Raw genomic sequence first — 55,625 nt, 5'->3', positions numbered from 1 at the left:
CGCGGTGGTCGAGGGCAACGACGACTGGCAGGCCCTGAAGGCCGACATCGAGGCCTTCGTCGCCGAAGAGGGCCGCCGCCCGCGCATCATGATCGCCAAGCTCGGCCAGGACGGCCACGACCGCGGCGCCAAGGTGGTGGCCTCGGCCTTCGCCGACCTGGGCTTCGACATCGACATCGGCCCGCTCTTCCAGACCCCCGAGGAAGCCGCCCGCCACGCGGTCGAGAACGACGTGCACGCGGTGGGCTGCTCCAGCCTCGCCGCCGGCCACAAGACGCTCGTGCCGGCCATCATCAAGGCCCTCAAGGACCAGGGCGCCGACGACATCATCACCTTCGTCGGTGGGGTGATCCCGGCCCAGGACTACGACGCCCTCTACAAGGCGGGCGCCGCCGGCATCTTCGGGCCCGGCACGCCGATCCCGACCGCGGCCCGCGAGGTGCTCAAGCAGATCCGCGCCGCGAAGAAGGGCTGAGCATCTCCCTGACGCCGGCCGGCCTGCGCCGGTCGGCGACGTGTCCCGCGATGGGCGAAGGGCTTCGGCTTTTTCGCCCATCCGCATTCGTGAAGCATCCACGACGACTCTCGCGCCCCCGCTCCTGAAGACGCCATGTCCGCGACCTCCATGTCCGCTGAAAACCTGCCCCGCGACGCCGCCGACCAGGCTCTTGTCGACGGTGTGCTCGCCGAGCAGCGGCGCCCCCTCGCCAAGACCATCACCCTGATCGAATCCCAGCGGGCCGATCACAAGCAGCGCGCCCGCAGCGTGCTGGAAGGCCTGCTGCCCCACACCGGCCGCTCCATGCGGGTGGGCATCTCCGGCGTGCCGGGGGTTGGCAAGTCCACCTTCATCGAGGCGCTCGGGCTCTACCTCATCGACCAGGGCCACAAGGTGGCGGTGCTCGCCGTCGATCCGTCGTCCAGCGTCACCGGCGGCTCCATCCTCGGCGACAAGACGCGCATGGAGTTGCTCTCCCAGCGCACCGAGGCCTTCATCCGGCCGAGCCCGTCGGCGGGCAGCCTGGGCGGCGTTGCCGAAAAGACCCGCGAGGCCATGCTGGTCTGCGAGGCGGCCGGCTTCGACGTGATCATCATCGAGACGGTGGGCGTCGGCCAGTCGGAGACCGCCGTGGCAGGCATGACCGACATCTTCTGCCTGCTCCAGCTCCCCAACGCCGGCGACGACCTGCAGGCGATCAAGAAGGGCATCATGGAGCTCGCCGACCTGATCGTCATCAACAAGGCCGACATCAACCCCCAGGCGGCCACCGTGGCCCGCTCCCAGATCAAGAGCGCGCTGGGCATGCTGCGCCATGCCTCGCCCAACTGGGCCCCGCCGGTGCTGATGCTTTCTGCGTTGCAGAAGCAGGGGATCGCCGAATTCTGGAATACCATTGAAAACTATCGTTCCACGATGCAGCGGAGCGGTGAGTTCGAAGCCCGTCGCCGCCATCAGGCGCGGGCCTGGATGTGGGAACTGATCGATCAGGGCCTGCGGGCCCGGTTCGCGAGTCACGCCCGGGTACAGCAGGATCTGCCCGGTTTGCAGGCGGCCGTCGAGGCCGGCCAGACAACCCCTTCGGCCGCCGCGATGCGGTTGCTGGGCTATCTGGGCTGAATCAAAAAAACGGATTTTAACTGGAGGCTGTAAATGCACGACATCATCCACCAGCTGGAAAAGAAGCGCGAAGCGGCCCGCCTGGGTGGCGGCCAGAAGCGAATCGACAGCCAGCACAAAAAAGGCAAGCTGACGGCCCGTGAGCGCATCGAACTCCTGCTCGACCCGGATTCCTTCGAGGAATGGGACATGTTCAAGGAGCACCGCTGCGTCGATTTCGGCATGGACCAGTCCGAGAAGACCCCGGGTGACGGCGTCGTCGTCGGTTACGGTACCATCAACGGCCGGCTGGTGTTCGTGTTCAGCCAGGACTTCACCGTGTTCGGCGGCTCCCTGTCCGAAACCCACGCCGAGAAGATCTGCAAGGTGATGGACCAGGCCATGAAGGTCGGTGCTCCGGTGATCGGCCTCAACGACTCGGGCGGCGCCCGCATCCAGGAAGGCGTGGCCTCCCTCGGCGGCTATGCCGACGTGTTCCAGCGCAACGTGATGGCCTCCGGCGTCGTGCCGCAGATCTCCATGATCATGGGCCCCTGCGCCGGCGGCGCGGTGTACTCGCCCTCGATGACCGACTTCATCTTCATGGTCAAGGACTCGTCCTACATGTTCGTGACCGGTCCCGAAGTCGTGAAGACCGTGACCCACGAAGACGTCACCGCCGAAGAGCTGGGCGGTGCGGTCACCCACACCACCAAGTCCGGTGTGGCCGACCTGGCCTTCGAGAACGACGTCGAAGCCCTGTCGATGCTGCGTCGCTTCATGAACTTCATCCCGGCCAGCAACCGCGAGATGCCGCCGGTCACGCCGACCAACGACCCGGTCGACCGCTTCGACTACTCCCTCGACACCCTGGTGCCGGACAACGCCAACAAGCCGTACGACATGAAGGAGCTGATCGTCAAGGTCGTCGACGACGCTGATTTCTTCGAGCTGCAGCCGGACTACGCCAAGAACATCATCATCGGCTTCGGCCGCATCGACGGCAGCCCGATCGGCATCGTCGCCAACCAGCCGCTGGTGCTGGCCGGCTGTCTCGACATCAAGTCGGCGATCAAGGCCGCCCGCTTCGTGCGCTTCTGCGACGCCTTCAACATCCCCGTGGTCACCTTCGTGGATGTGCCGGGCTTCATGCCGGGTACCGCCCAGGAATACGGCGGCATCATCAAGCACGGCGCCAAGCTGCTCTACGCCTACGCCGAATGCACCGTGCCGAAGGTCACCGTGATCACCCGCAAGGCCTACGGCGGCGCCTACGACGTGATGTCCTCCAAGCACCTGCGTGGCGACGTCAACCTCGCCTGGCCGTCGGCCGAGATCGCCGTGATGGGCCCGAAGGGCGCCGTCGAGATCATCTTCCGCGAAGAAAAGAACGACCCGGAAAAGCTCGCCCAGCGCGAGGCCGAGTACAAGGCCAAGTTCGCCAACCCCTTCGTGGCCGGTGCCCGCGGCTTCATTGACGACGTCATCATGCCCCGCGCCACCCGCAAGCGGATCGCCCGCTCGCTGGCCATGCTCAAGGACAAGCAGCTCGAAAACCCGTGGCGCAAGCACGGCAACATCCCGCTGTGATCGCCGAGGACGCCAAGAACATGTTTACCAAGATCCTGATTGCCAACCGCGGTGACCAGCCGCGAAGCGGCGCAGCGACGAAGTCACATTGCCTTGCACGCGAAGCGTGCGCAGGCGGTTTCACCGCGGAGACCCTGAATGTTCAATAAAATCCTGATCGCCAACCGCGGTGAAATTGCCTGCCGCGTCATCAAGACCGCCCGCAAGATGGGCATCGCCACCGTCGCCGTCTACTCCGAGGCCGACAAGGACGCGCTCCACGTCGAGCTCGCCGACGAGGCCGTGTGCATCGGCCCGGCGGCCTCGAAAGAGTCCTACCTGGTCATGGACAAGATCATCGCCGCCTGCAAGCAGACCGGCGCCCAGGCTGTCCATCCCGGCTACGGCTTCCTGTCCGAGAACGCCGAGTTCTCCCGCCGCCTCGAAGAGGAAGGCATCAAGTTCATCGGCCCGAAGCACTACTCGGTCGCCAAGATGGGCGACAAGATCGAGTCGAAGAAGCTCGCCATCGAAGCCGGCGTCAACACCATCCCCGGCTACAACGATGCCATCGCCGGCCCCGACGAGGCGGTCGAGATCGCCAGGAAGATCGGCTACCCGGTGATGATCAAGGCCTCCGCCGGCGGCGGCGGCAAGGGCCTGCGCGTGGCCTACAACGACGCCGAGGCCCACGAAGGCTTCTCGTCCTGCGTCAATGAGGCCCGCAACTCCTTCGGCGACGACCGCGTCTTCATCGAGAAGTACGTCCTCGAGCCGCGCCACATCGAGATCCAGGTGCTGGGCGACTCCCACGGCAACTACGTGTATCTCAACGAGCGCGACTGCTCCATCCAGCGCCGTCACCAGAAGGTCATCGAGGAGGCGCCGAGCCCCTTCGTCGACCCCGAGATGCGCAAGGCGATGGGCGAGCAGGCCGTGGCCCTGGCCCGCGCGGTCAACTACGAATCGGCGGGTACCGTCGAGTTCGTGGTCTCCGGCGCGACCAAGGAGTTCTACTTCCTCGAGATGAACACCCGTCTCCAGGTGGAGCACCCGGTCACCGAACTCATCACCGGCCTCGACCTCGTCGAGCAGATGATCCGCGTCGCCTACGGCGAGAAGCTGCCCCTCAGCCAGGCCGACGTGCAGATCAACGGCTGGGCGATGGAATGCCGGATCAACGCCGAAGACCCGTTCCGCGGCTTCCTGCCCTCCACCGGCCGTCTGGTCAAGTTCCTGCCGCCCACCGAAGTCCCGGGCCAGGTGCGTGTCGACACCGGCGTCTACGACGGCGGCGAGATCTCGATGTTCTACGACTCGATGATCGCCAAGCTGATCGTGCACGGCTCCACCCGCGAGCAGGCCATCGCCCGCATGCGTGACGCCCTCAACGCCTTCGTGATCCGTGGCATCTCCTCGAACATCCCGTTCCAGGCCGCGCTGATGCAGCACCCGCGCTTCCAGTCGGGCATCTTCGACACCGGCTTCATCGCCAAGGAGTACCCGAAGGGCTTCGACGCCTCGATGGTGCCCCACGACGACCCGGCCCTGCTGGTCTCCGTCGCGGCCTACGTCTATCGTGCCTTCACCGACCGTTCCGCCTCGATCTCCGGCCAGCTCCAGGGCCACGAGCGCACCGTCGGCGACCACTGGATGGTCATCCGCCTCAACAAGGAAGGCAACGAGCACCACCCGGTGGTGGCCCGTCGCATCGCCGGCGGCTACCACATCGAGTACAAGGGCGAGCACTACGAGATCCTGTCCGACTGGAAGCTCGGCGAAACCCTGTTCAATGGCACCTGCAACGGCGAGCCCTTCACCCTGCAGGTCGAGCGCCACAAGACCAAGTACAGCCTGTTCCACTGGGGCACCCGTGCCGACTTCATGGTCATGAGCGCCCGCGCCGCCGAGCTGCTGGCCCTGATGCCCGAGAAGCTGCCGCCCGACCTCTCGAAGTTCCTGCTCTCCCCGATGCCGGGCCTGCTGCGTGAAGTGGCGGTCCAGGTTGGCCAGGAGGTCAAGGCCGGCGAGAAGCTGGCGGTCATCGAAGCCATGAAGATGGAGAACATCCTCAAGGCCGAGCAGGACTGCAAGGTCAAGAAGATCGTCGCGCTTGCCGGGCAGAGCCTGGCGGTGGATGATGTGATCATCGAGTTCGAATAAGCATTGCGAGCCTCCGCCGGGTGCGCTTCCCGCCCGGCGACAGGCGCTGGTTCCGTTCGATGGGGAGGGAGACCCGTCCTGTGGGCGGGTTCCTGTCGAGGGAGTTGGGGTCGTCGAATGACGACCCCTTTTTTTGACCTCGGCGCGGTGCACCCGCTGCCCCGCCGCGGGCATCGCGGCAGTCCGCTAAAGTCGCGGCGGATGGCTGCCGTTTCAAGAATCAATCCGTTCAACATTTAACGGCCGGGGCGGCGGCCCCTGCTGCAGAATGGTCTCGAATCTTCCGGAGACGCTGAAAGTGTTACCCCTGCTCATCGTCAAGCTTGGCGATACCATTCCCGACCTCGCCGCCTGCAGGGGAGGCTTCGAAACCTGGATCGCCGCGGCGCTCGGCAGCGCGCCGGTGCGGATCGTCGATCCCCGCCACGATCCGCAGGGCCTGCCCGGCCCGGCCGAGATCTCGGCGGCGGTTATCACCGGCTCCCGCTCGATGGTGACCGACCGGGCCGCCTGGAGCGAGCACACCGCCCGCTGGCTTGCCGGCGTGGTGGCCGCCGGCAAGCCCGTGCTCGGCATCTGCTACGGCCACCAGCTGCTGGCCCACGCCCTCGGGGGCGAGGCCGACTGGCACCCGGAGGGCATCGAGATCGGCACCGTGGTCGTGCGCAAGACGCCGGCGGCCGTTGCCGACCCGCTGTTTGCCGAGCTGCCGGAGGTCTTCCATGCCCAGGCCGTCCATCGGCAGACCACCGTGCGCCTGCCGCCGGGCGCGGAATGCCTGGCCCACAACGATTTCGAGCCCCATCACGCCTTCCGCTTCGGCCAGGCCGCCTGGGGCGTGCAGTTCCACCCCGAGTTCGACGCCTTCGCGATGCGTGGTTACATCCGCCACCTGGCCGATGCCCTGCGCAACGACGGGGCCGATCCCGACGCCATCGCCCGCACCGTCACCGACACGCCGGCCGCCGCCGCCATCCTCGCCCGTTTCGGACGCTTCGTCATGGAACGGTCGGCCCGCCCGATGGCCTAAATGCAACGGTAGTGCGTCCTTCCCCGGGCTTATCCACGGGGGGGCGACTTGCATGATGGCGTAGGCATGTAGAATCCGCCGGTACGTGCAGCAGGGAGCAAGAGGGTGGGTAAAAAGATTTTCCGATGCATGTCCGTCGCCCTCATGCTGGCGCTTGCCGGCATGGCCCACGGAGCCGAGCGCGTGCTGAAGGTCGGGGTGATCCAGCATTCACCGCCGATGTCCTACCTCGACGCCGGCGGCGGATTGACGGGTTTCAATGTCGAGATCATGCGGGAGCTGTGCCGGGAGCTGGCGGCCCGCTGCGATACCGTCGTGCTGCCCCTCGAGCGGGTTGTCGATGCCCTGGCGGCGGGCGAGGTCGACTTCGCTGCGGTGAGCCTGCTGGTGACCCCCGAGCGCCGCGCCCGGGTGCTGATGACCCGGCCCTACTATCGTTCGATCAGCGTGTGGTTCGCCCGCCCCGGGCTCAAGCCCGGCGAGGGGCGGGTCGCCGTCGTCAAGGGGGGCATCCAGGCCCGCCATGCCCAGGCCCGGGGCTGGCAGTGGCTGCCCTTCGACAACCACGAGGCGATTTTTGCGGCTCTGGTGGCCGGCCAGGCCGATGCCACCCTGCTGCCGATGGCGAGCGCCATCGCGCTGCAGCAGGACCCCCGCGCCCAGGCCCTGGGCCTGAAGAGCATCGCGGTGCAGGCGCCGGAGCTCGCCGGCGACACCGCGCTCGGGGTCAATCCCCGCGACCGGGCCCTGCTCGAGCAGCTCAACGAGGCCCTCGACCGGATCAAGCGCGACGGCCGCTTCGACCGTATCAATACCCGCTTCATCCCCTTCCGCCTCCAGTGACCCGCCCAGAGCCCCCCGCCAAGATGCATCGAACCTGGCGGGCCGGGCGTTTCCTGCTGGCGGTGTCCAGCCTGTTTGCGGTTCTGGCGCTGGCGGCGGTGGTGTGGCTGGGCGTGGATCTCCACGCCTTCCGTCGGGCGGCGGGGCAACTGCAGGCCGAAACCGTGCCCTGGACCCTCGAGCGCCAGCGTCTCGGCCGCAACCTCGAGCAGCTGCGCCTGGAAGGCCAGCGGGTCCTGATGGCCTCCAGCCCGGCGTCCCGCCAGGACGCGCTCTTTCTGGTGCATGTGCTGTCGGCCCAGCCCGGCATGGCCGACGACCCGCGCACGGCCAGCCTGGCGGCGGAGGTCGAGGGTTTCCTGCAGCGGATCGGCTCCCCCGCGGCGCCCGCCGACATCCAGGCCTGGGAGGCCCTGTCCAGCCGCCTGCGGCTGATGGCCGACGACCTGTCGGTGGAGGGCGGCAAGCGCATGAGCCACGAGCTCGCCCACCTCTCCAACGAGATCGACGAGGCGAGCTACAAGCTGTTCTTCAACCTGCTGCTGGTAGCCGGCTTCGTGGTGGTGTTCCTGCGGATCGTGCAGCGCTACCTGATCCGCCCGCTGCAGCGGATCCAGCGGGTGTTGTCGTCCCTCGACGCCCGCCTGCCGGCGCCGGCCTTCCCGCCCGGGCCGATGGCCGAGATCCGCGCCGTCGAGGACGCCATCGTCCGATTCCACGCCACCCTGCGCGAGAACGACGAGGTCCGCCTGCGCCTGGAGCGGCTGGCCACCACCGACGGGCTCACCGGGCTGTTCAACCGCCATCATTTCATGGGCCTCGCCGCCGACGAGATGGCCCGGGCGGCCCGCTACGGGCGGCCGATCACCGTCGCGATCGCCGACCTCGACCACTTCAAGCAGATCAACGACACCCTCGGCCACGCGGCGGGCGACCACGTGCTGCGGACCTTTGCCGGGCTGCTCGGCGAAACCCTGCGCCAGACCGACCGGGTGTGCCGCTACGGCGGCGAGGAGTTCGCCTTCGTGTTTCCCGAGACCACGCCGGAGGAGGCCCTGCAGCTGGCCGAGCGGCTGCGCGCCCGCCTCCTCGACAACCCCCTGGTGCTGCCGGACGGGCGCCGCCTGGAGGTCACCTTCAGCATGGGGCTCACCGACGGTTCCGGCTGTGACCTTGAGGAGAGCCTGGCCCGGGCCGACCTGGGGCTCTACGAGGCCAAGCGCAGCGGCCGCAACCGCAGCGTCATCACCCAGCGGCCCGACCTCGGCTGATCAGCCGTAGCGCCGGGCGGCCTCCACCGCCAGGCCGGCGCCGATGCTGCCGAACAGGTCGCCCTCCACGCTGCGCGCCCGCGGCAGCTCGGCGGCGATGCGGGCCCGCAGCTGGGGCACGCCGCTCGCGCCGCCGGTGAAATACAGCGTATCCACCTGCTCCCGGGCCAGCCCAGCCTGGGCCAGCAGCGCATGCACCGTCTGCGCGACCCGGTCCACCAGGCCCTGGGTGGCGCGGGCGAAATCCTCGCGGCCGATGTCGTGGGCGAGGTCCGCCTCCAGCCGGTCGAGCTGCAGGCGGGTCGTGGCGGCGGCGGACAGGTCGATCTTCGCCTGCTCCACCTGCAGGGCCAGCCAGTGGCCTTCCCGCCGGCCGATCAGGCGGGCCAGGCGGTCGAGCTCGCGCCGCGCGCAGGCGTCCCGGTAGAGGTGCTGGAAATCGGCGAAGGCCTGCCGGGTGTAGGCGAAATTGATGGTGTGCCAGGTGGCGAGCTGGAAGAACAGCCCGGACGGGATCTCGGCGCCGCTCTTCATGAGGCTCTTGTGGCCCAGCAGCGGCATCACGCACTCCAGCGACAGGGCCCGGTCGAAGTCGGTGCCGCCCACGTGGAGGCCGGCGTTGCCGAGCAGGTCGTCCTGGCGGTCGAGGTGGCGGGCCCGTTCCGGCGACAGGCGCACCAGCGAGAAGTCGGCGGTGCCGCCGCCGATGTCGGCGATCAGCACCAGCTCCTCGCGCGCCAGCGAGGCCTCGTAGTGCAGCGCCGCGCCGATCGGCTCGAACTGGAAGCTCACTTCGCGGAAACCCACCTGACGGGCGATGTGCTCCAGGGTGTCCTGGGCGCGCCGGTCGGCGGCGGGGTTGTCGTCCACGAAGAACACCGGGCGGCCGAACACCGCCTGGTCGAAGGCGCGCCCGGCGGCCACCTCGGCGCGCTGCTTGAGCTCGCCGATGAAGCTCGCCAGCAGGTCGCTGTAGCGCAGCGCCCGCCCGGCCACCTCTGTGCTGCCCTCCATCAGGTTGCTGCCCAGCAGGCTCTTCAGCGCCCGCATCAGCCGGCCCTCGTAGCCCTCCAGGTACTCCTGCAGCGCATCGCGTCCGTAGTGGGTGCTCTCCTCGTAGGCGTTGAAGAACACCGCCGAGGGCAGCGTCGGCTTGCCGTCCTCCAGCGCCAGCAGCGCCGGGACCCCGGGCCGCAGCCAGCCGACGGTGGAGTTGGAGGTTCCGAAGTCGATCCCGCAGGCGCGGGGCAGGGTGGCACTCATGGGCGGGCGGGGGGAAACGCGGGGGGCGGATGTTACGCCGCTCGGGCCCGGCGAGGAAGAGGCCCGCCGCCCAGCTTTGGCGGGGGTGTGATGGATGGCCCGGCCCGCCGGGGCGTGGCCCGGGGACGCGGTTTTCGGGCGCCGATCCACGTTATCCGGCTTTGCAAGAGAGGGCCGCGCCCGCGTCGGAATTTCGGAGGAATCCCCGGCCACCGGCCTGGGTGTCCAGATCCGGCCTCAGTCCTTCTTGATCAAGCCCGCCAGCGCCGCGAACGGGTTGTGGGTGGCGGCCTTGCCGGGCTGTTTGGCGGCGACGTTGCCCTGGGTGGCTTCGAGCTGGCGCTGGTGCTCGTTGTCGTGGCAGTAGAGGCACAGCAGCTCCCAGTTGCTGCCGTCGGGCGGGTTGTTGTCGTGGTTGTGGTCGCGGTGGTGCACCGTGAGTTCGCGCAGGTTGGCGTGGGTGAACTCGCGGGCGCAGCGGCCGCAGATCCACGGGTAGATCTTGAGGGCCTTTTCGCGGTAGCCCTCGGCGCGCTTGTCGGCGGCGCGGCGGGCTTCGAGGACGAGACGGTCGAGTTTTTCGCTCATGATGGGGTTCCGGGGAAGCGGAGGGCCAGGTCGGCCAGGGCGTCTTCGATGATCTCGGCGGCCCATTCGAGTTCGGGTTCGCCGACGATCAGCGGCGGGGCGAAGCGCAGCACGCTGTCGTGGGTGTCCTTGGTCATCAGGCCGCGGGCAAGCAGCCATTCGGCGGCGGTGCGGGCGTGGACCCGGCGGAGGTCGAGCTCCATGCCGATCAGCAGCCCGCGCCCGCGCACCTCGCGGATCAGCGGGTTGGCTATGGCCTGCAGGCGGGCCAGGAAGGCGGCGCCGAGGCGCTCGGCGCGCTCGGCGAGCCGCTCGTCGGCGAGCAGCGCCAGGGCCTCGTCGGCGACGGCGGCGGCCAGCGGGTTGCCGCCGAAGGTCGAGCCGTGGTCGCCCGGCTGGAAGACCTGCATCAGCGCGTCGTCGGCCAGGAAGGCCGACACCGGCAGCAGACCGCCGCCGAGGGCCTTGCCGAGGATCACGCCGTCGGGCCGCAGGCCCTCGTGTTCGCAGGCGAGCAGGCGGCCGGTGCGGCCGAGGCCGGTCTGCACCTCGTCGGCGATCAAGAGCACGTTGTGGTGGCGGCACAGCTCGGCGCAGCGGGCCAGCCAGCCGGCGGGCGGGATGCGGATGCCGCCCTCGCCCTGGATCGGCTCGAACAGGAAGGCGGCGGTGTTGGGGGTGATGGCCGCCTCGAGGGCCGCGGCGTCGCCGTAGGGGATGCTGCGGAAGCCCGGCGCGAAGGGGCCGAAGCCGTCGCGGTACTGGGTTTCGGACGAGAAGCCGACGATGGTGGTGGAGCGGCCGTGGAAGTTGTTGTCGCAGACGATGATCTCGGCCTGGCCGTCGGCGACGCCCTTGACCTTGTAGGCCCACTTGCGGGCGGCCTTGATGGCGGTCTCGACGGCTTCGAGGCCGGTGTTCACCGGCAGCGCGCGGTCGTAGCCGAGCAGCGCCGACAGGCGTTCGAGCATCAGCGGCAGGCGGTCGTTGGAGTAGGCCCGCGAGGTGAGGGCCAGCCGGCTGGCCTGGTCGGTGAGGGCGCGCACCAGGCGCGGGTGGCTGTGCCCGAAGCTGACCGCCGAGTAGGCGCTCATCATGTCGAGGTAGCGCCGGCCTTCCACGTCCCACAGCCAGACCCCTTCGCCGCGGGTGAACACCACCGGCAGCGGGGCATAGTTGCGGGCACCGAAGGTTTCCTCGCGCTGGCGCAGCTGGGCAGTGGTGGGGCCGAGGGCGGCGGCGGCGATGTCGCGCACCCAGCCGGCACCGCTGCCGTCGCGGTCGCGCTCGGGGACGTATTCGACGATCTCGAGGGCCATCAGGTCGGCGCAGTTGCGCAGGCCGTGGAGGGCGTCGACCAGCTCCTGCGGGTCGAGGCCGTCGGGCACCAGGCAGGTGGTGGCGGGCAGTGCGGCGCAGTCCATGGAGTCGAGGTCCACCGACACGCCGAAGCCGGCGGTGCCGGTGCGGGCGATGGTCATGGCTTCGCACAGCACGGCGGGCAGGCCGCGGGCCTGGACCTCGGGCATGTAGAAGATCTTCACCCCCAGCCGTTCGAGCAGGGCCTTTTCCTCCGGCTCCCAGGAGCGGGCGCCGACGATGGCGACGTGGGCCGGGTCGAGGTGCGGGCCGGGCAGCCCGGCGAGGGCCTCGTGGCCGACCCCGAGCAGGGCCGCCAGGGGCATGCCGTGGATGTTGCCGGTGTGGGTGGTGCGCTCAGTGTGGGCGTCGAGGTGGGCGTCGATCCAGATCAGGCCGAGCTTGCCGCGGGGGGCGAGGCTGCGCGCGACGCCGCGCCAGGTGCCCGCGCCGATGGCGTGGTCGCCCCCCAGCACGAGGGGGATCGCGCCGTCGTGGCAGATGCCGGCGACGGTGTCGGCCAGGTCGTGGAGCAGGTGGCTGACCAGGCCGAGGCGATCGGGCATCGGCGGATGGGGCGGCTTGGGGGCCGAGGGCTCGAGCAGGGTTTCCCAGCGGGCGCGGATGCCGCGCTGGCGGAGCTGGGCGTCGAGGCCGAGGGCACGCAGGGCGCGGGGGCCGGCGGCGGGGCCGAAGATGGGCGCGCCGAGGCAGGAACCGACGCCTACGATGCGGACCGGGCGGGAGAGCACGAACGGGGCGGGCATGATGATCCTCGCGGGGGGGGCGGAAGTCCTGCCTGTTGGAGCGGCCGGCCGGGGGTTTCGTTCAGGCCGGGGCGGTGGGGTTCAATCTAGAAACGGCAGTTCGACGCACCAGCGGGCGTGTGGCGCATTCACCATCAGGCGGAGCATCGGCGAAGGCACCATCGCAAGCATTCATGCGGTCATTCAGGCTCCGAAAAGCGGCCTACTGCCGTTTCCAGGTTCAATGCAGCCAGTGCCAGGCCTCGAGGCCGATCAGCACCGCCAGCAGGCCGGCCAGCGCGGAGAGCCAGCGGCGCTGCCGGCGGGTTTCGTCGGCCAGCCGCGCGAGCTCGGCGGGCAGGGCGTCGTTGTGCGGGGCGGTTAGGTGCTGGTGGATCAGGCGCGGCAGCTGGGGCAGGGTGCCGGCCCAGTCGGGCGCCTCGTGCTTGAGCTGATTGACCAGCGCGCGCCAGCCGATCTGGTCGTTCATCCAGCGTTCGAGGAAAGGCTTGGCGGTCTTCCAGAGGTCGAGGTCGGGGTCGAGCTGGCGGCCGAGGCCCTCGATGTTGAGCAGGGTCTTCTGCAGCAGCACCAGCTGGGGCTGCACCTCCATCTCGAAGCGGCGGGCGGTCTGGAACAGCCGCAGCAGGGTCTTGCCGAAGGAGATGTCCTTCAGCGGACGGTCGAAGATCGGCTCGCAGACGGCGCGGATGGCGCCCTCGAACTCGTCCACCCGGGTGTGGGCGGGCACCCAGCCGGCCTCGATGTGGGCCAGCGCCACGCGGCGGTAGTCGCGCTGGAAAAAGGCCAGGAAGTTGGTGGCGAGGTATTTTTTGTCGGAGTCGTTGAGGGTGCCGATGATGCCGAAGTCGAGGGCGATGTAGCGCCCGCGGGCGGGGCCTTCGGTGGCCACGAAGATGTTGCCCGGGTGCATGTCGGCGTGGAAGAAGCCGTCCCGGAAGACCTGGGTGAAGAAGATCTCGACGCCGGCCCGCGACAGGGCCTTGAGGTCGATGCCGTGGGCGCGCAGCTTGTCGAGCTGGGAGATCGGGATCCCCTTCATGCGCTCCATCACCATCACGTTGGTGGCGCACCAGTCCCAGTGCACTTCGGGCACCACCAGCAGCTCGGAATCCTTGAAGTTGCGCCGCAGCTGCGAGCAGTTGGCGGCCTCGCGCATCAGGTCGAGCTCGTCGCGCAAATACTTGGAGAACTCGGCGACCACCTCCCGCGGTTTGAGCCGGCGGCCTTCGGGCCACACCTTCTCGAGCACCGTGGCGGCCATGTCGAGGAGGGCCAGGTCGTGGGTGATCACCGGTGCGATGCCCGGGCGCAGCACCTTGACCGCCACCTCGGTGCCGTCGGGCAGCTCGGCGAAATGCACCTGGGCGATCGAGGCCGAGGCCACCGGCTCGCGGTCGAAGCGGGCGAAGACCTCGTCCACCGGCTTGCCGTAGGCCTCGTGGAGCTGGGCCAGGGCTTCTTCGGTGGGGAAGGGCGGCACCCGGTCCTGCAGGCGGGCCAGCTCCTCGGCGATGGCCGGCGGCAGCAGGTCGCGGCGGGTGGACAGCATCTGGCCGAACTTGACGAAGATCGGCCCGAGGGATTCAAGGGCCTGGCGCAGGCGGGCGCCGGCGGGTTCGTCGAAATGGCGGCGGCGGCTGAGCCAGGCGAGCCGGCCGGTCGGCTCGTTGGAAAGGATCATCTGGTCGAGGCCGTATTTCAGGCTGACGGAGATGATCTTGACGAGGCGAAAAAGGCGCACGGCGGCAGGCGGAAACGAAAACGCGGATTGTGCCCGGAAAGCCCGGGCCGTGAAAGCGGCCCGCCGTCAGCGCCGGCGGCGCGGGGGCTCGATGGCCGGCGGCGGGGCGCCCGGATGCACCTGCTCGACCAGCCAGCGCACGGTGGCGCGGATGTCGCGCTTGAGGGCGTCGCTGTCGGCGGGGCTGCCGAGGTCGAGGCGGGCCAGCCCGTCGGCATCCACGCCGAAGGGGGGCAGGCGCCACTCGCGCTCGACCACGAAGAGGTGGTCGCCGTCGCGGATGACCTTCTGGGCCACCACATAGCCGTAGTCGCGCGTGCCGAAGCGCCCGCAGTAGGCGGTGCGGGTGGCGTGGGGCAGGCCTTCGCGCTCGCCGCTGGTGAGGCCGCTGGTGGTGAAGGGGCTGCAGTGGGCGGCGAGGCCGCTGGCGATGTGGCCGAGGTAGGCCTCGGGGCTCATGCCCTGGTCGGCGAAGCGCTGCACGAGAAGGCGGTCGCGGTAGTCTTCGAGCCCCTGGCCACGGGGGATGTACTCCTCATGGCGGACGCCCTGGCCTTCGCGCAGGTCGACGACGCGCCAGCCCGGCCCGGCCGGCAGGGGCAGGCGCCAGTTGAGGGTGGCGGGTTCGGCGCCGGCGGCGCCGGCCGTCAGCAGGGCCGCCGTGCCGAGCAGGGCGGCGCCGGAACGGCGGAGCCGGCGGGCGAGGCGCGGGAGGCGGGAGGGGCGTCTGCGGAGGTTCACGGCATGGCTCGCGGGGCTGCGCAATCCCTTAAACATACGCCATCCGGCCGCGCTTCGTCACGCCTGCGGCACTTTGTTGGCGCCCGCCGTGAGCGCAAACGCCGGTAAGTCCCCCGCTTCGATATAATCCGGGACTTTTAGTCGCAGTTTTTTGCCATGAGCGCCGATTCCAAGACCCAGCTTGCCGACCTCCTGCGCGCCGCGCTTCTGAGCGTGGCCCCCGAACAGGCCGACACCCCCATCAACCTGGAACGTCCGAAGCAGGCCGGGCACGGGGATTTCGCGAGCAACCTGGCCCTGCAGCTCGCCAAGCCCCTCAAGCGCAACCCGCGCGAACTGGCGGGCCTGCTGCTGGCCGAGCTGCCGGCCTCGCCCCTGGTGGCCAAGGCCGAGGTGGCCGGCGCCGGCTTCATCAACTTCACGCTGGCCTCCGACGCCAAGACGGCCGTCGTGCAGCGGGTGCTCGACCAGGGCGAGGCCTTCGGCCGCGGCCAGAAGAGCGGCGTCAAGGTGCAGGTCGAGTTCGTCTCGGCCAACCCCACCGGCCCGCTCCACGTCGGCCACGGCCGCGGCGCCGCCTACGGCGCCTCGCTCTCCGACGTGCTCGAGTTCGCCGGCTTCGACGTGACCCGCGAGTACTACATCAACGACGCCGGGCGGCAGATGGACATCCTGGCGCTGTCCACCTGGCTGCGCTACCTCGACCTCTTCGGCATCGCCGTGCCCTTCCCGCCCAACGCCTACCAGGGCGACTACGTGAAGGAGATGGCCGCCCAGATCAAGGAAGGCCACGGCAACCGCTTTGCCGCCGTCACCGCCGCCGACGTGCTGCAGGACGCGCCTTCGGTCGAGGCCGACAAGGAAGGCCACCTCGACGCGCTGATCGCCAACGCCAAGCGCCTGCTCGCCAGCGACTACGCCTGGGTGCACGGCTTCGCCCTCACCGAGCAGCTCGGCGACGGCCGCGAAGATCTGGAGGAGTTCGGCGTCACCTTCGACAAGTGGTTCTCCGAGCGCTCGCTGTTCGACACCGGCCTGGTCGAGAAGGCCGTCGCCGAGCTCGAGGCCCGCGGTCACCTGTATGTGCAGGACGGCGCCAAGTGGTTCCGCTCCACCGCCTTCGGCGACGAGAAGGACCGCGTGGTCCAGCGCGAGAACGGCCTGTTCACCTACTTCGCCTCCGACATCGCCTACCACGCCAACAAGTACGAGCGCGGCTTCGACCGCATCATCGACATCTGGGGCGCCGACCACCACGGCTACATCCCCCGCGTGAAGGGCGCCCTGCAGGCGCTGGGCCTGCCGCCCGAGAAGCTCGACGTGGCGCTGGTGCAGTTCGCGGTGCTCTACCGCGACGGCCAGAAGGCGGCGATGTCCACCCGCTCCGGCGAGTTCGTCACCCTGCGCGAGCTGCGCAACGAGGTCGGCAACGACGCCTGCCGCTTCTTCTACGTGCTGCGCAAGGCCGACCAGCACCTGGATTTCGACCTCGACCTCGCCAAGAGCCAGAGCAACGAGAACCCGGTGTATTACATCCAGTACGCCCACGCCCGCCTGTGCTCGGTGCTGGGGCAGTGGAACGGCGTGCTGGCCGACCTCGGCGGCGCCGACCTCGGCCGCCTCGACAACGAGCGCGAGCTGGCCCTGTGCGCGCGCCTCACCGCCTTCCCGGAGGTCGTCCAGAACGCCGCGGCCGACTACGCGCCGCACCAGATCGCCTTCTACCTCAAGGACCTGGCTGGCGAGTTCCACAGCTACTACAACGCCGAGCGCATGCTGGTGGACGACGAGGGCCTCAAGCTGGCCCGCCTGGCGCTGGCCGCCGCGGTGCGCCAGGTGATCCGCAACGGCCTGGCGCTGCTGGGTGTCTCCGCTCCCGACTCCATGTAACCCCCGGACTGTCAGCCCATGACCCGCGATCCAATGCCTCGCCTGCAGACCAGAAGCCCCCGCTCGGCAAACCGGGGCAGCACCCTGGTGGGGATTTTCGTCGGCCTGATCCTCGGTGCGCTGGTCGCGGCGGGCATCGCGCTGTACTTCACCTCGGCGTCGCCCTTCCCCAAGGCCAAGCCGGACGACAAGCCCGCGCCGGCGCCCCAGCCGGCCAAGCCCGCCGGCAGCGATCCCATCGCGCTGCCCGGCAAGGCCGGCGACAAGCCGGTCGAGAAGCCGCGCTTCGACTTCTACAACGTGCTGCCCAAGGGCTCCGACGCGCTCCCCGCACCGGAAAAGCCCGAGGAGACCACCGAGATCGTCAAGCCCGAGAAGGCTGAGAAGGCCGACAAGCCGAAGCCGGCCAAGGCCGATGAGGCGGCCAGGCCCAAGGAAGAGAAAGCCGACAAGGCGAGGGATGACGCCGAGCGCGCCAGGGCCGAGGCGGCTCTCCTCGACAAGCCGCTGACCCCCGAGAAGTTCTACCTGCAGGCCGGTTCCTTCGAGGATCCGTCCGAGGCGGACAACCTCAAGGCGCGTCTTGCGTTGATGGGGGTGGAGGCCAGCGTGCAGAAGGTGGATGTACCCGAGAAGGGCACCATGCACCGGGTGCGCGTCGGCCCCTACATGGGCCAGGAGGCAATGAGCAAGGCGCGGGAGCAGCTCAGTTCGAGCGGCATCAGCACCGCCGTCGTGAAGATCAAGCCGAAGGAACCAAAACCCGTCCCGGCCCCTCAATGAGTGCTTTGAAGAACCTAGGAGTAAGCGTAAATGCAGCGTCGTGACGTCCTCAAACAGCTTTCCGCGCTGGCCGTCGTCGGTGGCGTGGGTCTGCCGGCCCTGGCCCAGCCCGTGGGTTACGAGCTGGTGTCGCCGGCCCAGCCCACCGATGCCAAGGGCAAGGTCGAGGTCCTGGAGTTCTTCCACTACGGCTGTCCCCACTGCCGCAACTTCGATCCCCTGCTGGAGCAGTGGGTCAGGAAGCTGCCCGCCGACGTCGTGTTTACCCGTGTGCCGGTCACCTGGGGCAACCCGCAGCTCACCGGCCTGGCCAAGCTTTTCCTGACCCTCGAGGCCACCGGCGACCAGGCCCGCCTGCACGGCCAGGTCTTCGACGCGGTGCAGTCCGAGAAGCTGCCGCTGCACACCGAGGCCGGCGCCCAGGAGTGGGCTGTCAAGAAGGGCATCGACGCCAAGAAGTTTGCCGAGGCCTATCGCTCGTTCAACGTCAATGTGCGCCTCAAGCGCATCGAGGAGCTGGGCCGCAACTACAAGGTCCAGGGCGTGCCGCAGCTGGCCATCGACGGCAAGTACTTCACCTCCGCCTCCATCGCCGGCAGCCACGAGGCGGCGCTCAAGGCGGCCGACCAGCTGATCGTCCGCGCCCGCGGCGAGCAGGGCCGCAAGTAATCCGCCGGTGCCGCCCGCCCGGGCGGCATCCGCCGGTCCCCCGGTTCATCCCTCCATGCCATTGCGGGTCTTCATCACCGGTGCCTCCAGCGGCATCGGCGCCGCCCTCGCGCGCCATTACGCCGCCGGCGGGGCCACCCTCGGCCTGGTCGGCCGCCGCCAGGCCGCCCTCGACGAACTTGCCCGCAGCCTGCCCGGCGAGCACGCGGTGTATCGCCTCGACGTGGCGGCGCCGGGGGCGCTGGCCGAGGCGGCGGCAGATTTCATGGCCCGCGTCGGGTTGCCCGACGTGGTGATCGCCAATGCCGGCGTGTCGGTGGGCACCCTCACCGAGGAGGCCGGCGATCTGGCCGCCTTCGAGCGGGTGCTGCGCACCAACGTGCTCGGCATGGTCGCCACCTTCCAGCCCTTCGTCGCGCCGCTGCGCGAGTGCGGGCAGGGGCGGCTGGTGGGCATCGCGTCGGTGGCGGGTATCCGCGGCCTGCCCGGGGCCGGCGCCTACAGCGCCTCGAAGGCGGCGGCGATCGCCTACCTCGAGAGCCTGCGCGTCGAGCTGCACGGCAGCGGGGTACGGGTCGTCACCATCGCGCCGGGCTACATCGACACGCCGATGACGGCGGTCAACGATTACCCGATGCCCTTCATGCTGCCGGCCGACGCGGCGGCGCGGCGCTTCGTGCGGGCCATCGAGGCCGGCACCGGCTACACGGTGATCCCCTGGCAGATGGGTGTCGTCGCCAAGCTTCTGCGCTTGCTGCCGAATCCGCTGTTCGACCGGATCTTCGCCCGCGCGGGGCGCAAGCCCCGCGGGTTGCTGGGCGAAGGCTGAGCCTCAGCTGAGCTGGGTGATCGCCGGCAGGTATTTGCGCCCCAGCGAGGCGGCCACCTGCGGGTGGGTCACCTGGCCGTTGCACACGTTGAGGCCGGCGCGCAGCCCGGCGTCGTCCTTGAGGGCATCCTTCCAGCCCTTCTCGGCGAGGGTCAGGATGTAGGGCAGGGTCGCCGCGTTGAGGGCGTAGGTGGCGGTGCGGGCCACCGCGCCGGGCATGTTGGAGACGCAGTAATGCACGATGCCGTCCACCACGAAGGTCGGGTCGGCGTGGGTGGTGGGGTGGGAGGTCTCGAAGCAGCCGCCCTGGTCGATGGCCACGTCGACGATCACCGCGCCGGGCTTCATGCGGGCCAGCATGTCCCGGGTGACGACCTTGGGCGCCGTGGCGCCGGGCACCAGCACCGCCCCGATCACCAGGTCGGCCTGCATCAGCAGGCGTTCGATGTCGTCGCGGGTGGCGTAGAGGGTCTTGACCCGGCCGCCGTAGATCGCGTCCAGGTGGCGCAGCACCGCCAGGGATTTGTCGATCACCGTCACGTCGGCGCCGATGCCCACCGCGGTGTGGGCCGCGTTGTTGCCCACCGTACCGCCGCCCAGCACCAGCACGCGGCCCGGCTCCACGCCCGGCACGCCGCCGAGCAGCACGCCGCGCCCGCCGCGGGATTTCTCGAGGGCCGAGGCGCCGGCGTGGATGCTCATCCGCCCGGCCACCTCCGACATCGGCGCCAGCAGCGGCAGGCCGCCGCCGGGGGCGGTGACGGTCTCGTAGGCGATCGCGGTGATCTTGCGTTCGAGCAGCTCGTCGGCCAGCGTGGGGTTGGCGGCCAGGTGCAGGTAGGTGAACAGCAGGTGCTGGGGCTGGAGCAGGGCGTATTCGGCGGGGAGCGGCTCCTTGACCTTGACGATCATCTCGGCCGCTTCGAAGACGGCTTCGGCGCTGCCGACCAGCTCGGCGCCGGCCTGCTGGTAGTCGGCGTCGCTGGCGCCGATGCCCAGCCCGGCGCCCGACTCGACGATCACGCCATGCCCGTGGGCGACGGCCTCGCGCACGGCGCCGGGGGTGAGCCCGACCCGATATTCATGGTTCTTGGTTTCCTTCGGGACGCCTATCTTCATGATTTCCTCCGTGGTGGATGGGCTGGCCTTCCTGTGGCTGAGAGTCGCCATGGTGCCGCATGTTCCCATTACGGCCGAGCCCCTGCGATACTTGCATGATGATGATCAATCCTCCGAAAGAAGAATGGACCGATGCCCTCGGGCAGGTCCACGGCCCCCATGACGGGCCGGCGCGCATCGTGTCGCTGGTGCCCTCGCTGACCGAGCTGGTCTGCGACCTCGGCCTCACCGATCAGCTGGTCGGGCGCACGGGGTTCTGCGTGCATCCGCGGGAGACCCTGCGGCGGGTGCCCAAGGTGGGCGGCACTAAGGATGTGAACCTGCTCCGCCTGCGCGAGCTGGCGCCGACCCACGTGATCGTCAATATCGACGAGAACCGCCGCGACTGCGTCGAGGAGATCATGGGCTTCGTGCCCCACGTGATCGTCACCCACCCGTGCACGCCGGAGGACAATCTGGCCGTGTATCGCCTGTTTGGCGGCATCTTCGGGCGGCGGGCGGAGGCCGCGGCGCTGGAGTCGGCCCTGCTGGCGGCCCTCGACGAGGCGCGCCAGACCGGCGCCAGCCTGCCCCGCGAGAAGGCCCTCTACCTGATCTGGCGCGAGCCCTGGATGACGGTGGCCCGCAGCACCTACATTTCGGCGACCCTCGCCACCGTCGGCTGGGATAGCTGGCCGCCGCTGGACGAGCCGCGCTACCCGGCCTTCGAGTGGGACGCGCCGTGGCTGGCGGAGGTGGACCGGGTGCTGCTGTCGTCGGAGCCCTACCGCTTCCGGGAGCGCCACGTGGACGAGGTGCGGGCCGCCTCGGGCCGTCCCGCCGGCCTGGTGGACGGCGAGATGGCGTCGTGGTACGGCAGCCGCGCGGCGATCGGCCTGCGTTACCTGGCGGCGCTGCGCCGGCGGCTGGCCGGCGAGGCATGACAGGCGCCCGCCGCCGGGCGGGCGCGGGAGGGTGTCAGCCGGGCTGGCGCAGCACCTGGTGCGGCGCCGGAATCGGCCAGCCGTTGGCGCCGCCGACCTCGGCGATGGCCTTGTTGGTGTCGAAATAGACCTGCCAGTAGTGGTCGTTGTGGCAGTAGGGGCGCACCACCAGCTTGGTGCCGGCGGCGTTGAACTCGAGGATCTCCACGTCCGGCGCCGGGTTGGCCAGCACGTTGGGGATCTGCACGATGCGCGCGCGGATCAGCGCCATCGCCTGCTGCGGGTCGACGCCGTGGGCGATCTGGGCGAAGAGGTCCACCCGGCGGGACGGGTTGGCGCTGAAGTTCACGATGTTGTCGGAGAACAGCTTGTTGTTGCCGATGGTGGTGAGCACGTTGTCCGGCTGGTCGATGGTGGTGGCGAACAGGCCGATCTCCCGTACGGTGCCGGTGACTCCGCCGCCGCTGATGAAGTCGCCCACCTTGAAGGGGCGCAGGATGATCAGGAAGGCCCCCGCCGCGAAGTTGGCGAGCAGGCCGCTCCAGGCGGCACCGATGGCGATGCCGGCGGCGGCCAGCAGCGCGGCGAAGCTGGTCGTCTCGATGCCGAACACCGACAGGATGACGATCACCAGCACGATCCGCATGATCACCCGCAGGGTGGCCTCGATGTAGCGGATCAGGGTCGGCTCGACCTTCTGGCGGGTCATGCCGCGGTTGGACAGGTTGCCGACGACGTTGATCACCCAGCCGCCGACGATCCACAGCAGGATCGCGCCGGCCAGCTTCCAGCCGAGCGGGATGAGGTAGGTGGTGACGAGATTGCCCAGATCGAAATTCAGTGCCGACGACATGATGAAGCCTCCCGAGTGTGGTGTGCCGGAGACGCTCCGGCGGGTGCCGGACTACGCCTCTGGCATCAAGGATAGGCCATCGTCACGCCGTTTTCATGACTGGGGCAGCATTGTTTGCAGGCGCTCGGGGGTAAGGATGGCGAAGCGGGCGGCGATCACCGGGCGGCGGCCGAGCTTCAGCACCAGCTTGTCGCGGGTGAGGAGGGCGCGGGCGCCGCTGTCGCGGGCCACTTCGAGGAACTTCTGGTCGTCCCGGTCGAGGCAGGCGGGGAGTTCGCAGGCCGGTGCCTCGCAGGGTGCCACCACCACGCAGCGGGCCCGGTAGGCGGCGGCGATCTCCGCCTGGCGCTCGGGCGTCTGCTTGAACTGGGAGTAGGCCAGCACGCGGGCGAGCTCGCCGAGGCAGTCCTCGCGGGTGAACAGCGTGAAATCGCCCGCCTCGATGGCGGCGCGCAGCCGGGCGAGGGCAGGGTCTTCGAACATCCACAGGGACAGCACGGCGTTGGTGTCGAGGACCAGCGGCAGCCCGGCGGGCAGCGGCGTATCGAGGGCGTAGGTGGCCATGGTTCGGGGGCGAGGGGCGGTATGAAAAGAAAAAGGGGGCCGAAGCCCCCTTCCGGATTGTTGCGGGTGTGATGCTTACGCGGCTTCCGGGGCGCCGAGGCGGGCCTTGACGAAGGAGCCCGGGGCGTCTTCGAGGACCTTCAGCTTGCCCTTGACGGGGTCGCGGGCCGGCACCTTGGCGTTGTCCTGGGCCAGCAGCCAGGCCTGCCAGTCGGTCCACCAGGAGCCCGGCTGCTGCTCGGAGGCGGCGAAGAACTCGTCGGCGGTGGCCGGCAGCTTGCTGCCCGCGTAGGTCCAGTAGCCGTACTTGTTGGCCGCCGGCGGGTTGACGATGCCGGCGATGTGGCCGGAGCCACCCAGCACGAAGCGCACGTCACCACCGAAGTTGAGGGCGCCGGAGTAGGTGCTCTTCCACGGGGCGATGTGGTCTTCGATCGCGGAGATGAAGTAGGTCGGGACCTTGATCTTGGAGAGGTCGATGGGCACGCCTGCAACCTCGATGCCACCCGGCTCCTTGAGCAGGTTCTTGAGGTACATGTTGCGCAGGTAGAAGCTGTGCATCTTCGCCGGCATGCGGGTGGAATCGGAGTTCCAGAACAGCAGGTCGAAGGGGAACGGATCCTTGCCCATCAGGTAGTTGTTCACCACGAAGGACCAGATCAGGTCGTTGGCGCGCAGCATGCTGAAGGTGCCGGCCATCTCGGAGCCTTCGAGGTAGCCGCGCTCGAACATCTTCTTCTCGAGGCTGTTGATCTGGCCTTCGTCGATGAAGACGGACAGCTCGCCCGGCTCGGCGAAGTCGGTCATGGTGGTGAAGAAGGTGCCGGAGGCGATCCGCTTGTCCTTCTTGGCGGCCATGTAGGCCAGGGTGGTGGCCAGCAGGGTGCCGCCCAGGCAGTAGCCGGCCGCGTTGATTTCCTTGGCGCCGGTCTGCTCGACGATGGCGTCGACGGCGGCCATGGTGCCTTCGAGCAGATAGGAGTCGAAGCTCTTCTCGGCGAGGCGCTCATCCGGGTTGACCCAGGAGATCACGAAGACGGTGTGGCCCTGGTCGACGCACCACTTGATGTAGGAGTTCTTCTCGCGCAGGTCGAGGATGTAGAACTTGTTGATCCACGGCGGCACGATCAGCAGCGGGCGCTTGAGGGCGTCCGGGGTGCTCGGCGTGTATTGCAGCAGCTGCATCATGTCGGTCTGGAAGACGACCTTGCCCGGCGTGGTGGCGACGTTCTTGCCCAGCTCGAAGGCGGTGGTGTCGGTCATCTTGACGCGCAGGCTGCCGTCACCCTCTTCGACGTCGCGCAGCAGGTTGTTGAGGCCCTTGATCAGGTTCTGGCCGTGGGTCTTGACCGTCTCGCGGAAGACTTCCGGGTTGGTCAGCGCGAAGTTGGACGGGGACAGCGCGTCGATGTACTGACGGGTGTAGAAGTTGACCTTCTTCTGGGTCTGGTCGTCCAGGCCGTCCACCGACGACACGGTGTCGTGGATGTGGCGGGCGGTGATCAGGTAGGACTGCTTGATGAAGTCGAACAGGAAGTGCTCCTGCCACTCTTCGTCCTTGAAGCGCTTGTCGCTCTTTTCGGGGGCGGCGATCGGTGCGCTCGGGGTCATGCCCGAGAAGCGCATCATCGAGTGCTGCCACAGGGAGAAGTAATCCCACACCAGGTTCATCTGGGCCTGGGCGAGACGGTAGGGGTTGGCGAGCAGCTTGCCCATCATGTCCATGAAGGCCTGGGCGATGCCGAGCTCGTCGGCGGGGGCGCTGATGCCCTTCTTGACCTGCTTCTGGATGTGGTCGGACAGCAGCTTGGAGGCCCGTTGTGCAACTTCGGCGTAGGTCTTGGCGACTTCTTTGGGATCCGGCAGTTCGGATTTTGCAGCTTCTCTTTCGGGCGCAGCCATTATGGGCTCTCCTGGTTAATTGCTTTTGACGAAACGGACAATGCCATCAACCCCCTCGATCCGGCGCACGTCTCCCTTGTGCTCGAGATGGTTGAGGTGGGCGATCGCTTCTCCCATGGCAAACATGACCTGATGCGTGTCCAGCTCGCGCGGGAAGAGCGTGCTGAGCACATCCCCGGCGCTGCGGGCTTCGGCACAGGCCGCAAGCAATTCCGTGCACCGGGCGTCGTGGTGTTCGACGAGTTGCGCCACGCGCAGCCCGATGTTACGGAACGGACTACCGTGGGATGGTAGCACGAGAGATGTTTCAGGCAACTGCTCGAACCCGCGGATCGAAGCCAGGAAACGGCCTAGCGGATCGTCATCCGGCGTGACCGCGAAAACGCTGACGTTGGTGGAGATCCGCGGCAGCAGCATGTCACCCGAAATCAGTACGCCGGCCTCCGCGCAGTACAGCGAGCAGTGCTCGGGGGAGTGGCCGCGGCCGGTGATCACGCGCCACTCGCGCCCGCCGATGGCGAGGCGGTCGTCCTCGTAGAGGCGCCGGTAGCTCGGCGGCAGCGAGGGCACCCCGCGCCGGTAGGCGTTGCCGCGGGTCATGAAGGCCTGGCAGCGCGCCTCGTCGAGGCCGTTGCGGCGGAACTGGGCCACCATGTCGGTCTCGTTGTAGCCGGGCAGGCCGTTCCAGACGGCGTAGCCGGCGAGGAATTCGCCGTGGCTCATGCACACCCGGGCGCCGCTGCGCTCGGACAGCCACTGGGCGAGGCCCAGGTGGTCCGGGTGGTAGTGGGTGACGATGATGCGCGTCACCGGCCGGCCGACCCGGGCGAGGATGGCGTCCCAGGCCTCGCGGGTGCTGTCGAGGTCGTAGCCGGTGTCGACAATCGCCACGCCCTCGCCGTCGTCGAGCAGCCACAGGTTGATGTGGTTGAGGGCGAAGGGCAGGGTCATCCGGATCCAGTGCACGCCCGGGGCGACCTCGAGGGTCTCGCCGGGGGCGGGCAGGGTGGGGAAGGGGTATTCCAGTTGCGCGTGCATCGGTTCTCCTGATTGTTGTCGTGTCTTCGTGGCGCGTTGCCCGCGCCTGCGAAATCTGATTAACTCGCCCGCTTTCCGACCGCTGACGGGCAGCCGCCCGGTCCGATCCATGAGCCAGCCGCAAACCTACACCATCAGCGATCTCGCCCGCGAGTTCGGGATCACCCCGCGGGCGATCCGTTTCTACGAGGGTGAAGGCCTCCTCTCGCCGGAGCGTGCCGGCAGCAAGCGCATCTACTCCAAGCGCGACCGCACCAGCCTGCGCCTGATCCTGCGCGGCAAGCGCCTCGGCCTGTCGCTGGCCGAGATCGGCGAGCTGATCGGCATGTACGACGGCGTGCGCAACTCGGTGCCCCAGCTGCGGCGCTTCATGGACGTGCTCGATGTGCGGCGGCGTGCCTTCGAGCAGCAGCGCGAGGACATCGCGGCGGTGCTCGACGAGATCGGCATGCTCGAACGCCAGTGCCGGGCGCTGCTCGCCGAGAACCCCGCCGGTGCCGCCGAGGCCCGCGCCGAGCTCGCCGCGCGTGTGAATCTCAACGAGAACACTTGATTTTTTTCGCCATTGATTTACGTTTACGTAAACGTAACAAAACGGCGCCGGCAAGCCAAGCCACCCGGTCCCGGAGATGCCAGGCGGCTGCCCTGCGGGCCGCGCTGCTCAAAGGTCTTTCTCCGGGGTTAAAGTGGCTGGCGGAGCACCCTAAAAACAACCATACGAGGAGACCCACCCATGCACATTCCCAGCCTGAACTTCCATCTCGGCGAAACCATCGAGGCCCTGCGCGACACCGTGCAGGCCTTTGCCGCCAACGAGATCGCCCCCCGCGCCGCCGACGTCGACCGGGACAACCTGTTCCCCGCCGACCTCTGGAAGAAGCTCGGCGACCTCGGCCTGCACGGCATGACGGTGCCCGAGGAGTACGGCGGCACCAACATGGGCTACCTGGCCCACATCATCGCCCTCGAGGAAGTCTCCCGCGCCTCCGCATCGGTGGGCCTGTCCTACGGCGCCCACTCCAACCTGTGCGTCAACCAGATCCGCCGCAACGGCAGCGAGGCCCAGAAGCAGAAATACCTGCCCAAGCTGGTCTCCGGCGAGCACATCGGCGCGCTGGCGATGAGCGAGCCCAACGCCGGCTCCGACGTGGTCAGCATGAAGCTGCGCGCCGACAGGAAGGGCGACCGCTACGTGCTCAACGGCGCCAAGATGTGGATCACCAACGGCGGCGACGCCGACACCCTGGTGGTGTATGCCAAGACCGATCCGGACGCCGGCGCCCGGGGCATGACCGCCTTCATCGTCGAGAAGGGCTTCAAGGGCTTCACCCACGGCAACCACCTCGACAAGCTGGGGATGCGCGGCTCCAACACCTACCCGCTGTTCTTCGACGACTGCGAGATCCCCGAGGAGAACGTGCTCGGTGGCGTCGGCAACGGCGCCAAGGTGCTGATGAGCGGCCTCGACTACGAGCGCGCGGTGCTGTGCGGCGGCCCGCTGGGCATCATGGCGGCGTGCATGGACATCGTGGTGCCCTACCTCCACGAGCGCAAGCAGTTCGGCCAGAGCATCGGTGAGTTCCAGCTGATGCAGGGCAAGCTCGCCGACATGTACAGCACCTGGATGGCGACCCGCGCCTATGTGTATGCGGTGGGCCAGGCCTGCGACCGGGCCGACCACGCCCGCACCCTGCGCAAGGACGCCGCCGGCGCGATCCTCTACTCGGCCGAGAAGGCCACCTGGATGGCCGGCGAGGCGATCCAGACCCTCGGCGGCGTGGGCTACACCAACGACTACGCCACCGGCCGTCTGTGGCGTGACGCCAAGCTCTACGAGATCGGCGCCGGCACCAGCGAGATCCGCCGGATGCTGATCGGCCGCGAGCTGTTCGGCGAGACGGCCTGAGCGTCGTCCCGTTCCGCCTCCCCGGCCGTGGCCGGGGGGCGTTTGTTGCAAGGCATGCGCCGCCGCCGCCCGGGCTTTCCGGCGGTGGAGCGTCGTGCGGACTGTTGTTGCGGTGCGTGAAACGGGCTCCCGAGAGGGGTATCGTGTCGGCTTGTTTCGTTTGTATGGAGGGGTGACCGATGCCTGTGAAGCTTCACATTCTGGGAGCCGACGACCACGTCGAGCTCGAACATGTCCGGCAGTTTTTCCGCAACTATGCCGCCTGGCTGGGCGTGAATCTGGACTACCAGGACTTCGGCGAGGAGATGGCCTCCCTGCCCGGGGCCTACGCGGCGCCGGCGGGGCGCCTGTTCTTTGCGACCTTTGAAGGCCGCCCGGCCGGCTGCGTGGGCATCCGCCCGACCTCCGACGGCGTCTGCGAGATGAAGCGGCTCTACGTGGAGCCCGAAATGCGCGGCAACGGCATCGGGCGCCAGCTGGCCCTCGCGGCGATCAAGGCCGCCAAGGCCCTCGGCTACCGCAAGGTGATGATGGACACCCTGCCGGCCATGCGCATCGCCGTCAAGCTGTACCGGGAGCTCGGCTTCAAGGAGGCGCCGGCCTACTACCCGACCCCCGTCGAGGGCACGCTGTTCCTGGCCCTCGACCTCGAGAACTGGTCCGAATCCGAGGTCAAGAACGAGAACCTGTTCCACCTCTTCGACTACAACCTCGCCTGGTCGCGCCGGATGCGCCAGGTGGACCCGACCTTCTTCGAGAAGCTGTCGCACCTGCAGTCGCCCGAATACCTGTGGATCGGCTGCTCCGACTCCCGCGTGCCGGCCAACGAGATCATCGGCCTCTTGCCGGGCGAGGTCTTCGTGCACCGCAACGTCGCCAACGTGGTGGTGCATACCGACCTCAACTGCCTGTCGGTGATCCAGTACGCGGTGGATGTGCTGAAGGTCAAGCACATCATGGTGGTCGGCCACTACGGCTGCGGAGGCGTCAATGCCGCGCTGCAGCGCGACCGGGTCGGGCTCGTCGACCTGTGGCTGCGCCACGTGCAGGACGTGCATGTCAAGCATCTCGACCGGGTCGACCTGCTGCCGCCCGAGCTGCGCCACGACCGCCTGTGCGAGCTCAACACCATCGAGCAGGTCGTTAACGTCTGCCAGACCATCGTCGTCCAGGACGCCTGGAAGCGCGGCCAGCAGCTCACCGTGCATGGCTGGGTGTATGGCCTCAAGAACGGCCTGATCCGCGACCTGGGCATCAACGTGGGGCGGCGCGACGACCTGATGCCGCGCTACCTGTCGGCCCTCGAGGCCCTCCCCAACTGAGGACGCCCGATGCCCGCCCCCAAGCTCCGCGAAGGCATCACCCCGGAAGGCCTCAACGCCCTGGGCGTCGGCCACCTGCCGGCGTGGTTTGGCGTCGAGGCGGTGGGCCTGGCGCCGGGGCGCCTGTCGGCGCGCATGCTGATCCGCCCGGAGATGCTGGGGCCCGACGGCTTCCTGCACGCGGCGGCGCTCATCGCGCTGGCCGACAGCGCCGCCGGCTACGCCACCCGCGCCCACCTGCCCGAGGGCGCGGCGGGCTTCAGCACCATCGAGATGAAGACCAACTTCTTCGGCACCCAGACCGAGGGCGTGCTGCTGTGCGAGGCCACCGCCGTGCATGGCGACCGCCACACCCAGGTGTGGGATGCCGAAGTGAGCAGCGGGGGCTGCGGCAGCCGCCTGGCCCTGTTCCGCTGCACCCAGATGATCCTGTGGCCGAAGGGCCACTAGCGCCAAGGAAACGCCGATGACCAATGCACCGACGGCCCCCGCCGCAGCCCTCGATTTCTACTTCGACTTCTCGTCGCCCTACGGTTACTTCGCCGCCGAGCAGATCGACGCCCTCGCCGCCCGCCACGGCCGCACGGTGAATTGGCACCCCTTCCTGCTGGGGGCCACCTTCAAGCTCACCGGCCTCGGCCCGCTGCCCGGCATCCCCCTGAAGGGCGCCTACTCGATGCACGACATCGCGCGCTCGGCCCGCTTCTTCGGGCTGCCCTACCGGCAGCCGTCCACCTTTCCGATCCCCACCCAGCACGCCGCCCGGGCCTTCCTGTGGCTCCACGGGCGCAGCCCCGCGAAGGCGAAGGCCTTTGGCCTGGCGGCCTACCGGGCGTATTTCGTCGACGACGTGAACATCTCCGATCTCGGCGCGGTGCTCGACATCGCCGCCGGCCAGGGTGTCGACCGGGACGAACTGTCGGCGGTGCTCGCCGGCTCCGAGATCAAGGCCCAGCTCGCCGCCGAGGTCGAGCAGGGCATCGCCCGCGGGGTGTTCGGCTCGCCCTTCGTCATCGTCGATGGCGAGCCCTTCTGGGGCGCCGACCGTCTGCCGCAGCTGGAGCGCTGGCTGCAGGACGGCCCGTTCTGACACGGAGGCAGCCATGAAACGCCTCTGTGTGTTCTGCGGCTCGCGCGCCGGCGTGCGCCCGGCCTACCGGGCGGCGGCCGAAGCCCTCGGCGCGCTGCTGGCCGAGCGGGGCATCGAACTGGTGTACGGCGGCGGCAACGTCGGCCTGATGGGCATCGTCGCCGACGCCTGCCTGGCCGCCGGCGGTCGGGTGGTGGGGGTGATCCCCCGCGCGCTGCTCGAGTGGGAGGTCGGCCACGAGGGCCTGACCCGCCTCGAGGTGGTCGATTCGATGCACACCCGCAAGGCCCGCATGGCCGAGCTGGCCGACGGCTTCATCGCCCTGCCGGGCGGGCTGGGCACCTTCGAGGAGCTCTTCGAGATCCTCACCTGGGCCCAGCTCGGCTTCCACAGCAAGCCTGTCGCGCTACTCAATGTGGAGGGCTATTACCAGCCGCTGGTGCAGATGATGGAGCGGGGTGTCAGCGAAGGCTTCATGAAGACCGAAAACCGCGGCCTGCTGCTGGTGGAGGACGACGTACCCGCGCTGCTGCGGGCGATGGGGGCCTACCACCCGCCCACCGTCGGCAAGCGCATCCGCGACGAGAAGCATTTGTAGCAGACAAAAAAATAAGGAGCGAGAGGAGACCCATGAGCATCATAAAAACCAGCATCAACCCCCGATCCGCCGAGTTCCAGGCCAACGCCGAGGCGATGGGCCGGATCGTGGCCGACCTGCGTGAACAGGCCGCCCGGGTGTCCCTGGGCGGCGGCGAGGCCGCGCGGGCCAAGCACACCGCCCGCGGCAAGCTGCTCCCGCGCGACCGGGTCGACCACCTGCTCGACCCGGGCACCGCCTTCCTCGAGGTCGGCCAGCTCGCCGCGCTGGGCATGTACGACAACGAGGCGCCGTCGGCGGGCGTCATCACCGGCATCGGCCGGGTCAGCGGCGTCGAGTGCATGATCGTCGCCAACGACGCCACCGTGAAGGGCGGCACCTACTACCCGATGACGGTCAAGAAGCACCTGCGCGCCCAGGAGATCGCCCAGCAGAACAAGCTGCCGTGCATCTACCTCGTCGATTCCGGCGGCGCGTTTTTGCCCAGGCAGGACGAGGTCTTCCCCGACCGCGACCACTTCGGGCGGATCTTCTTCAACCAGGCCAACATGTCGGCCGAGGGCATCCCGCAGATCGCGGTGGTGATGGGCTCGTGCACCGCCGGCGGCGCCTACGTGCCGGCGATGAGCGACGAGACCATCATCGTGCGCAACCAGGGCACCATCTTCCTGGGCGGCCCGCCGCTGGTGAAGGCCGCCACCGGCGAGGTGGTGAGCGCCGAAGACCTGGGCGGCGGCGACGTGCACACCCGCGTCTCCGGCGTCGCCGACCACCTGGCCGAGAACGACACCCACGCGCTCTTCATCGCCCGGCGCATCGTCGGCAACCTCAACCGCACCAAGCCGGTCGGCCTCGACCTGGCCTCGGCCGAGGCGCCGCTCTACGACCCGGCCGAGCTCTACGGCGTGATCCCCACCGACACCCGCAAGCCCTACGACGTGCGCGAGGTGATCGCCCGCATCGTCGATGGCTCGCGCTTCGACGAGTTCAAGGCCCGCTACGGCACCACCCTGGTCACCGGCTTCGCGCGGCTCTACGGCATGCCGGTGGGCATCGTCGCCAACAACGGCATCCTGTTCGGCGAGTCGGCCCAGAAGGGCGCCCACTTCATCGAGCTGTGCGCCCAGCGCGGCATCCCGCTGCTCTTCCTGCAGAACATCACCGGCTTCATGGTCGGCCGCAAGTACGAAAACGGCGGCATCGCCAAGGACGGCGCCAAGATGGTCACCGCCGTCGCCACCGCCCAGGTGCCCAAGCTCACGGTGCTGATCGGCGGCAGCTTCGGCGCCGGCAACTACGGCATGTGCGGCCGCGCCTATTCGCCGCGCTTCCTGTGGATGTGGCCCAACAGCCGCATCTCGGTGATGGGCGGCGAGCAGGCCGCCAGCGTGCTCGCCACCGTGCGCCGCGACGGCATCGAGACCAAGGGCGGCAGCTGGAGCCCGGAAGACGAAGAAGCCTTCAAGACGCCGATCCGCCAGCAGTACGAGGACCAGGGCCACCCCTACTACGCCACCGCCCGGCTGTGGGACGACGGCGTGGTCGACCCGGCCCAGACCCGGCGCATCCTCGGCCTGTCCCTGTCGGCCAGCCTCAACGCGCCGATCCCGCCGACCAAGTTCGGCCTGTTCCGGATGTAACCAGCGGCGAGGAGGAGGGCGCGAAGCGTCACCAGGCCGCGTACCGGCCTGCTGCGCGGGCTGATCGCAAGCGCCGCCCGACTCCGCCCGGCCTCCTCACTCCTGACGGAGAAAACATGTACGAGACACTGGAAATCCTTTGTGAAGGCGGCATCGCCACGATCTGGATGAACCGCCCGGACGTGCACAACGCCTTCAACGAGCAACTCATCGCCGAACTCACCGCCGCCTGCCAGGCCCTCGACGCCGACGACGCGGTGCGCGTGGTGGTGCTCGCCGGGCGCGGCAAGAGCTTCTCGGCCGGCGCCGATCTCAACTGGATGCGCCGCGCCGCCGAGGCCTCGGTCGAGGCCAACCTCGCCGACGCCCGCAAGCTCGCCGGCATGCTGCGCACCCTCGCCGAGATGGACAAGCCCACCATCGCCCGCGTCCATGGCGCGGCGCTCGGCGGCGGCATGGGCCTCGCGTCCGCCTGCGACATCTGCGTCGCCGGCGAGGGCGCGGTGTTCGCCACCTCCGAGGTGCGCTTCGGGATCATCCCGTCGGCGATCAGCCCCTACGTGATCCGCGCCATCGGCGCCCGCCAGGCCAGCCGCTACTTCCAGACCGCCGAGCGGATCTCCGCCGCGCGGGCGCGGGAGCTCGGCCTGGCCCACGAGGTGGTCGCCGCCGACGCCATCGACGCCCGGGTGCACGAGCTCGTCGCCGCGCTGCTGCAGGGCGGGCCGCGCTCCCAGGGGGCCGCCAAGGCGCTGATCCGCGCGGTGGCCGACCAGCCGGTGAGCGACGCCCTGGTCGAGGACACCGCCCGCCGCATCGCCACCCTGCGCGCCACCCCCGAGGCCCGGGAGGGCCTCGCCGCCTTCCTCGACAAGCGTCCGGCGGCCTGGGTGCCGGGCGCAGGCAACTGACAAGAAAACCACAGAACCGGAGGAGACCCGATGTTCAACAAGATCCTGATCGCCAACCGCGGTGAAATCGCCTGCCGCGTCATCAAGACCGCGCGGCGGCTCGGCATCAAGACGGTGGCGGTGTATTCCGACGCCGACGCCGGCGCGCGCCACGTGCGCCTCGCCGACGAAGCCGTGCATATCGGCCCGGCGGCCGCCCGCGAGAGCTACCTCGTCATCGAGCGCATCATCGCCGCGGCCAAGCAGACCGGCGCCCAGGCGATCCACCCGGGCTACGGCTTCCTGTCCGAGAACGAAGACTTCTGCGAGGCCTGCGAGGCCGCCGGCGTCGTCTTCATCGGCCCGCCGGTGTCGGCGATCCGCGCGATGGGCTCCAAGTCCGAGGCCAAGAAGCTGATGGAGAAGGCCCGCGTGCCGCTCACCCCCGGCTACCACGGCGACAACCAGGAGCCCGGCTTCCTCAACGTGCAGGCCGACGCCATCGGCTACCCGGTGCTCATCAAGGCCGCCGCGGGCGGCGGTGGCAAGGGCATGCGACTGGTGGAGAAGAGCGCCGACTTCCTCGACGCGCTGGCCTCGTGCAAGCGCGAGGCCGCCGCCAGCTTCGGCTCCGACCACGTGCTGGTCGAGAAATACCTCACCCGCCCGCGCCACATCGAGATCCAGGTGTTCGGCGACACCCACGGCAACTACGTTTATCTGTTCGAGCGCGACTGCTCGGTGCAGCGCCGCCACCAGAAGGTGCTCGAGGAGGCGCCGGCCCCCGGCATGACCCCCGAGCGCCGCGCCGCGATGGGCCAGGCCGCCGTCGATGCGGCCCGCGCGGTGGGCTACGTGGGCGCCGGTACCGTCGAGTTCATCGCCAACCAGGACGGCACCTTCTACTTCATGGAGATGAACACCCGCCTGCAGGTGGAGCACCCGGTCACCGAGATGATCACCGGGCTCGACCTGGTCGAGTGGCAGCTCCGCGTGGCCTCCGGCGAGCCGCTGCCGATGGCCCAGGAGCAGCTCGCCATCAACGGCCACGCCCTCGAGGCGCGCATCTACGCCGAAGACCCGGCCAAGGGTTTCCTGCCCTCCACCGGCCGCCTGGTGCACCTGGCGCCGCCCGAGGAGGGGCTGCACGTGCGCGTCGACACCGGCGTCGAGGAGGGTGACGAGATCAGCCCCTTCTACGACCCGATGATCGCCAAGCTCATCGTGTGGGACGTCAACCGCGACCGCGCCCTGGCCCGCATGCTGCAGGCCCTGGCCGACTACCGGGTGGTGGGCGTCTCCAACAACGTGGAGTTCCTGTCGCGGCTCACCGCCTGCCCGGCCTTTGCCAACGCCGACCTCGACACCGGCCTCATCGAGCGCGAGCAGGACTATCTCTTCCCCGAGCAGGCCGGCGCCAGCCGCGAGGCCTGGCTGGCGGCGGCCCTCGCCGAGCTGCTGCGCGAGCGCGAGCGGGCTGCCCAGCAGGCCGCTGGCCACCCGGAGCCCGCCTCGCCCTGGCACCAGCGCGACGGCTGGCGCCTCAACACCCACGCCCGGCGCAGCCTGATCTTCCGCCTCGGCGACGCGCAGAAGACCCTCGGCGTGGCGAGCTGCGGCAGCGCCTTCGAGATCAGCCTCGACGGCGTCACCAGCCGGGTCAGCGGCAGCCTCAACCCCCGCGGCCTGCTGCGCGCCGAGTTCGACGGCCTGCGCACCACCGCCACGGTGGTCGTCGCCGGCGAGCGCCGGCACGTCTTCGCCCACGGCCGGGCCTGGCAGTTTGCCGCGGTCGACCCGCTGCATCACGCGGGCGAGGGGGGTGGCGCCGAGGGCGGGCTGCTCGCCCCGATGCCCGGCAAGGTGATCGCCCTGATCGCCGAGGCCGGCGCCACGGTGGACAAGGGCGCCCCGCTGCTGATCCTCGAGGCCATGAAGATGGAGCACACCATCACCGCGCCGGCCGCCGGCACCGTCAAGGCCTTCCGCTTCGCGGTGGGCGACCAGGTGAGCGACGGCGCCGAACTGGTGGACTTCGAGCCCACCCCGGCCTGAGCGCCGACCGCATCCCCCGGCTCCCCAGCCCGCGCAGACGGGCGGGGGCCCCACCCATCAAAGCGTGAGGAGACACGAACGATGAGCAATGCGCTGAGCTACGTCCATGGCGCATCGGACAAACCCCTGATCGGCCAGACCATCGGCCGCTATTTCGACGACGCCTGCGCCCGCAATGCCGGACGCGAGGCGCTGGTGGTGCGCCACCAGAACGTCCGCCTGACCTACGCCGAGCTGCGCCTCAAGGTGGACGCGCTGGCCTGTGGCCTGCGCCGGCTGGGCCTCGAGCCCGGCGACCGGGTCGGCATCTGGTCGCAGAACAACCACGAATGGACGCTCACCCAGTTCGCCACCGCCAAGGCCGGGCTGGTGCTGGTCAACATCAACCCGGCCTACCGCCGCAGCGAGCTCGAATACGCCCTCAACAAGGTGGGCTGCCGCGCGTTGATCCTGTCGCCGTCCTTCAAGAGCAGCGACTATCTGGCGATGCTCGCCGACCTGGCGCCCGAACTGGCCCACTGCGAACCCGGCCTGCTGCGCAGCCACCGCCTGCCGACCCTCGAGATCGTGGTCCGCCTGGGTGCCGGGCGCAGCCCCGGCATGCTCAATTTTGCCGACCTGCTGCGCCAGCCCGAGCGCGACGAGACCGAGGCGCTGGCCGAGCTGGGCGAGCGCCTGCAGTTCGACGACCCGATCAACATCCAGTTCACCTCCGGCACCACCGGCAACCCGAAGGGCGCGACCCTGTCGCACCACAACATCCTCAACAACGGCTTCTTCGTCGGCGAGGCGATCCGCCTCCGCGAGGGCGACCGGGTGTGCATCCCGGTGCCGCTCTACCACTGCTTCGGCATGGTGATGGGCAACCTGGGCTGCCTCACCCATGGCGCCACGATGGTCTACCCGTCCGAAGCCTTCGAGCCGCTGGCCACGCTGCAGACCGTCGCCGAGGAGCGCTGCACCGCCAGCTACGGCGTGCCCACCATGTTCATCGCCCAGCTCGACCACCCGGACTTCGCCGGCTTCGACCTGGCCAGCCTGCGCACCGGGATCATGGCCGGCAGCCCGTGCCCCATCGAGGTGATGAAGCGCGTCATCGACAAGATGAACATGGGCGAGGTGACCATCGCCTACGGCATGACCGAGACCTCGCCGGTGAGCTTCCAGAGCGGGGCCGACGACCCCATCGAGCGGCGCGTGTCCACGGTGGGCCGCGTCCAGCCCCACTGCGAGGTCAAGATCGTCGACAGCGACGGCCGCATCGTGCCCCGCGGCACCCCCGGCGAGCTGTGCACCCGCGGCTACTCGGTGATGCTCGGCTACTGGGGCGACGAGGCCAAGACCGCCGAGGCCATCGACCGCGCCGGCTGGATGCACACCGGCGACATCGCGACCCTCGACGACGCGGGCTTCTGCAACATCGTCGGGCGCATCAAGGACATGGTGATCCGCGGTGGCGAGAACATCTACCCGCGGGAGATCGAGGAGTTCCTCTATCGCCACCCCAAGGTGCTCGACGTGCAGGTGGTGGGCGTGCCCGACAAGAAGTACGGCGAGGAACTCTGCGCCTGGATCATCGTCCGTGAAGGGCAGCGCCTCGGCGAGGACGAGGTGCGGGCCTTCTGCCAGGGCCAGATCGCCCACTACAAGATTCCCCGCTACATCAGTTTCGTGGACAGCTTCCCGATGACCGTCACCGGCAAGATCCAGAAATTCCAGATCCGAGAGAAGATGAAGCAGACCCTTGGCCTGCAGGACGCGGCCACCGCCTGAACGGAGCAAGCATGAACTTCCCCACCCATGTCCGCATCGTCGAGATGGGCCCCCGCGACGGCCTGCAGAACGAGAAGCAGATCGTCAGCACCGAGACCAAGGTCGAGCTGATCGCCCGCCTCGGCGCGGCCGGGCTCAAGGCCATCGAGGCGACCTCCTTCGTGTCGCCCCGCTGGGTGCCGCAGATGGGCGACGCCGCCGACGTGATGGCCCGCATCGAGCGCCTGCCGGGCGTCAGCTACCCGGTGCTCACCCCCAACCTGCAGGGCTTCGAGGCCGCGCTGGCTGCCGGGGCCGGCGAGGTGGCGGTGTTCGCCGCGGCCTCCGAATCCTTCAGCCGCAAGAACATCAACTGCACCATCGCCGAATCCCTGGCCCGCTTCGAGCCGGTGATGGCGGCGGCCCGGACGGCGGGCGTGCGGGTGCGCGGCTACGTCTCCTGCGTGCTGGGCTGCCCCTACGAGGGCGACATTCGCCCCGAGGCGGTGGCCGACGTCGCCGCCACCCTGTTCGCGATGGGCTGCTACGAGGTGAGCCTGGGCGACACCATCGGCGCCGGCACGCCGGGCAAGACCCGCCGCATGCTCGACGCGGTGGCCCGCCGGGTGCCGGTGGACAAGCTCGCCGGCCACTACCACGACACCTTCGGCCAGGCGGTGGCCAACGTGTATGCCTCCCTCGAGGCGGGCGTGGCCTGCTTCGACAGCGCGGTGGCCGGCCTCGGCGGCTGCCCCTACGCGCCCGGCGCCTCCGGCAACGTCGCCACCGAGGACGTGGTATACATGCTCGACGGCCTCGGCATCGAGACCGGCATCTCCCTCGACGCGCTGGTCGACACCGCCGGCTGGATCAGCGAGCGCCTCGGCCGCCCGCCGGCCTCCAAGGTGGCCCGGGCGGTGCTGGCCAAGCGCGCCAAGGCCTGCGCCTGAAGCAACCACGACCCGCCGCCGACGAGCGGCGGGCGCCATTCCCCAAGAGAGTTTCATGAGAGTTCCTTCCCCCTGCATCAACCTGTGCCGCATGAACCCCCAGAGCGGCTACTGCGAGGGCTGCCTGCGCAGCATCCCCGAGATCACCGAATGGGGCGGCGCCGACGACCGGCGCCGCCTCGCCATCCTCGCCGAGGTGGCGCGCCGCAAGGCCGCCGCCGGGGCGACCACCGCTGCCGGTGCGCGGAGCCCGTCGTGAGCGCCGACAACCCCTGCATCGGCATCTGCGAGATCGACGAGTCGGGCTACTGCGTCGGCTGCGGCCGCAGCGCCGACGAGATCTTCGGCGAGACGGATTCCGCGCCGGCCGGCGAGGAGGCCGCCGTCGAGGTGGTCGCGCCGGTCGTCGGCCCCACGCCCGGCGACGCCGCATGACGCGCGTGCCCCTGCCGCCCTCGATCCGGGTGCTGGAGCGGGGCTGGCTGTCGGCCAACAACGTGCTGCTCTTCGATGGCGGCGAGGCGATCCTCGTCGACAGCGGCTACGTCAGCCACGCCGGGCAGACCGTCGCGCTGCTGCGGGAGGCCCTGGCCGGGCGGCGCCTGACCGGCCTCCTCAACACCCACTCCCATTCCGACCACATCGGCGGCAACGCGGCCGTCCAGCGCGCCTTCGGCTGCACCATCGGCGTGCCCGCCGGCATCGGCCCGGCGGTGGCCGGCTGGGACGAGGTGGCCCTGCTGCTCAGCGTGGCCGACCAGCAGGGCGAGCGCTTCGGCGCCGACCACCTCGTCGCCCCCGGCGAGCGCCTGCAGATGGGCGGCTTCGAGTGGCAGGCCCTGGCGGCGCCGGGGCACGACATGGACGCCCTGGTCTTCCACGCCCCCGACGCCCGCGGCCTGATCTCCGGCGACGCCCTGTGGCGCAACGGCTTCGGCATCCTGTTTGCCGAGGTGATCGGCAGCGGCGGCGGTCTGGAGGCGGCGCGCAACACCCTCGAGGCCATCGCCCGGCTGTCGGTGGACTGGGTCATCCCCGGCCACGGGGCGCCCTTCGTGGAGGTGGATGAGGCCCTCGAGGCGGCCTTCGCGCGCCTGCGCTACTTCGAGGAGGACGGCGCCCGCATCGCCCGCAACGCGATCCGCGCCTGCGTCACCTTCTGGCTGCTGGAGCGCCGCCGGGTGGCCCTCGACGACCTGCCGGCGCACCTGGCCAGCGTGCCCCTCTACCGGGAGGCCAACCGGCGCTTCCTCGGCCTCAGCCCCGAGGCCCTGGCCGGCTGGCTGGCCGACGAACTGCTGCGCGCCGGCGTGGTCCGACGTGTGGAGGGCTTCCTTGACGTAACCTGAAGTCACATTCTTGTGAGCTTTTGTGGCGTGGCGGGGTGGCGCGGGTGCCCGTTTTGTTTATCCTGTCGCCGCGTTGGCGCATTGTTGTCGCAAACGCCTGACAGACTGGCAGCTTCAGATCGGTCGTCTTCCCCGGAAAAAGCTTAGTCATGCAACTCGTCATCATCAGCGGCCTGTCCGGCTCCGGCAAGAGCGTTGCGCTCAACGTCATGGAGGATTCCGGGCACTACGTGGTCGACAACCTGCCGTCGGCCCTCCTGCCCCAGCTCGTCACCCACCTGCGCGGGGCGGGCTACCAGCGCATCGCGGTGGCCATCGACGTGCGTTCGGGCAGCGGCATCGCGGCCTTGCCCCGGCAGCTCGAAACCCTGCGCGGCATGGTGCGCGACGTGCGCTTCCTGTTCCTCGACGCCCGCGACGACACCCTCATCGCACGCTTCTCCGAGACCCGCCGCAAGCACCCCCTGGGCGACGACAGCCTGACCCTCGGCGAGGCCATCGCCCGCGAGCGCGAAACCCTGGCGCTGGTGGCCGAGCTCGGCCACCGCATCGACACCAGCGACCTGTCGGCCAACACCCTGCGCAACTGGGTCAAGAGCTTCATGGACCTGGAGCCGGGCAGCCAGATCACGCTGCTCTTCGAGTCCTTCGGCTTCAAGCACGGCATTCCCGTCGATGCCGACCTGGTCTTCGACGTGCGCTGCCTGCCCAACCCCCACTACGACCCGGTGCTGCGGCCCCTCACCGGCCGCGACCAGCCGGTCATCGACTTCCTCGAGCGGGTGCCCGAGGTCGGCCGCATGGTCGGTGACATCTACGCCTTCGTCGCCTCCTGGCTGCCGTCCTATGTCAACGACAACCGCAGCTACCTCACCGTGGCGATCGGCTGCACCGGCGGCCAGCACCGCTCGGTGTACATCGCCGAGCAGCTGGCCGCGCGCTTCCGCGACACGGCCCGCATCCTGGTGAGGCACCGCTCCTTCAAATGACGGCGCTGCGCGTCTGGCTGGCGGCCTGGGCGCGTCACCTGAAGGCCGGCGACCTGCTGGTGCTGGCTCTCGCGGCCGCGGCCTGCGGGGCCTCGGTGCTGGCCCTGTGGCAGGGTGGGCGGCCGGACAAGGCCATCATCCGGGCCGGCGGCAAGGTCTTTCTCGAAGTCGACCTCGGTACGCCGCGCATCGTCGAGGTGCCGGGGCCGCTGGGGCAGACCCGCATCGAGATCCAGCCCGGCCGCGCCCGCGTGGCGGCCGATCCCGGCCCGCGCCAGTACTGCGTGCGCCAGGGCTGGCTGGCGAGCGCCGGCGCGGTGGCCATCTGCGCCCCCAACCAGGTCAGCCTGGCGCTGGCCGGGCGGAACGCCCACTATGACTCCCTCAGCTACTGAGATCGAACTCCGCCCCAGTGCCGACGACCACCGGGTCGCCCGCCACGCGGCGGCGGCCATCGTGCTGACGGTGGCCGAAGCGGCGATTCCGCTGCCGCTGCCGGGGGTCAAGCCCGGCCTCGCCAACATCGTCACCCTTATTGTGCTGGCCCGCTGGGGCTGGCGCGAGGCGGCCTGGGTGGCGCTGCTGCGGGTGATCGTCGGCAGCCTGGTGCTGGGGCAGTTTTTGGCGCCGGGCTTCTTCCTGAGCCTCGTCGGCGGGCTCGCCAGCCTGGCCATGCTGGGCCTCTCCGCGCATCTGCCGCGGCGCTGGTTCGGGCCGGTCAGCCACAGCGTGCTGGCAGCTTTCGCCCACATCGCGGGTCAGCTGATGGTGGCACGCATCTGGCTGGTGCCCCACGACGGGGTGTTCTATCTGGTGCCGGTGTTCGCCCTCGCGGCGACGGTCTTCGGGCTGGTCAATGGCCTGGTGGCGGCGCGGCTGATGGACGGCGACGCCGCCGCCTGAGCGGCCTATACTCCCCTCATACCCAATGGATACGGCATGACGGATCGTGAAGCGGCCCCGAGCCTGCGCCCGGGCGTCAGGCGCAGGGAAGTCTGGGCGTGGGCGATGTACGACTTCGCCAACTCCGGCTACACCACGGTGGTGATCACCGCGATCTTCAACGCCTATTTCGTCGCCGCGATCGCCGGCGGCGCCCCGTGGGCCACCTTTGCGTGGACGGCGGCGCTGGCGGCCTCCTATGCGCTGATCCTGCTCTCCGCGCCCTTCGTCGGGGCCTGGGCCGACGCCCACGGCGCCAAGAAGCGGCTGCTGGCGTTCACCACCGCCGGCTGCGTGCTCGGCACCGCCGGCCTGGCGCTGGCCGGGCCCGGCGACATCGGGGTGGCGATCGGCTTTCTGGTGCTGTCCAACTACTGCTTCGGCAGCGGCGAGAACCTCATCGCCGCCTTCCTGCCCGAGCTCGCCGACGACGACAGCCTCGGCAAGGTGTCCGGCTGGGGCTGGAGCCTCGGTTATCTGGGTGGCCTCGGCAGCCTCGGCGCCTGCCTCGCCTACATCACCTGGGCGGAAGGGCAGGGCCACGCCGCCGCCGACTACGTGCCGGTGACGATGCTGATCACCGCGCTGCTGTTCGCGCTGGCCTCGGCGCCGACCTTCCTGCTGCTGCGCGAGCGCAAGACGGCGCCGGCGGCCGCGTCCATGCCGGCATGGACCCGTGTCCGCCACACCCTGCACGCGCTGCGCGGCAGCGGCCCCTACCGCGACATGCGCCGTTTCATGCTGTGCGTGGTGTTCTACCAGGCCGGCATCCAGGCGGTGATCGCGCTGGCGGCCATCTACGCGGTGGAGGCGATGGGCTTCAGCACCAAAGAGACGATCGGCCTGATCTTCGTGGTGAACATCACCGCCGCCGTCGGCGCCTTCGGTTTCGGCTACCTGCAGGACCGCATCGGCCACGGGCGGGCGATCGCCCTCACCCTGGGCGGCTGGATCGTGATGATCCTGCTGGCCTGGGCCGCCACCCGCCCGCCGCTGTTCTGGCTCGCCGCCAACATCGCCGGCCTGTGCCTGGGCGCCAGCCAGTCGGCCGGCCGGGCGCTGGTGGGCTACCTGGCGCCGCCGGACCGCCACGGCGAGTTCTTCGGGCTGTGGGGGCTGGCGGTCAAGCTGTCGTCCATCCTCGGGCCGCTCACCTACGGGGCGGTCACCTGGCTCACCGGCGGCGACCACCGCCTGGCGATCCTCATCACCGGCAGCTACTTCGTGGTCGGGCTGGTGATCCTGGCCGGTGTCGATCCCGAGCGCGGGCACCGGAGCGCCCAGTCATGATCCCCGGCACCGCGGAGGCCCTGCTCGCCGTGGTGCGCACAACCCATGCCGAGCTGCATCGGGGGGCGACTCCCGCCGGGATCGGCCTCGACAGCCGGCTTGAGCAGGACCTCGGCTTCGACAGCCTGGCGCGGGTCGAGCTGCTGCAGCGCGTCGAGCGGACCTTCGGCGTCGCGCTGCCCGAGGCCACCCTGCAGACCGCGCTCACCCCGCGCGACCTGCTGGCGGCGATCGCCGTGGCCCCCACCCACGCCGCGGCCCCGGCGTTTGCCCGCGCCTCCACCGGGCCGCCGCCTGCCACCGGTGGGCCCGCGCCGGTGCCGGCCGCGGCAGCGACCCTCGTCGAGGTGCTCGACTGGCACGTCGAGGCCCACCCCGGGCGCACCCAGATCATCCTGCTCACCGAGGGAGATGCCGAGGAGCGGGTCGATTACCGGCACCTGCGCGAGGTGGCGGGCGCCGTCGCGGCGGGGCTGCAGGGACTCGGCCTGCAACCGCGGCAGACGGTGGCGATCATGCTGCCGACCTCGCGGGAGTATTTCTTCGCCTACTTCGGGGTCCTGCTGGCCGGCGGCATCCCGGTGCCGATCTACCCGCCGGCGCGGCCAGCGCAGATCGAGGAGCACGTGCGCCGCCACATCGGCATCCTCGCCAATGCCGGGGCGGGCATCCTCGTCACCGTGCCGGAGGCCATGCCGGTGGCGCGCCTGCTCGAAGCCGGCGTGCCCGGCCTGCGCCGGGTGGTCACCGTGGCCGGCCTCACGGCGGATAGCCCGCCGACACCGGTGGCGCTGCGGGCCGACGACATCGCCTTCATCCAGTACACCTCGGGTAGCACGGGCAACCCCAAGGGCGTGGTGCTGACCCACGCCAACCTGCTCGCCAACATCCGCGCCATCGGCCAGGCCATTGGCGTGACGCCGGTCGATGTGTTCGTCAGCTGGCTGCCGCTGTACCACGACATGGGCCTGATCAGCGCCTGGCTGGTCAGCCTCTACTTCGGCAACCCGCTGGTGGTGATGTCGCCGCTCGCCTTCCTGGCGCGGCCGGAGCGCTGGCTGTGGGCGATCCACCGCCACCGCGGCACCCTGAGCGCGGCACCCAATTTCGCCTTCGAGCTGTGTCTCCGGCGGCTGGCCGATGCGCCGCCGGCGGGGCTCGACCTGTCGTCGCTGCGCCTGCTGGCCTGCGGCGCCGAGCCGGTCAATCCCGACACCCTGCGCCGCTTTGCCGAACGCTTCGCCGGCAGCGGCCTGCGTCCGGGGGCGCTGACGCCGGTGTATGGGCTGGCGGAGGCGACGGTCGGGCTGCTGGTGCCGCCCCTCGGACGCGGGCCGTGGGTCGAGCGGATCGACCGGGATGCCTTCACCCGTATGGGGGAGGCCCGTCCCGCCGCGCCGGGGCATGCCCACGCGCTGGCCTTCGTGTCCTGGGGCCGGCCCTTGCCCGGCCATCAGGTGCGGGTTGTCGACGGGGCCGGGCAGGAGCTCGGCGAGCGGGTCGAGGGCCGGCTGGAGTTCAAGGGGCCGTCGGCAGCGGGCGGCTACTATCGCAACCCGGAGCAGACCCGCCGGCTGTTCCATGGCGACTGGCTGGACAGCGGCGACCAGGCCTATGCCGTTGCCGGCGAGTTCTTCATCACCGGCCGCGTCAAGGACATCATCATCCGTGGCGGGCGCAACATCTACCCCCATGAGCTGGAGCTGGCGGTGGGCGAGCTGGCCGGCGTGCGCAAGGGCTGTGTCGCCGTCTTCGGCAGCCCCGATCCGGCGGCGGGCACCGAGCGCCTGGTGGTGCTGGCCGAGACCCACGCCGTGGACCCGGCCGGGCGCGCCGCGCTGCAGGCCGCGATCGCCCGGCGGGTGCTGGAGGTGCTCGGCGAGCCGGCCGACGAGGTGGCGCTGGCGCCGCCCGGCACGGTGCTCAAGACGTCCAGCGGCAAGGTGCGCCGCTCCGCCTGCCGCGAGCTGTACGAGGCGGGGCGGATCGGCGCCCGCCGGCGTGCCGTGGGGTGGCAGGTCTCGCGGCTGGTGCTGGCGGCGGCGGGGCTGCGCGTCCGCCGGGGGCTGGCGCTGGCCGGCGGATGGGGGTACGCCCTGCGGGTCGGGCTGCTGTTTGCGTTCGTCGCCCCGCTCACCTGGCTGGTCACGGCCCTGCTGCCGCGGCCGGAGTGGGCCTGGGCGGCCGGCCGCGCGGCGGCGCGGGGCTTCCTGCGCCTCTGCGGCACGCCGGTGCAGGTGCAGGGGCTCGAGCACCTGCCGCCCCCGGGGCAGGTCCATGTGCTGGTGGCCAACCACGCCAGCTATCTCGATGGCATCGTGCTGGCGGCCGCGCTGCCGCGCCATGTGGGCTTTGTCGCCAAGCGGGAACTGCTCGGGCAGTTCGTCCCGCGGATCTATCTGAGGCGGCTGGGGGTGGAGTTCGTCGAGCGCTTCGATGTGCGGCAGGGCGCCGAGGACGCCGCGCGGCTGGCGGCGGCGGTGGCGGGCGGGCGCTCCCTGGCCTTCTTCCCCGAGGGTACCTTCACGCCCACGCCGGGCCTGCGGCCCTTCCACCTGGGCGCCTTCGCCGCCGCGGCCCATGCCCGCGTACCGGTGGTGCCGGTGGCGATCCGCGGCAGCCGCGCCTGGCTGCGCGCCGACCAGTGGCGGCCCCGCCGCAGCCCGCTGGCGGTGGTCATCTGTCCGCCCGTTTTGCCTATTGATGGCGCCGAGGGGTTCGGCGAGGCGGTCCGTCTGCGCGATGCGGCGCGGGCCGGGATCCTGCGCCACTGCGGCGAGCCGGAGGCCGACGCCACGTCGCCTTGACGGGCGCGGCAGGGGGCAGGCTCGGGGCCAAGGGCCTGGAGTTCAAAAGTGTGTGAGCGCTGATCTGCAGCGCGGACCGCACGGCTCGCAAGGGTTACGGCGAGGCTTGGTGCCGCGGCACCGGGTCCGGAGCCTGGCGTGGGGGCTGCCCGCCCTGGCTAACGATGGCGTTTCTTCTTTTTCGCGCTGGGCCGCCCCGCGGGTTTGTCGGGAAGGCCGAGGGCGGCGCGGGACAGGCGGTCGGCGTCCGGGTTGCGGTGGCGCGGCACCCATTCGAGGCGCACCGAGGCAAAGCCGCCGAGCTCCCCGCGGATCATGGCGACCAGCGCCTGCAGCCGGCCCACCTGGGTCACCGCCTCGCCGCGCAGGTGGCGCACCGCGAAGTCGCTGTCGCCGCGCAGTACCAGATGCCGGGCGCCGGCGTCCCGGGCCAGCTCCAGGGCCTTGGCGAGGGCGAGCAGCTCGGCCTCGTTGTTGCAGCCGTGGCCAGGCGCCAGTACCGAGCAGTCGCGGCGTTCCCCGCCGGGGCCGACGAGTACCGCGCCGAGCCCCAGCCGGCCCGGGTTTGGCTGGGCCGAGCCGTCGAACCACAGCTGCCACTCGGCGGGCCCAGGGGGCGGGGGAGCGACGGCGGGGGTGGTCATGGGGCGGAGGTTCAAGGGTGACGGTCCCGGACTCTAACGCTACCCGCCGAAACTGTGGAGCCCGTTTGTAACGCAGTAAGGCTTTTTGTTAAATGCGCGCGCAAGATATACCTGAACGTCGTTCCCGGGCTATGAATAAAGGGTGGGTTGATTCACGATGCTTGTCGTGGGTACTCACTTTAGGGGTTCCGAATCGTGGTTGCATCTCCTGCCGAAAGTCGTTTTGACAGGGAAGCCGAGTGGGAGGGCGGGGTGGATGGCCTGTGGGATTGCCCGCCGTGCCCGCCGGACGAGGAGGCCCGCTCAGCGCTGGCCGCCGCAGGGGGCGGCGTCATCGGGTTACCCGGGCAGGATGCCGCGGCAGGGGCCGCCGGCACGGCGATCCTCGCTTGCCTGCGGGTCATCGACGCGCACCTGTGCTGCGGCGCCGGGCTGGCGAGCCTCGGTGGCAAGCGCGCCGAACTGCTTGCCCGGCTGGAGGCGCCGACCTGTCCGGCCTCGCTGGCGGGCGAGGCGTGGCTGCGCCTGGGGGTGCTGGCCCTGCTGGGTGAGGCGGAGATCGCCCGGGCGGCCGATGCGGCACACAAGGGCCTGAACCTCGCTGTCGCCGAAGACGCAAGCTCCCGGCAGCTCGTCTGCCTAGCCTTGCTGGGCATCGCGGACGCCCTGGCGGGCCGGGCGGTCCGGGCCGACGTGCGCCTCAGTGACGCGGTCTTCCTGTGTGCCCGTCACGATGCAGCCCCGTTCGCCCAACTCGTGGTGCGTGGCGCGGCAGGCCTGGTGGCCCTGATGCTCGGCGAGCCGGAGCGTGCCCACGCGGAGCTCGCCGTCGCCACCGGTCTGGCCGACAGGGCGGACTGGCCCGAGACGCTGCGGGTGCTCCTCCTCGGGCATCGCCTCTACGCAGCTGCGGCGCTGGGGTGCGAGGCGGAGAGCGCCGATCTGGCGCGCAGCCTCGGGGAGGTGTGTATCCCGGCGGGTCGCCGCCTGCTGTGCGCCTACCGTCACCTCGCGCTGGGCGTGCTGGCGCTTCGCGGTGGCCTGAGTCTGCGTGCCCTTGAGCGTGCCGAGGCCTGCATCGAGGAGGCGGGGGCGGGCGGCGTCGGTCTCCTTTCGGCCTTAGGCGTGCTGCTGCGCGTGCAGGCGCTGGCTGACCTGCACCGCTGCCCGGAGGCCCGGGAGGTGTTCCGGCGTGCGAGCCCCGGCTGGCTGGCGGCAGGGCTCAACCGGCTCGTGGCCGTGGCCCGCCTGGAACTCGCGATGCTCGATGCCTGCTGCGGCGAACTGGATCGTGCCCGCAGCGGCCTTGCCGCGGCGCGGGGGCTCGTCCCGGTGGGCGAGACGCTGCGCCCCCTTCACCGGCCGCACGGCTGGCTGGACGGGCTGGAGGCCCTGCTCGGCGGGAGCGGCGCCCTGCCGCGGGTCCGAATCCAGACCCTCGGCGAGTTCATCGTCGAGATCGACGGCCGGCGCATCTACGACCGCGACTGGAAAGGCCAGCGCACCCGCATGCTGCTCGTCGCGCTGATCTGCGAAGGCGGCCAGAAGGTCCCTGCCTCCCGCCTCGCCGACATGCTGTGGCCCGACGCCGAGGGCGACAAGGCTCTGCAGAACCTGAAGGTCGCGCTTCACCGCCTGCGCCGGCTGGGCTGCCGCGAGGGCGACGAGCCGGTGAACTGGGTGCATGTCAAGCAGGGGCGGGTGAGCCTGGTGCGGGGGCTGTGCTGGGTGGATGTGCTGGAGGGGTAGGCTGGTTCTTGGCCGACCCTCGGGCCGCCGCAGGTCGGGACCTCCGAGTGCGTAGCGTCTTGCGCTGCCGGGTGGCTCGTCCCTGGCGATGCTTGTGGGTGCTGCTACGGAGAAGCGTTAGGGGCAGAGCCGCTGTGTAACCGAATTGGAACCGCCTGCACCCTAAAGTTAGCTTCGGTGTATTCAGGTCTGGCAGATATGCGCAGCGCCTTTTAAACCAAAAGCTAGGAGGAGATGATGATGACAATAAGGAAGGGTGCCCTGGCACTCGCTGTATCCGTGTGCGGGATGGTCGGTCTGTCGGGGAACGCCAGCGCAGAGTTGAATGCCGGCAACTTCATGCTGATGATTGATTCATCCTCGCAGGGAACTCACTGGCAGAATGCGAGCCATATTGCTGTCGCGACGGTATCCAGTGCGTCGGCCGAAAATGATGCGGATGGTAACTTCTGGATGTCATCCGCATACGACGACTCCAGCTGGGTTGCGCCACGATATGGCTATCCGGTACCCAGCAACACGCCGCATTATTGGAGCAATGATCCAGATGCCCGCCAGTCCTACTACATCTGGCACGACCCGGCGAACTCATCCGATGGCTCGACGGGTGTCAATAAAGCCTATTTCCGCACCACATTCACCTTGCCGACCTTCCCTGAAGGCTACTCGGCAATCTTGAGGGTACGGGCGGACGACGATTTTATCGTGAGTCTCAACGGCTTCGTCGTTATGGGAAACACGCGGGACTACGGAACCCCCGGTGATCTGGGGCCAGACCATGTTTTTGAAGTTGGGATAATGCCCTTCATGCTTATCCAGGGGGGTGAGAACCTACTCGCAATCGCCGCGACTGACGGGGCATTTGCCACCCCTTCCAACGTGCTTTATGAGCATCTCGCATTCGAGCTGAAGTTGAACGAAATACCCGAGCCTGCCAGCACGGCCCTCGTGGCGCTGGGCCTGACGGGGCTGGGGGCGGGGCTTCGCCGCTCGCGTCGTCGGCGCTGACAGGTAGTCTTTACTGAAACACAGCCCTTTCCCGGTTCGGGAAGGGGCTGTGTGCCATTTTAGAGGTCGGTAACCTCCTCACCCTGCCGCCCGCCCCAGCCGGTACAGCGCCACGCTGGCCAGGAAGTTGGGCTCCTCCACGATCACCTTGTCCTCGTCGAAGGCGAGGCGTTCGCGGATCAGGATGCCCTCCTGCTCGCACAGGGCGTCGAAGTCGGCGATGGTGAAGAAGCGCACGTTGGGCGTGTCGTACCACTGGTAGGGCAGGTTCTTGGAGACCGGCATGCGCCCGTTGAGGATGGCCTGGCGGTGGCGCCAGTAGGCGAAGTTGGGAAAGCTGACCACCGCCTCGCGGCCGACCCGCAGCATCTCGGCGAGGATGCCCTGGGTGTTGCGCATGGCCTGCAGCGACAGGCTCATGATGACGTGGTCGAAGAAGCCGTCGTCGAAGCCGGCGAGGCCCTGCTCCATGTCGATCTGGATCACGTTGATGCCGTTGCGGGCGCAGGCCACGATGCGCTCGGGGTCGTTCTCGACGCCGTAGCCGCGCACCTGGCGCACCTGGGCGAGGTGGCGCAGCAGGCTGCCATCGCCGCAGCCGAGGTCGAGCACCCGCTCGCCGGGCTCGATCCAGTTGGCGATCACGTCGTAGTCGTAGCGTTGGTAGCTCATGCTCAGACCTCGATGTTGTCGATGTAGGCCCGCAGCACCGCGTGGTACTGGGGGTCGTCGAGAAGGAAGGAGTCGTGGCCGGCGGGGCAGTCGATCTCGGCGTAGCTCACCCGGCGGTCGCTGTGCATCAGCGCATACACGATCTCGCGGCTGCGCGACGGGGCGAAGCGCCAGTCGGTGGTGAAGGACACCACCAGGTAGTCGGCCTTGGCGCGGCCCAATGCGGCCACCAGGTCGCCGTCGTAGTCGAAGGCCGGGTCGTAGTAGTCGAGGGCCTTGGTGGTGAGCAGGTAGGTGTTGGCGTCGAAGAAGCCGGCAAACTTGTCGCCCTGGTAGCGCAGGTAGGACTCGATCTCGAACTCCACGTCGTAGCTGAACACCGGCTTGTCGTGGCGCAGGCTGCGGCCGAATTTCTGGTCCATCGAGTCGTCGGACAGGTAGGTGATGTGCCCCACCATGCGCGCCAGCGCGAGGCCGCGGGTGGGCACCACGCCGTGCTCGTAGTAGTGGCCGCCGTGGAACTCGGGGTCTTTCAGGATGGCCTGGCGGGCGACCTCGTTGAAGGCGATGTTCTGGGCCGTGAGCTTGGGCGCCGAGGCGATCACCAGCGCGTGGGCGACCCGGTCGGGATATTGCAGGGTCCACGACAGGGCCTGCATGCCGCCGAGGCTGCCGCCCACCACCGCCGCGAAGCGCTCGATGCCGAGCCGGTCGGCCAGGCGCGCCTGGGCGTCCACCCAGTCTTCGACGGTGACGAAGGGGAAGTCGGCGCCCCACGGCTTGCCGGTGGCCGGGTTGATGCTGTTGGGCCCGGTGCTGCCGTAGCAGCCGCCCAGGTTGTTCACGCCGATGACGAAGAACTTGCGGGTGTCGAGGGGCTTGCCGGGGCCGACCAGGTTGTCCCACCAGCCTTCGGAGTTCTTCTTGCCCGCGTAGGTACCGGCCACGTGGTGGGAGCCGGACAGGGCGTGGCACACCAGCACCGCGTTGCTGCGCGCGGCGTTGAGGGTGCCGTAGGTTTCATAGACCAGGTCGTAGGCCGGCAGGATGCCGCCGCTCTTGAGAGCGAGCGGTTCGTCGAAGTGGGCCCGCCGGGGCTCGACCACCCCGACGGATTCGGCGGCGCATTGTGCGTGTGCGTGCATTCGTGTTTCGTCCCAAAAACGAAAAAACCCAGTCGGCGAACGGTCGCGAACTGGGCTGCCGTCGCTTTAGCCGCATTTTTTAAGCGCCCGCAAGCTGAAGGGTTCAAATCGGCGCTGAGGCAAAGATTAGCGCGCGGCTCGGGGCAAGTCAAACCGGCCCCGCCGCGGCGCTAGAGTTTTTCCACGGCCTCGCGGACCCGGTCGGGTTCGTCGAGCTTGAGCAGGCGCTGCACCTTGGTGGTCAGGTCGGCGGCGTCGGCGCGCAGGATGCCCTGCTTGACCTCGAGGATCTGCGCTGGGTGCATCGAGAACTGGCGCAGCCCCATGCCGATGAGGAGGCGCGTGCATTCCGGGTCGCCGGCCATCTCGCCGCACACCGACACCGGGATGCCGGCCTTGGTGCCGGTCTGGATGGTCAGGTGGATCAGCTTGAGCACCGCCGGGTGGAGCGGGTTGTAGAGGTGGGCGACCGCCTCGTTGCCCCGGTCGATGGCGAGGGTGTACTGGATCAGGTCGTTGGTGCCGATGGACAGGAACTGCAGCTTGCGGGTGAAGGCGCCCAGGCACAGCGCGGCGGCGGGCACCTCGATCATGCCGCCGACCTCGACCGCCTCGTCGAACTTGATCTTGCGCTCGCGCAGCTGGGCCTTGGCCTTGTCGAGGAGGACCAGGGTCTGGTCGATCTCGTGGCTGCTCGCCAGCATCGGGATCAGGATCTTCAGCTTGCCGAACTGGCTGGCCCGCAGGAGCGCGCGCAGCTGGGTGAGGAACATCTTGGGCTCGGCCAGGCAGAAGCGGATCGCCCGCAGGCCGAGGGCCGGGTTGTCCTCCTGACGGGTGGCGCCCTCGAGCTCCTTGTCGGCGCCGATGTCGAGGGTGCGCACCGTGACGGGCTTGCCGGCCATCGTCTTGAGGACCGCCTTGTAGGCCTCGAACTGCTCGTCCTCGTTGGGCCAGGTGTCGCGGCTCATGAACAGGAACTCGGTGCGGAACAGGCCGACGCCGTCGGCCTCGACGCTCTTCGCCTGGCTGGCGTCGGGGGGTAGCTCGATGTTGGCGAGGAGCTGCACCGGCTCGCCGTCGAGGGTGGCCGCGGGCATCGACTTGAGGCGCTTGAGGCGCGAGCGTTCGAGCTCGACGGCGGCCTTGCGCAGGCGGTATTCCTCGAGCACCCGCTCGTCCGGGTCGACGATGACGACGCCGCGGGTGCCGTCGATGATCAGCAGCTCGTCGTCCTTGACCACGTGGCGGATGTGGCGCAGCGCCACCACGGCGGGGATCGACAGGCTGCGGGCGACGATGGCGGTGTGGCCGGTGGGGCCGCCCACGTCGGTGATGAAGCCGGCCACCGCGTGGTCCTTGAAGCCTATGGTGTCGGTGGGGGAGAGGTCGTGGGCGACGATGATGGTGCCCAGCCCGTCCTTGCGCTTGGGCGGCAGGTGGCCCGGATGGCCGAGCAGCACCTTGACGACCCGCTCGACCACCTGCACCACGTCGGCCTTGCGCTCGCGCAGGTAGGCGTCCTCGATGGCCTCGAACTGCTCGACCAGCAGCTCCATCTGCTGCACCAGCGCCCACTCGGCGTTGGCGCGGCGGGTGCGGATGAGGGTCTCGGCGGCACCGACCAGCATCGGGTCTTCGAGGAACATGATGTGCATGCCGACGAAGGCATCCACCTCGGAGGGCGCCGCGCCCGAGCCGGAGGAGGCCTTGAGGCCCGCCAGGTCGGCCTTGACCCGGGCGACGGCGGTGTGGAGCCGGGCCACCTCGGCCTCGACGTGCTTGGGCGCCACCGTGAAGTGGGCGACTTCGAGCAGCGCGTGGGACACCAGGTGGGCGTGGCCGATGGCGATGCCCTGGGAGACGGCGAGACCGTGGACGGTGAAGCTCATGGCTTGAGGGGCGGTGAGGAGTTGGTGGAAGGGGTGAGGCGTCGGGGCACCCGCTGCCCGGCCTTACTCTCCTTCGCCGAACTTGTCGGCGATCAGGGCCTGGAGGGCGGCCATCGCGGCGTCGGCGTCGCTGCCCTCGGTGTCGATGACGATGGTGCTGCCCTTGGCGGCGGCGAGCATCATCACGCCCATGATGCTCTTGGCGTTGACGCGCTTGCCGTTGCGCTCCAGCCACACGTCGCAGCCGAAGGCGCTGGCGGTCTGGGTGAGTTTGGCGGAGGCGCGGGCGTGCAGGCCCAGCTTGTTGACGATGGCGGCTTCCTGGCGGGGCATGGTGGTTTTCCTGTCGTCCTCGGTGGTGTGGTGTGTGTTGTGGTTTATTTCATGCGGACGACGCCCTCGCAGGCGCCGGCCACGGTTTTCTTGAGCAGCACCTCCATGCCCTGCCCGCGGTAGGTGAGCGCGCGCAGCAGCATGGGCACATTGACCCCGGCGATGCCCTCGACACGGCCGGGCTCGAGGAGCCTGGCGGCCGTGTTGGCGGGGGTGGCGCCGAGGATGTCGGTGAGGATCAGCACCCCGTCGCCACTGTCCACCAGCTCGACCAGCCGCCGGGCGAGGGGCAGCACGTCGAGCGGGTCGTCCTGGCCCGAGATGCCGAGCTGCATCAGCTGGGGCGGGCGGCGGTTCATGACATGACCGAGACACTGGACGAGCGCTTCGCCCAGGGTGCCATGGGTGATGATGAGGATGCCGATCATTGGGATCATTCTATCCCAAGGGGGCGGGCCGGCAAGCCGGCTTCTTCCGGGCCGCGCCCAGGCCCGGGCGGTTCAGGGCGGCAGGTCGGCGCAGCGCAGCGGGCCGGCTGCCTGGCCGGGGCCTGTCGTGCCCCAGGTCATCGGATCGAGGGGCGGCGCGAGGGGGTGCGGCGCACCGAGCAGGGCGAGCCAGGCAAGGGCGACGTCCCGGTGGCTGATCTGCGCGGCCGCCAGCAACGGCTGGAGCCGCTGCGGCCGGCCGGAGCGGGCGAAGGCGCGGTTCCACAACACAAGGGCCGGGACCAGGGTGTCGTGCCGGCCGTTCACCGGGCCGGCGTGGAAGTGTTTGCCGGTGCCGTCGGAGAGCAGGTTCTCGCCGTGATCGCTGGTGAACACCAGGTAGGCGGGCACCGGCAGGCTGTCGAGCATCCGGGCCGCCCGGGCCAGCACATGGGCGCCGTATTCGGCGGCGCGCTGGTAGCGCAGCGCCTCGAGGGCTTCGGGGGAGCCGTCCGCGGGTTCTGCCCCGAACAGGTCGCCGGGGTAGCGGTCTTCGTAGAAGAAGTGCTGGCCGTACAGGTGCAGCACCACCGCCACGCTGGCGGCGGCCGCCTCGCGCCGGATGAAGTCTTCTGCAGCCTCCACGGCTACTTCGTCGAGGGGGTGGGCTCCGGTGGACGAAATCTTCTGGACCAGGTCGTGCCCTGCCTCGGGGAGAACCCAGGTCTCGTGGTTGTTGATGTAGGCGGTTCGTGCGCCGCCCGCGTGGGCCAGGGCCAGCAGGCTGGGCCGGCGGGTGTCCGAGGGGGGCGCCTCGCCCGGTGCGGCGGTGAGGAGCTTCGGCACCGCGACGAAGGTGCCGTTGCCGCCGGCGCAGGCGTCCGGCAGGCGCACGCCGAGGCCGTCGGCGAGGCGCCGCTGGAGTTCCGTCGAGCCTTCGCCGCGGCCCGGGGTGAGCAGCGCGTCGGCGCGCAGGGACTCACCGACGATGAGGAGGGCGACCCCCGCCTCGGTCTGGAAGGCCGGCCGCACGCCCCGCGCCGAGCGCGTCTCCGCCTGCCCGCCGTCGTAAGCCTCAGCGCTGGGCATGACCAGCCCTTCGAGGCCGGCCTTCATCATCTCCAGGTGGGACAGCCAGGGTACCGCCATCCGCGCCTCGGGGCCGGCCAGCCGCGCGAAGGTGTGCAAGCCGGCCGCGTCCAGCACGGTCGCCGAGGCGGGCAGCAGCAGGAGCAGGAACAGCAGGCCGGACGGGCCGCCGGCCTGCCAGCGGTGGCGGTGGGCGAGGCGTGTCGCCCACACGGTGAGCAGCAGCGTAGCGGCGGCGGCGGGGGCGAAGCCCGGCGCGCCGAAGGCCAGCACCACGCCGTTCCAGACCTCCCGGTAGGCGCCCGCGGCGACCGAGCCGAGGGTGTTCAGGGAGGGCCCCATCCCGGTGCCGGCGACGGCGCCGATCCACACCAGGGTCAGCGGCAGCAGCAGGGCCTGGGCGTAGGCGCCGAGGCGCGCCCAGTGGCCCGGCGCCGAGGCGGCCAGCAGCCCGCACAGCAGGGCCCAGGCGGCGGTTTCCAGCGGGCGGGCGAGGCGGCCGGTGGCCAGCGGCCAGATGGAGAGGGGGGCCAGGGCCGCGGCGAGGATCACCAGGCGCACGCGCCAGGCCGGCGTGCCGGTGGCGCGGGTGGAGGGGGCGCGAAGGCCGGGCGGGCGATGGGCCATCCGGTCCGCCTGGCGTGGGGAGGCTCAGTCCACGATCTGCGCCGGGGCCACGCCTTCGCCGTACTGCAGGCGGTCGTGGAGGGCGCGGGTGACCTGGAGGCGGCCGTCGGCGTCGACGCGCAGCGTGTGGTCGATGCCGAAGCGGCGGGCGTAGTCGCGCCAGCCCTCGCCGCCCAGGTAGACCGGCTTGCTGGCGGCATCCGACAGGGTGCCGGCGCCGGGGCGCGGGGTGATCAGCACGGTGACGGCCTGGGTGCCGCGGGCCGGGCGGCCGCTGCGGGGGTCGAGGAGGTGGCAGTAGCGTTCGCCGTCCATCTCGAAGAAGCGCTGGTAGTCGCCCGAGGTGCCGATCGCCTCGCCGTCGCGCAGGGGCAGGCTGGCCAGGGGCTGGGGCTTGCGGGGGTTCTGGATGCCGACCCGCCAGGGCAGGTCGCCCTTGCTGCCCAGGGCCAGCACGTTGCCGCCGATGTTGATGAGGGCGTTGCCGACGCCATGGGCCTTGAGGATGGCGGCGGCGCGATCCAGCGCGTAGCCCTTGCCGTAGCCCCCGAGGTCGAGCTGCACCGCCGGGTTGCGGCTGGTCACGGTGTTGCCGGCGATGGTGAGGTCGGCCATCTGCGGCCGCGCCGCGACGAGGGCCGCCAGCCGGGCCGGGTCGGGGCGGTGGGGGGTGAAGCTGTCGGTGTGGAAGCCCCACAGGGCGATCAGCTGGCCGAGGGCCGGGTTGAACAGCTCGTCGCCGGTGGCGGCGAGCCGCTTGGCGTCGGCGAGCATCGCGGCGAGCTCGGGCGAGACGGAGATCTCCGACTGACCGGCGGCGATGGCGGTGTTGAGGGCGGTGAGCTCGGAGGGCTCCCAGGCGTGGTAGGCCCGGTGCAGGCGGTCGAACTCGCGCAGCACCTCGGCCATCGCGGCGCGGGCCTTGTCTTCGGAGGCGTCCCAGGTGAGCAGCT

General features: G+C 69.8%; 51 protein-coding genes and 1 riboswitch (2 of these 52 running past the window's edge). Of the genes, 33 read left to right on the top strand and 18 right to left on the bottom strand.

What is annotated here, in order from left to right:
- The 7 genes from scpA to ACE3OU_RS01585 all read left to right on the top strand — a co-directional run.
- Nucleotides 1-475 carry the 3' portion of a methylmalonyl-CoA mutase gene (gene scpA / locus ACE3OU_RS01615; protein WP_374239782.1) on the top strand. Its footprint begins 1,688 nt before the window's first position, so 475 of the gene's 2,163 nt are visible here — the last part of the coding sequence; its start codon lies beyond the left edge, outside the window; it ends in the stop codon at nt 473-475.
- Between the two features lie 135 nt (nt 476-610).
- Nucleotides 611-1,618, top strand: a complete 1,008-nt coding sequence (gene meaB / locus ACE3OU_RS01610; RefSeq protein ID WP_374239781.1) for a methylmalonyl Co-A mutase-associated GTPase MeaB — start codon at nt 611-613, stop codon at nt 1,616-1,618.
- Between the two features lie 33 nt (nt 1,619-1,651).
- Nucleotides 1,652-3,187: an acyl-CoA carboxylase subunit beta gene (locus ACE3OU_RS01605; protein WP_374239780.1), complete on the top strand. Its 1,536-nt coding sequence runs from the start codon at nt 1,652-1,654 to the stop codon at nt 3,185-3,187.
- A gap of 138 nt (nt 3,188-3,325) precedes the next feature.
- A complete protein-coding gene (gene accC, locus ACE3OU_RS01600) occupies nt 3,326-5,329 on the top strand; it encodes an acetyl-CoA carboxylase biotin carboxylase subunit (protein WP_374239779.1) in 2,004 nt (667 codons plus the stop codon).
- A 298-nt stretch (nt 5,330-5,627) separates the two neighbouring features.
- Nucleotides 5,628-6,359 (top strand): glutamine amidotransferase, encoded by a 732-nt coding sequence (locus ACE3OU_RS01595; RefSeq protein ID WP_374239778.1) that lies wholly within the window; start codon nt 5,628-5,630, stop codon nt 6,357-6,359.
- A gap of 129 nt (nt 6,360-6,488) precedes the next feature.
- Nucleotides 6,489-7,202: a transporter substrate-binding domain-containing protein gene (locus ACE3OU_RS01590; protein ID WP_374239777.1), complete on the top strand. Its 714-nt coding sequence runs from the start codon at nt 6,489-6,491 to the stop codon at nt 7,200-7,202.
- Nucleotides 7,203-7,225: 23 nt separating this feature from the next.
- The gene (locus tag ACE3OU_RS01585; protein WP_374239776.1) at nt 7,226-8,473 is read left to right on the top strand and encodes a diguanylate cyclase; all 1,248 of its coding nucleotides are present in this window, start codon (nt 7,226-7,228) and stop codon (nt 8,471-8,473) included.
- Here ACE3OU_RS01585 and ACE3OU_RS01580 read toward each other — a convergent pair whose 3' ends face one another.
- The 5 genes from ACE3OU_RS01580 to ACE3OU_RS01560 form a co-directional block, all read right to left on the bottom strand.
- On the bottom strand, nt 8,474-9,736 hold the full coding sequence (locus ACE3OU_RS01580) for an Hsp70 family protein (protein WP_374239775.1): 1,263 nt from the start codon (nt 9,734-9,736) through the stop codon (nt 8,474-8,476).
- Between the two features lie 237 nt (nt 9,737-9,973).
- Entirely contained in the window at nt 9,974-10,324 is a 351-nt protein-coding gene (locus tag ACE3OU_RS01575) for a YajD family HNH nuclease (protein WP_374239774.1), read from the bottom strand.
- The gene (rocD, locus tag ACE3OU_RS01570) at nt 10,321-12,450 is read right to left on the bottom strand and encodes an ornithine--oxo-acid transaminase (protein WP_374239773.1); all 2,130 of its coding nucleotides are present in this window, start codon (nt 12,448-12,450) and stop codon (nt 10,321-10,323) included. Before rocD ends, ACE3OU_RS01575 begins: the two co-directional genes overlap by 4 nt.
- A 220-nt stretch (nt 12,451-12,670) precedes the next feature.
- Nucleotides 12,671-14,194, bottom strand: a complete 1,524-nt coding sequence (gene ubiB / locus ACE3OU_RS01565; RefSeq protein WP_374239772.1) for a ubiquinone biosynthesis regulatory protein kinase UbiB — start codon at nt 14,192-14,194, stop codon at nt 12,671-12,673.
- A gap of 66 nt (nt 14,195-14,260) precedes the next feature.
- Nucleotides 14,261-14,935, bottom strand: a complete 675-nt coding sequence (locus ACE3OU_RS01560) for a hypothetical protein (protein WP_374239771.1) — start codon at nt 14,933-14,935, stop codon at nt 14,261-14,263.
- A 156-nt stretch (nt 14,936-15,091) separates the two neighbouring features.
- Here ACE3OU_RS01560 and argS point away from each other — a divergent pair, with 156 nt between their 5' ends.
- Genes argS through ACE3OU_RS01540 form a run of 4 tightly spaced genes read left to right on the top strand, consistent with a single transcriptional unit; the run spans nt 15,092 to nt 19,106 of the window.
- The gene (gene argS, locus ACE3OU_RS01555) at nt 15,092-16,825 is read left to right on the top strand and encodes an arginine--tRNA ligase (protein ID WP_374239770.1); all 1,734 of its coding nucleotides are present in this window, start codon (nt 15,092-15,094) and stop codon (nt 16,823-16,825) included.
- 18 nt (nt 16,826-16,843) lie between these two features.
- Nucleotides 16,844-17,608 carry an SPOR domain-containing protein gene (locus tag ACE3OU_RS01550; protein WP_374239769.1) on the top strand — a complete coding sequence of 255 codons (765 nt, stop codon included), beginning with the start codon at nt 16,844-16,846 and terminating at the stop codon, nt 17,606-17,608.
- 30 nt (nt 17,609-17,638) lie between these two features.
- Complete coding sequence (locus ACE3OU_RS01545; RefSeq protein ID WP_374239768.1) at nt 17,639-18,277, top strand: thiol:disulfide interchange protein DsbA/DsbL; 639 nt, start codon at nt 17,639-17,641, stop codon at nt 18,275-18,277.
- A 55-nt stretch (nt 18,278-18,332) separates the two neighbouring features.
- Nucleotides 18,333-19,106: an SDR family oxidoreductase gene (locus ACE3OU_RS01540; RefSeq protein ID WP_374239767.1), complete on the top strand. Its 774-nt coding sequence runs from the start codon at nt 18,333-18,335 to the stop codon at nt 19,104-19,106.
- A 3-nt stretch (nt 19,107-19,109) separates the two neighbouring features.
- On the opposite strand, the gene ald is transcribed toward ACE3OU_RS01540, so the two are convergent.
- The gene (ald, locus tag ACE3OU_RS01535; RefSeq protein ID WP_374239766.1) at nt 19,110-20,225 is read right to left on the bottom strand and encodes an alanine dehydrogenase; all 1,116 of its coding nucleotides are present in this window, start codon (nt 20,223-20,225) and stop codon (nt 19,110-19,112) included.
- A 95-nt stretch (nt 20,226-20,320) separates the two neighbouring features.
- Here ald and ACE3OU_RS01530 point away from each other — a divergent pair, with 95 nt between their 5' ends.
- Nucleotides 20,321-21,148: a helical backbone metal receptor gene (locus ACE3OU_RS01530; RefSeq protein WP_374239765.1), complete on the top strand. Its 828-nt coding sequence runs from the start codon at nt 20,321-20,323 to the stop codon at nt 21,146-21,148.
- Between the two features lie 34 nt (nt 21,149-21,182).
- Here the strand turns inward: ACE3OU_RS01530 and ACE3OU_RS01525 are convergent, their stop codons facing one another.
- The 4 genes from ACE3OU_RS01525 to ACE3OU_RS01510 all read right to left on the bottom strand — a co-directional run bounded on the left by ACE3OU_RS01525 (nt 21,183) and on the right by ACE3OU_RS01510 (nt 25,505).
- Nucleotides 21,183-22,001 (bottom strand): mechanosensitive ion channel family protein, encoded by an 819-nt coding sequence (locus tag ACE3OU_RS01525; protein ID WP_374239764.1) that lies wholly within the window; start codon nt 21,999-22,001, stop codon nt 21,183-21,185.
- A gap of 93 nt (nt 22,002-22,094) precedes the next feature.
- Complete coding sequence (locus ACE3OU_RS01520) at nt 22,095-22,565, bottom strand: putative toxin-antitoxin system toxin component, PIN family (protein ID WP_374239763.1); 471 nt, start codon at nt 22,563-22,565, stop codon at nt 22,095-22,097.
- A 75-nt stretch (nt 22,566-22,640) separates the two neighbouring features.
- On the bottom strand, nt 22,641-24,467 hold the full coding sequence (locus tag ACE3OU_RS01515) for a PHA/PHB synthase family protein (protein ID WP_374239762.1): 1,827 nt from the start codon (nt 24,465-24,467) through the stop codon (nt 22,641-22,643).
- A 15-nt stretch (nt 24,468-24,482) separates the two neighbouring features.
- On the bottom strand, nt 24,483-25,505 hold the full coding sequence (locus tag ACE3OU_RS01510; protein ID WP_374239761.1) for an MBL fold metallo-hydrolase: 1,023 nt from the start codon (nt 25,503-25,505) through the stop codon (nt 24,483-24,485).
- Between the two features lie 109 nt (nt 25,506-25,614).
- On the opposite strand from ACE3OU_RS01510, the gene ACE3OU_RS01505 reads away from it, so the two are divergent.
- The 19 genes from ACE3OU_RS01505 (at nt 25,615) to ACE3OU_RS01415 (ending at nt 45,085) form a co-directional block, all read left to right on the top strand.
- On the top strand, nt 25,615-26,058 hold the full coding sequence (locus ACE3OU_RS01505) for a MerR family DNA-binding transcriptional regulator (protein WP_374239760.1): 444 nt from the start codon (nt 25,615-25,617) through the stop codon (nt 26,056-26,058).
- A 180-nt stretch (nt 26,059-26,238) separates the two neighbouring features.
- The gene (locus tag ACE3OU_RS01500; RefSeq protein WP_374239759.1) at nt 26,239-27,411 is read left to right on the top strand and encodes an isovaleryl-CoA dehydrogenase; all 1,173 of its coding nucleotides are present in this window, start codon (nt 26,239-26,241) and stop codon (nt 27,409-27,411) included.
- A gap of 179 nt (nt 27,412-27,590) precedes the next feature.
- A complete protein-coding gene (gene can, locus ACE3OU_RS01495; protein ID WP_374239758.1) occupies nt 27,591-28,733 on the top strand; it encodes a carbonate dehydratase in 1,143 nt (380 codons plus the stop codon).
- Between the two features lie 9 nt (nt 28,734-28,742).
- The gene (locus tag ACE3OU_RS01490) at nt 28,743-29,183 is read left to right on the top strand and encodes a PaaI family thioesterase (RefSeq protein ID WP_374239757.1); all 441 of its coding nucleotides are present in this window, start codon (nt 28,743-28,745) and stop codon (nt 29,181-29,183) included.
- Between the two features lie 16 nt (nt 29,184-29,199).
- On the top strand, nt 29,200-29,823 hold the full coding sequence (locus ACE3OU_RS01485; RefSeq protein WP_374239756.1) for a 2-hydroxychromene-2-carboxylate isomerase: 624 nt from the start codon (nt 29,200-29,202) through the stop codon (nt 29,821-29,823).
- A 13-nt stretch (nt 29,824-29,836) separates the two neighbouring features.
- Nucleotides 29,837-30,421, top strand: a complete 585-nt coding sequence (locus tag ACE3OU_RS01480; RefSeq protein WP_374239755.1) for a TIGR00730 family Rossman fold protein — start codon at nt 29,837-29,839, stop codon at nt 30,419-30,421.
- Between the two features lie 32 nt (nt 30,422-30,453).
- On the top strand, nt 30,454-32,061 hold the full coding sequence (locus tag ACE3OU_RS01475; RefSeq protein WP_374239754.1) for a carboxyl transferase domain-containing protein: 1,608 nt from the start codon (nt 30,454-30,456) through the stop codon (nt 32,059-32,061).
- Between the two features lie 116 nt (nt 32,062-32,177).
- Nucleotides 32,178-32,972, top strand: coding sequence for an enoyl-CoA hydratase/isomerase family protein (locus tag ACE3OU_RS01470; RefSeq protein ID WP_374239753.1), 795 nt, complete (start codon nt 32,178-32,180; stop codon nt 32,970-32,972).
- A gap of 30 nt (nt 32,973-33,002) precedes the next feature.
- Nucleotides 33,003-35,006: an acetyl-CoA carboxylase biotin carboxylase subunit gene (locus ACE3OU_RS01465; RefSeq protein WP_374239752.1), complete on the top strand. Its 2,004-nt coding sequence runs from the start codon at nt 33,003-33,005 to the stop codon at nt 35,004-35,006.
- A gap of 81 nt (nt 35,007-35,087) precedes the next feature.
- Nucleotides 35,088-36,779, top strand: coding sequence for an AMP-binding protein (locus tag ACE3OU_RS01460; RefSeq protein ID WP_374239751.1), 1,692 nt, complete (start codon nt 35,088-35,090; stop codon nt 36,777-36,779).
- Nucleotides 36,780-36,790: 11 nt separating this feature from the next.
- Nucleotides 36,791-37,708, top strand: a complete 918-nt coding sequence (locus tag ACE3OU_RS01455) for a hydroxymethylglutaryl-CoA lyase (RefSeq protein ID WP_374239750.1) — start codon at nt 36,791-36,793, stop codon at nt 37,706-37,708.
- A 55-nt stretch (nt 37,709-37,763) separates the two neighbouring features.
- Nucleotides 37,764-37,967 (top strand): DUF1289 domain-containing protein, encoded by a 204-nt coding sequence (locus tag ACE3OU_RS01450; RefSeq protein WP_374239749.1) that lies wholly within the window; start codon nt 37,764-37,766, stop codon nt 37,965-37,967.
- Nucleotides 37,964-38,143, top strand: a complete 180-nt coding sequence (locus tag ACE3OU_RS01445) for a DUF1289 domain-containing protein (protein WP_374239748.1) — start codon at nt 37,964-37,966, stop codon at nt 38,141-38,143. Before ACE3OU_RS01450 ends, ACE3OU_RS01445 begins: the two co-directional genes overlap by 4 nt.
- Nucleotides 38,140-39,057 (top strand): MBL fold metallo-hydrolase, encoded by a 918-nt coding sequence (locus ACE3OU_RS01440; RefSeq protein ID WP_374239747.1) that lies wholly within the window; start codon nt 38,140-38,142, stop codon nt 39,055-39,057. Before ACE3OU_RS01445 ends, ACE3OU_RS01440 begins: the two co-directional genes overlap by 4 nt.
- A gap of 149 nt (nt 39,058-39,206) precedes the next feature.
- Nucleotides 39,207-40,046, top strand: a complete 840-nt coding sequence (gene rapZ / locus ACE3OU_RS01435) for an RNase adapter RapZ (protein ID WP_374239746.1) — start codon at nt 39,207-39,209, stop codon at nt 40,044-40,046.
- Nucleotides 40,043-40,441, top strand: coding sequence for a NusG domain II-containing protein (locus ACE3OU_RS01430; protein WP_374239745.1), 399 nt, complete (start codon nt 40,043-40,045; stop codon nt 40,439-40,441). The genes rapZ and ACE3OU_RS01430 overlap by 4 nt, the downstream gene beginning before the upstream one ends.
- Nucleotides 40,422-40,949 carry a Gx transporter family protein gene (locus ACE3OU_RS01425; RefSeq protein WP_374239744.1) on the top strand — a complete coding sequence of 176 codons (528 nt, stop codon included), beginning with the start codon at nt 40,422-40,424 and terminating at the stop codon, nt 40,947-40,949. Before ACE3OU_RS01430 ends, ACE3OU_RS01425 begins: the two co-directional genes overlap by 20 nt.
- A gap of 36 nt (nt 40,950-40,985) precedes the next feature.
- A complete protein-coding gene (locus ACE3OU_RS01420) occupies nt 40,986-42,278 on the top strand; it encodes an MFS transporter (protein ID WP_374239743.1) in 1,293 nt (430 codons plus the stop codon).
- Nucleotides 42,275-45,085, top strand: coding sequence for an AMP-binding protein (locus ACE3OU_RS01415; RefSeq protein WP_374239742.1), 2,811 nt, complete (start codon nt 42,275-42,277; stop codon nt 45,083-45,085). The genes ACE3OU_RS01420 and ACE3OU_RS01415 overlap by 4 nt, the downstream gene beginning before the upstream one ends.
- 158 nt (nt 45,086-45,243) lie before the next feature.
- On the opposite strand, the gene ACE3OU_RS01410 is transcribed toward ACE3OU_RS01415, so the two are convergent.
- Entirely contained in the window at nt 45,244-45,729 is a 486-nt protein-coding gene (locus tag ACE3OU_RS01410; protein ID WP_374239741.1) for a reverse transcriptase-like protein, read from the bottom strand.
- A 195-nt stretch (nt 45,730-45,924) separates the two neighbouring features.
- Between ACE3OU_RS01410 and ACE3OU_RS01405 the strand changes: the two genes are divergently transcribed.
- On the top strand, nt 45,925-47,478 hold the full coding sequence (locus tag ACE3OU_RS01405) for a hypothetical protein (RefSeq protein WP_374239740.1): 1,554 nt from the start codon (nt 45,925-45,927) through the stop codon (nt 47,476-47,478).
- A gap of 234 nt (nt 47,479-47,712) precedes the next feature.
- Nucleotides 47,713-48,486, top strand: a complete 774-nt coding sequence (locus ACE3OU_RS01400) for a PEP-CTERM sorting domain-containing protein (protein ID WP_374239739.1) — start codon at nt 47,713-47,715, stop codon at nt 48,484-48,486.
- Nucleotides 48,487-48,564: 78 nt separating this feature from the next.
- Here the strand turns inward: ACE3OU_RS01400 and metW are convergent, their stop codons facing one another.
- From metW to ACE3OU_RS01365, 7 genes are all read right to left on the bottom strand, one after another.
- A complete protein-coding gene (gene metW, locus ACE3OU_RS01395) occupies nt 48,565-49,158 on the bottom strand; it encodes a methionine biosynthesis protein MetW (protein WP_374239738.1) in 594 nt (197 codons plus the stop codon).
- 2 nt (nt 49,159-49,160) lie between these two features.
- Entirely contained in the window at nt 49,161-50,303 is a 1,143-nt protein-coding gene (locus ACE3OU_RS01390) for a homoserine O-acetyltransferase (RefSeq protein WP_374239737.1), read from the bottom strand.
- Nucleotides 50,304-50,348: 45 nt separating this feature from the next.
- A riboswitch (SAM riboswitch) is annotated at nt 50,349-50,428 on the bottom strand.
- Nucleotides 50,429-50,473: 45 nt separating this feature from the next.
- On the bottom strand, nt 50,474-52,195 hold the full coding sequence (gene ptsP, locus ACE3OU_RS01385; protein WP_374239736.1) for a phosphoenolpyruvate--protein phosphotransferase: 1,722 nt from the start codon (nt 52,193-52,195) through the stop codon (nt 50,474-50,476).
- 63 nt (nt 52,196-52,258) lie between these two features.
- The gene (locus tag ACE3OU_RS01380) at nt 52,259-52,528 is read right to left on the bottom strand and encodes an HPr family phosphocarrier protein (RefSeq protein WP_374239735.1); all 270 of its coding nucleotides are present in this window, start codon (nt 52,526-52,528) and stop codon (nt 52,259-52,261) included.
- A 44-nt stretch (nt 52,529-52,572) separates the two neighbouring features.
- Nucleotides 52,573-52,956, bottom strand: coding sequence for a PTS sugar transporter subunit IIA (locus ACE3OU_RS01375; RefSeq protein ID WP_374239827.1), 384 nt, complete (start codon nt 52,954-52,956; stop codon nt 52,573-52,575).
- A 72-nt stretch (nt 52,957-53,028) separates the two neighbouring features.
- Complete coding sequence (locus ACE3OU_RS01370; protein WP_374239734.1) at nt 53,029-54,672, bottom strand: sulfatase-like hydrolase/transferase; 1,644 nt, start codon at nt 54,670-54,672, stop codon at nt 53,029-53,031.
- Nucleotides 54,673-54,696: 24 nt separating this feature from the next.
- Nucleotides 54,697-55,625: the 3' portion of an FAD:protein FMN transferase gene (locus ACE3OU_RS01365; protein WP_374239733.1), read on the bottom strand. Its footprint extends 130 nt past the window's final position; only the last 929 of its 1,059 coding nucleotides appear in the window; the start codon falls outside the window, past its right edge — the gene reads right to left on this strand; it ends in the stop codon at nt 54,697-54,699.

The sequence above is a fragment of the Zoogloea sp. genome, assembly GCF_041908905.1.
Lineage (GTDB): Bacteria > Pseudomonadota > Gammaproteobacteria > Burkholderiales > Rhodocyclaceae > Zoogloea.
Note: the sequence above shows the minus strand (reverse complement) of the source record. Positions and strands in the feature narration are given on the sequence as shown.

What these genes read in the sequence shown, in the direction of transcription:
- meaB (WP_374239781.1), top strand. Translation starts at nt 611, where the DNA reads ATGTCCGCGACCTCCATGTCCGCTGAAAACCTGCCCCGCGACGCCGCC.
- ACE3OU_RS01605 (WP_374239780.1), top strand. Translation starts at nt 1,652, where the DNA reads ATGCACGACATCATCCACCAGCTGGAAAAGAAGCGCGAAGCGGCCCGC.
- accC (WP_374239779.1), top strand. Translation starts at nt 3,326, where the DNA reads ATGTTCAATAAAATCCTGATCGCCAACCGCGGTGAAATTGCCTGCCGC.
- ACE3OU_RS01590 (WP_374239777.1), top strand. Translation starts at nt 6,489, where the DNA reads ATGTCCGTCGCCCTCATGCTGGCGCTTGCCGGCATGGCCCACGGAGCC.
- ACE3OU_RS01585 (WP_374239776.1), top strand. Translation starts at nt 7,226, where the DNA reads ATGCATCGAACCTGGCGGGCCGGGCGTTTCCTGCTGGCGGTGTCCAGC.
- ACE3OU_RS01580 (WP_374239775.1), bottom strand. Translation starts at nt 9,736, where the DNA reads ATGAGTGCCACCCTGCCCCGCGCCTGCGGGATCGACTTCGGAACCTCC.
- ACE3OU_RS01575 (WP_374239774.1), bottom strand. Translation starts at nt 10,324, where the DNA reads ATGAGCGAAAAACTCGACCGTCTCGTCCTCGAAGCCCGCCGCGCCGCC.
- rocD (WP_374239773.1), bottom strand. Translation starts at nt 12,450, where the DNA reads ATGCCCGCCCCGTTCGTGCTCTCCCGCCCGGTCCGCATCGTAGGCGTC.
- argS (WP_374239770.1), top strand. Translation starts at nt 15,092, where the DNA reads ATGAGCGCCGATTCCAAGACCCAGCTTGCCGACCTCCTGCGCGCCGCG.
- ACE3OU_RS01550 (WP_374239769.1), top strand. Translation starts at nt 16,844, where the DNA reads ATGACCCGCGATCCAATGCCTCGCCTGCAGACCAGAAGCCCCCGCTCG.
- ACE3OU_RS01545 (WP_374239768.1), top strand. Translation starts at nt 17,639, where the DNA reads ATGCAGCGTCGTGACGTCCTCAAACAGCTTTCCGCGCTGGCCGTCGTC.
- ACE3OU_RS01540 (WP_374239767.1), top strand. Translation starts at nt 18,333, where the DNA reads ATGCCATTGCGGGTCTTCATCACCGGTGCCTCCAGCGGCATCGGCGCC.
- ald (WP_374239766.1), bottom strand. Translation starts at nt 20,225, where the DNA reads ATGAAGATAGGCGTCCCGAAGGAAACCAAGAACCATGAATATCGGGTC.
- ACE3OU_RS01530 (WP_374239765.1), top strand. Translation starts at nt 20,321, where the DNA reads ATGATGATGATCAATCCTCCGAAAGAAGAATGGACCGATGCCCTCGGG.
- ACE3OU_RS01525 (WP_374239764.1), bottom strand. Translation starts at nt 22,001, where the DNA reads ATGTCGTCGGCACTGAATTTCGATCTGGGCAATCTCGTCACCACCTAC.
- ACE3OU_RS01520 (WP_374239763.1), bottom strand. Translation starts at nt 22,565, where the DNA reads ATGGCCACCTACGCCCTCGATACGCCGCTGCCCGCCGGGCTGCCGCTG.
- ACE3OU_RS01515 (WP_374239762.1), bottom strand. Translation starts at nt 24,467, where the DNA reads ATGGCTGCGCCCGAAAGAGAAGCTGCAAAATCCGAACTGCCGGATCCC.
- ACE3OU_RS01510 (WP_374239761.1), bottom strand. Translation starts at nt 25,505, where the DNA reads ATGCACGCGCAACTGGAATACCCCTTCCCCACCCTGCCCGCCCCCGGC.
- ACE3OU_RS01505 (WP_374239760.1), top strand. Translation starts at nt 25,615, where the DNA reads ATGAGCCAGCCGCAAACCTACACCATCAGCGATCTCGCCCGCGAGTTC.
- ACE3OU_RS01500 (WP_374239759.1), top strand. Translation starts at nt 26,239, where the DNA reads ATGCACATTCCCAGCCTGAACTTCCATCTCGGCGAAACCATCGAGGCC.
- can (WP_374239758.1), top strand. Translation starts at nt 27,591, where the DNA reads ATGCCTGTGAAGCTTCACATTCTGGGAGCCGACGACCACGTCGAGCTC.
- ACE3OU_RS01490 (WP_374239757.1), top strand. Translation starts at nt 28,743, where the DNA reads ATGCCCGCCCCCAAGCTCCGCGAAGGCATCACCCCGGAAGGCCTCAAC.
- ACE3OU_RS01485 (WP_374239756.1), top strand. Translation starts at nt 29,200, where the DNA reads ATGACCAATGCACCGACGGCCCCCGCCGCAGCCCTCGATTTCTACTTC.
- ACE3OU_RS01480 (WP_374239755.1), top strand. Translation starts at nt 29,837, where the DNA reads ATGAAACGCCTCTGTGTGTTCTGCGGCTCGCGCGCCGGCGTGCGCCCG.
- ACE3OU_RS01475 (WP_374239754.1), top strand. Translation starts at nt 30,454, where the DNA reads ATGAGCATCATAAAAACCAGCATCAACCCCCGATCCGCCGAGTTCCAG.
- ACE3OU_RS01470 (WP_374239753.1), top strand. Translation starts at nt 32,178, where the DNA reads ATGTACGAGACACTGGAAATCCTTTGTGAAGGCGGCATCGCCACGATC.
- ACE3OU_RS01465 (WP_374239752.1), top strand. Translation starts at nt 33,003, where the DNA reads ATGTTCAACAAGATCCTGATCGCCAACCGCGGTGAAATCGCCTGCCGC.
- ACE3OU_RS01460 (WP_374239751.1), top strand. Translation starts at nt 35,088, where the DNA reads ATGAGCAATGCGCTGAGCTACGTCCATGGCGCATCGGACAAACCCCTG.
- ACE3OU_RS01455 (WP_374239750.1), top strand. Translation starts at nt 36,791, where the DNA reads ATGAACTTCCCCACCCATGTCCGCATCGTCGAGATGGGCCCCCGCGAC.
- ACE3OU_RS01450 (WP_374239749.1), top strand. Translation starts at nt 37,764, where the DNA reads ATGAGAGTTCCTTCCCCCTGCATCAACCTGTGCCGCATGAACCCCCAG.
- ACE3OU_RS01440 (WP_374239747.1), top strand. Translation starts at nt 38,140, where the DNA reads ATGACGCGCGTGCCCCTGCCGCCCTCGATCCGGGTGCTGGAGCGGGGC.
- rapZ (WP_374239746.1), top strand. Translation starts at nt 39,207, where the DNA reads ATGCAACTCGTCATCATCAGCGGCCTGTCCGGCTCCGGCAAGAGCGTT.
- ACE3OU_RS01430 (WP_374239745.1), top strand. Translation starts at nt 40,043, where the DNA reads ATGACGGCGCTGCGCGTCTGGCTGGCGGCCTGGGCGCGTCACCTGAAG.
- ACE3OU_RS01425 (WP_374239744.1), top strand. Translation starts at nt 40,422, where the DNA reads ATGACTCCCTCAGCTACTGAGATCGAACTCCGCCCCAGTGCCGACGAC.
- ACE3OU_RS01420 (WP_374239743.1), top strand. Translation starts at nt 40,986, where the DNA reads ATGACGGATCGTGAAGCGGCCCCGAGCCTGCGCCCGGGCGTCAGGCGC.
- ACE3OU_RS01415 (WP_374239742.1), top strand. Translation starts at nt 42,275, where the DNA reads ATGATCCCCGGCACCGCGGAGGCCCTGCTCGCCGTGGTGCGCACAACC.
- ACE3OU_RS01410 (WP_374239741.1), bottom strand. Translation starts at nt 45,729, where the DNA reads ATGACCACCCCCGCCGTCGCTCCCCCGCCCCCTGGGCCCGCCGAGTGG.
- ACE3OU_RS01400 (WP_374239739.1), top strand. Translation starts at nt 47,713, where the DNA reads ATGATGATGACAATAAGGAAGGGTGCCCTGGCACTCGCTGTATCCGTG.
- metW (WP_374239738.1), bottom strand. Translation starts at nt 49,158, where the DNA reads ATGAGCTACCAACGCTACGACTACGACGTGATCGCCAACTGGATCGAG.
- ACE3OU_RS01390 (WP_374239737.1), bottom strand. Translation starts at nt 50,303, where the DNA reads ATGCACGCACACGCACAATGCGCCGCCGAATCCGTCGGGGTGGTCGAG.
- ptsP (WP_374239736.1), bottom strand. Translation starts at nt 52,195, where the DNA reads ATGAGCTTCACCGTCCACGGTCTCGCCGTCTCCCAGGGCATCGCCATC.
- ACE3OU_RS01380 (WP_374239735.1), bottom strand. Translation starts at nt 52,528, where the DNA reads ATGCCCCGCCAGGAAGCCGCCATCGTCAACAAGCTGGGCCTGCACGCC.
- ACE3OU_RS01375 (WP_374239827.1), bottom strand. Translation starts at nt 52,956, where the DNA reads ATGATCGGCATCCTCATCATCACCCATGGCACCCTGGGCGAAGCGCTC.
- ACE3OU_RS01370 (WP_374239734.1), bottom strand. Translation starts at nt 54,672, where the DNA reads ATGGCCCATCGCCCGCCCGGCCTTCGCGCCCCCTCCACCCGCGCCACC.